This window comes from Acuticoccus sediminis, assembly GCF_003258595.1.
Classification (GTDB): domain Bacteria; phylum Pseudomonadota; class Alphaproteobacteria; order Rhizobiales; family Amorphaceae; genus Acuticoccus; species Acuticoccus sediminis.
On the sequence record NZ_QHHQ01000001.1, the window covers coordinates 173,015 to 230,685 of the forward strand.

At 69.4% G+C, this 57,671-nt stretch carries 46 protein-coding genes and 1 tRNA gene (2 of these 47 running past the window's edge); 27 read left to right on the forward strand and 20 right to left on the reverse strand.

Going from position 1 to position 57,671, the window contains the following annotated elements; all coding sequences use genetic code 11:
* From DLJ53_RS00665 to DLJ53_RS34605, 4 genes are all read left to right on the forward strand, one after another.
* Positions 1 to 581 carry the 3' portion of an SDR family oxidoreductase gene (locus DLJ53_RS00665; RefSeq protein ID WP_111341446.1) on the forward strand. The gene continues 199 nt to the left of window position 1, outside the view, so 581 of the gene's 780 nt are visible here — the last part of the coding sequence; its start codon lies beyond the left edge, outside the window; the stop codon is at positions 579 to 581.
* Positions 582 to 585: 4 nt separating this feature from the next.
* The gene (locus DLJ53_RS00670) at positions 586 to 2,157 is read left to right on the forward strand and encodes a hypothetical protein (RefSeq protein ID WP_202912936.1); all 1,572 of its coding nucleotides are present in this window, start codon (positions 586 to 588) and stop codon (positions 2,155 to 2,157) included.
* Positions 2,158 to 2,396: 239 nt separating this feature from the next.
* Positions 2,397 to 2,684, forward strand: a complete 288-nt coding sequence (locus tag DLJ53_RS00675) for an acyl carrier protein (RefSeq protein WP_111341449.1) — start codon at positions 2,397 to 2,399, stop codon at positions 2,682 to 2,684.
* A 323-nt stretch (positions 2,685 to 3,007) separates the two neighbouring features.
* On the forward strand, positions 3,008 to 8,383 hold the full coding sequence (locus DLJ53_RS34605) for an HlyD family efflux transporter periplasmic adaptor subunit (protein WP_146619850.1): 5,376 nt from the start codon (positions 3,008 to 3,010) through the stop codon (positions 8,381 to 8,383).
* A 70-nt stretch (positions 8,384 to 8,453) separates the two neighbouring features.
* On the opposite strand, the gene DLJ53_RS00690 is transcribed toward DLJ53_RS34605, so the two are convergent.
* The 4 genes from DLJ53_RS00690 to DLJ53_RS00705 are packed head-to-tail and all read right to left on the reverse strand — an operon-like array spanning position 8,454 to position 12,883.
* Positions 8,454 to 10,232, reverse strand: coding sequence for an ATP-binding protein (locus DLJ53_RS00690; RefSeq protein ID WP_146619851.1), 1,779 nt, complete (start codon positions 10,230 to 10,232; stop codon positions 8,454 to 8,456).
* A gap of 1 nt (position 10,233) precedes the next feature.
* Positions 10,234 to 11,757: a circadian clock protein KaiC gene (kaiC, locus tag DLJ53_RS00695; protein WP_111341455.1), complete on the reverse strand. Its 1,524-nt coding sequence runs from the start codon at positions 11,755 to 11,757 to the stop codon at positions 10,234 to 10,236.
* 20 nt (positions 11,758 to 11,777) lie between these two features.
* Positions 11,778 to 12,053, reverse strand: coding sequence for a circadian clock KaiB family protein (locus DLJ53_RS00700; protein ID WP_111341458.1), 276 nt, complete (start codon positions 12,051 to 12,053; stop codon positions 11,778 to 11,780).
* Positions 12,050 to 12,883 (reverse strand): response regulator transcription factor, encoded by an 834-nt coding sequence (locus DLJ53_RS00705; protein ID WP_111341461.1) that lies wholly within the window; start codon positions 12,881 to 12,883, stop codon positions 12,050 to 12,052. The genes DLJ53_RS00700 and DLJ53_RS00705 overlap by 4 nt, the downstream gene beginning before the upstream one ends.
* A 467-nt stretch (positions 12,884 to 13,350) precedes the next feature.
* On the opposite strand from DLJ53_RS00705, the gene DLJ53_RS00710 reads away from it, so the two are divergent.
* Positions 13,351 to 15,003, forward strand: coding sequence for a BCCT family transporter (locus DLJ53_RS00710; RefSeq protein ID WP_111341464.1), 1,653 nt, complete (start codon positions 13,351 to 13,353; stop codon positions 15,001 to 15,003).
* Between the two features lie 120 nt (positions 15,004 to 15,123).
* Here DLJ53_RS00710 and DLJ53_RS00715 read toward each other — a convergent pair whose 3' ends face one another.
* The gene (locus DLJ53_RS00715) at positions 15,124 to 16,278 is read right to left on the reverse strand and encodes a serine hydrolase (protein ID WP_111341467.1); all 1,155 of its coding nucleotides are present in this window, start codon (positions 16,276 to 16,278) and stop codon (positions 15,124 to 15,126) included.
* 462 nt (positions 16,279 to 16,740) lie between these two features.
* Positions 16,741 to 16,825: transfer RNA gene (locus DLJ53_RS00720), tRNA-Tyr, on the reverse strand.
* A gap of 62 nt (positions 16,826 to 16,887) precedes the next feature.
* On the opposite strand from DLJ53_RS00720, the gene rlmB reads away from it, so the two are divergent.
* Together rlmB and DLJ53_RS00730 are read left to right on the forward strand one after the other, a co-directional pair.
* Complete coding sequence (rlmB, locus tag DLJ53_RS00725; RefSeq protein WP_111341470.1) at positions 16,888 to 17,607, forward strand: 23S rRNA (guanosine(2251)-2'-O)-methyltransferase RlmB; 720 nt, start codon at positions 16,888 to 16,890, stop codon at positions 17,605 to 17,607.
* Between the two features lie 352 nt (positions 17,608 to 17,959).
* Positions 17,960 to 18,424 carry a MarR family winged helix-turn-helix transcriptional regulator gene (locus tag DLJ53_RS00730; protein WP_162408747.1) on the forward strand — a complete coding sequence of 155 codons (465 nt, stop codon included), beginning with the start codon at positions 17,960 to 17,962 and terminating at the stop codon, positions 18,422 to 18,424.
* A 357-nt stretch (positions 18,425 to 18,781) separates the two neighbouring features.
* On the opposite strand, the gene DLJ53_RS36500 is transcribed toward DLJ53_RS00730, so the two are convergent.
* Positions 18,782 to 19,870 carry an invasion associated locus B family protein gene (locus DLJ53_RS36500; protein ID WP_202912937.1) on the reverse strand — a complete coding sequence of 363 codons (1,089 nt, stop codon included), beginning with the start codon at positions 19,868 to 19,870 and terminating at the stop codon, positions 18,782 to 18,784.
* Positions 19,871 to 19,987: 117 nt separating this feature from the next.
* Entirely contained in the window at positions 19,988 to 20,608 is a 621-nt protein-coding gene (locus DLJ53_RS00745; protein WP_111341476.1) for an invasion associated locus B family protein, read from the reverse strand.
* Between the two features lie 312 nt (positions 20,609 to 20,920).
* On the opposite strand from DLJ53_RS00745, the gene coxB reads away from it, so the two are divergent.
* The 7 genes from coxB to DLJ53_RS00775 all read left to right on the forward strand — a co-directional run bounded on the left by coxB (position 20,921) and on the right by DLJ53_RS00775 (position 27,543).
* Entirely contained in the window at positions 20,921 to 21,844 is a 924-nt protein-coding gene (coxB, locus tag DLJ53_RS00750) for a cytochrome c oxidase subunit II (RefSeq protein ID WP_111343907.1), read from the forward strand.
* Positions 21,845 to 21,961: 117 nt separating this feature from the next.
* A complete protein-coding gene (ctaD, locus tag DLJ53_RS00755) occupies positions 21,962 to 23,557 on the forward strand; it encodes a cytochrome c oxidase subunit I (RefSeq protein WP_111341478.1) in 1,596 nt (531 codons plus the stop codon).
* Positions 23,558 to 23,809: 252 nt separating this feature from the next.
* Positions 23,810 to 24,730 (forward strand): heme o synthase, encoded by a 921-nt coding sequence (locus DLJ53_RS00760; RefSeq protein ID WP_111341481.1) that lies wholly within the window; start codon positions 23,810 to 23,812, stop codon positions 24,728 to 24,730.
* Positions 24,727 to 24,897, forward strand: coding sequence for a hypothetical protein (locus tag DLJ53_RS35440; RefSeq protein WP_202912938.1), 171 nt, complete (start codon positions 24,727 to 24,729; stop codon positions 24,895 to 24,897). The genes DLJ53_RS00760 and DLJ53_RS35440 overlap by 4 nt, the downstream gene beginning before the upstream one ends.
* Positions 24,894 to 25,439, forward strand: coding sequence for a cytochrome c oxidase assembly protein (locus DLJ53_RS00765; RefSeq protein WP_111341484.1), 546 nt, complete (start codon positions 24,894 to 24,896; stop codon positions 25,437 to 25,439). The genes DLJ53_RS35440 and DLJ53_RS00765 overlap by 4 nt, the downstream gene beginning before the upstream one ends.
* Positions 25,440 to 25,904: 465 nt before the next feature.
* Positions 25,905 to 26,771 carry a cytochrome c oxidase subunit 3 gene (locus tag DLJ53_RS00770; RefSeq protein ID WP_111341487.1) on the forward strand — a complete coding sequence of 289 codons (867 nt, stop codon included), beginning with the start codon at positions 25,905 to 25,907 and terminating at the stop codon, positions 26,769 to 26,771.
* A gap of 13 nt (positions 26,772 to 26,784) precedes the next feature.
* Positions 26,785 to 27,543 (forward strand): SURF1 family protein, encoded by a 759-nt coding sequence (locus DLJ53_RS00775; RefSeq protein WP_202912939.1) that lies wholly within the window; start codon positions 26,785 to 26,787, stop codon positions 27,541 to 27,543.
* Between the two features lie 123 nt (positions 27,544 to 27,666).
* Here the strand turns inward: DLJ53_RS00775 and DLJ53_RS00780 are convergent, their stop codons facing one another.
* Positions 27,667 to 28,641: a bifunctional riboflavin kinase/FAD synthetase gene (locus tag DLJ53_RS00780; RefSeq protein ID WP_111343911.1), complete on the reverse strand. Its 975-nt coding sequence runs from the start codon at positions 28,639 to 28,641 to the stop codon at positions 27,667 to 27,669.
* On the reverse strand, positions 28,638 to 29,483 hold the full coding sequence (locus tag DLJ53_RS00785) for a TIGR01459 family HAD-type hydrolase (RefSeq protein WP_111341490.1): 846 nt from the start codon (positions 29,481 to 29,483) through the stop codon (positions 28,638 to 28,640). The genes DLJ53_RS00780 and DLJ53_RS00785 overlap by 4 nt, the downstream gene beginning before the upstream one ends.
* 174 nt (positions 29,484 to 29,657) lie before the next feature.
* On the opposite strand from DLJ53_RS00785, the gene mutL reads away from it, so the two are divergent.
* From mutL to tolB, 6 genes are all read left to right on the forward strand, one after another.
* Entirely contained in the window at positions 29,658 to 31,544 is a 1,887-nt protein-coding gene (gene mutL, locus DLJ53_RS00790; RefSeq protein WP_202912940.1) for a DNA mismatch repair endonuclease MutL, read from the forward strand.
* Entirely contained in the window at positions 31,541 to 31,951 is a 411-nt protein-coding gene (locus DLJ53_RS00795) for a YbgC/FadM family acyl-CoA thioesterase (RefSeq protein WP_111341493.1), read from the forward strand. The genes mutL and DLJ53_RS00795 overlap by 4 nt, the downstream gene beginning before the upstream one ends.
* Before the next feature lie 296 nt (positions 31,952 to 32,247).
* Entirely contained in the window at positions 32,248 to 32,922 is a 675-nt protein-coding gene (tolQ, locus tag DLJ53_RS00800) for a protein TolQ (RefSeq protein ID WP_111341496.1), read from the forward strand.
* Positions 32,923 to 32,934: 12 nt separating this feature from the next.
* Positions 32,935 to 33,381, forward strand: a complete 447-nt coding sequence (locus DLJ53_RS00805; protein ID WP_111341499.1) for an ExbD/TolR family protein — start codon at positions 32,935 to 32,937, stop codon at positions 33,379 to 33,381.
* Position 33,382: 1 nt separating this feature from the next.
* Entirely contained in the window at positions 33,383 to 34,426 is a 1,044-nt protein-coding gene (locus DLJ53_RS00810) for a hypothetical protein (protein WP_111341502.1), read from the forward strand.
* A 128-nt stretch (positions 34,427 to 34,554) separates the two neighbouring features.
* Positions 34,555 to 35,886, forward strand: a complete 1,332-nt coding sequence (gene tolB / locus DLJ53_RS00815; protein WP_111341505.1) for a Tol-Pal system beta propeller repeat protein TolB — start codon at positions 34,555 to 34,557, stop codon at positions 35,884 to 35,886.
* Positions 35,887 to 35,943: 57 nt separating this feature from the next.
* Here the strand turns inward: tolB and DLJ53_RS00820 are convergent, their stop codons facing one another.
* From DLJ53_RS00820 to DLJ53_RS00860, 9 genes are all read right to left on the reverse strand, one after another.
* Positions 35,944 to 36,798, reverse strand: a complete 855-nt coding sequence (locus DLJ53_RS00820; RefSeq protein ID WP_202912941.1) for a M48 family metallopeptidase — start codon at positions 36,796 to 36,798, stop codon at positions 35,944 to 35,946.
* Positions 36,799 to 37,006: 208 nt separating this feature from the next.
* Positions 37,007 to 38,632 (reverse strand): ABC transporter ATP-binding protein, encoded by a 1,626-nt coding sequence (locus DLJ53_RS00825; RefSeq protein WP_111341508.1) that lies wholly within the window; start codon positions 38,630 to 38,632, stop codon positions 37,007 to 37,009.
* Between the two features lie 91 nt (positions 38,633 to 38,723).
* Positions 38,724 to 39,059 (reverse strand): carboxypeptidase-like regulatory domain-containing protein, encoded by a 336-nt coding sequence (locus tag DLJ53_RS00830; RefSeq protein ID WP_111341511.1) that lies wholly within the window; start codon positions 39,057 to 39,059, stop codon positions 38,724 to 38,726.
* Positions 39,049 to 39,624 carry a hypothetical protein gene (locus DLJ53_RS00835; protein ID WP_111341515.1) on the reverse strand — a complete coding sequence of 192 codons (576 nt, stop codon included), beginning with the start codon at positions 39,622 to 39,624 and terminating at the stop codon, positions 39,049 to 39,051. Before DLJ53_RS00835 ends, DLJ53_RS00830 begins: the two co-directional genes overlap by 11 nt.
* A gap of 160 nt (positions 39,625 to 39,784) precedes the next feature.
* The gene (locus DLJ53_RS00840) at positions 39,785 to 40,972 is read right to left on the reverse strand and encodes an ABC transporter permease (protein WP_111343917.1); all 1,188 of its coding nucleotides are present in this window, start codon (positions 40,970 to 40,972) and stop codon (positions 39,785 to 39,787) included.
* A gap of 53 nt (positions 40,973 to 41,025) precedes the next feature.
* Positions 41,026 to 42,132, reverse strand: a complete 1,107-nt coding sequence (locus DLJ53_RS00845) for a microcin C ABC transporter permease YejB (RefSeq protein ID WP_111341518.1) — start codon at positions 42,130 to 42,132, stop codon at positions 41,026 to 41,028.
* 28 nt (positions 42,133 to 42,160) lie between these two features.
* Complete coding sequence (locus DLJ53_RS00850; protein WP_111341520.1) at positions 42,161 to 44,008, reverse strand: extracellular solute-binding protein; 1,848 nt, start codon at positions 44,006 to 44,008, stop codon at positions 42,161 to 42,163.
* Positions 44,005 to 45,921 (reverse strand): extracellular solute-binding protein, encoded by a 1,917-nt coding sequence (locus DLJ53_RS00855; RefSeq protein WP_111341522.1) that lies wholly within the window; start codon positions 45,919 to 45,921, stop codon positions 44,005 to 44,007. Before DLJ53_RS00855 ends, DLJ53_RS00850 begins: the two co-directional genes overlap by 4 nt.
* A gap of 139 nt (positions 45,922 to 46,060) precedes the next feature.
* Positions 46,061 to 46,450 (reverse strand): MAPEG family protein, encoded by a 390-nt coding sequence (locus DLJ53_RS00860; protein ID WP_226573261.1) that lies wholly within the window; start codon positions 46,448 to 46,450, stop codon positions 46,061 to 46,063.
* Between the two features lie 99 nt (positions 46,451 to 46,549).
* Here DLJ53_RS00860 and DLJ53_RS00865 point away from each other — a divergent pair, with 99 nt between their 5' ends.
* From DLJ53_RS00865 to nth, 3 genes are read left to right on the forward strand one after another with little or no spacing between them, the layout of a single operon-like run.
* Positions 46,550 to 48,766 carry a protein-disulfide reductase DsbD family protein gene (locus DLJ53_RS00865; protein ID WP_111341524.1) on the forward strand — a complete coding sequence of 739 codons (2,217 nt, stop codon included), beginning with the start codon at positions 46,550 to 46,552 and terminating at the stop codon, positions 48,764 to 48,766.
* A 3-nt stretch (positions 48,767 to 48,769) separates the two neighbouring features.
* A complete protein-coding gene (locus DLJ53_RS00870; protein WP_111341526.1) occupies positions 48,770 to 49,966 on the forward strand; it encodes an ABC transporter substrate-binding protein in 1,197 nt (398 codons plus the stop codon).
* Positions 49,963 to 51,114 carry an endonuclease III gene (gene nth, locus DLJ53_RS00875; RefSeq protein ID WP_425320948.1) on the forward strand — a complete coding sequence of 384 codons (1,152 nt, stop codon included), beginning with the start codon at positions 49,963 to 49,965 and terminating at the stop codon, positions 51,112 to 51,114. The genes DLJ53_RS00870 and nth overlap by 4 nt, the downstream gene beginning before the upstream one ends.
* A gap of 34 nt (positions 51,115 to 51,148) precedes the next feature.
* On the opposite strand, the gene DLJ53_RS00880 is transcribed toward nth, so the two are convergent.
* On the reverse strand, positions 51,149 to 52,123 hold the full coding sequence (locus DLJ53_RS00880) for a CorA family divalent cation transporter (RefSeq protein WP_162408749.1): 975 nt from the start codon (positions 52,121 to 52,123) through the stop codon (positions 51,149 to 51,151).
* 174 nt (positions 52,124 to 52,297) lie between these two features.
* On the opposite strand from DLJ53_RS00880, the gene otsB reads away from it, so the two are divergent.
* The 4 genes from otsB to DLJ53_RS00900 form a co-directional block, all read left to right on the forward strand.
* The gene (otsB, locus tag DLJ53_RS00885) at positions 52,298 to 53,023 is read left to right on the forward strand and encodes a trehalose-phosphatase (RefSeq protein WP_111343922.1); all 726 of its coding nucleotides are present in this window, start codon (positions 52,298 to 52,300) and stop codon (positions 53,021 to 53,023) included.
* Positions 53,020 to 54,795, forward strand: coding sequence for a glycoside hydrolase family 15 protein (locus tag DLJ53_RS00890; RefSeq protein ID WP_211100528.1), 1,776 nt, complete (start codon positions 53,020 to 53,022; stop codon positions 54,793 to 54,795). The genes otsB and DLJ53_RS00890 overlap by 4 nt, the downstream gene beginning before the upstream one ends.
* 320 nt (positions 54,796 to 55,115) lie before the next feature.
* Entirely contained in the window at positions 55,116 to 56,519 is a 1,404-nt protein-coding gene (locus DLJ53_RS00895) for an alpha,alpha-trehalose-phosphate synthase (UDP-forming) (RefSeq protein ID WP_111341530.1), read from the forward strand.
* Positions 56,520 to 56,672: 153 nt separating this feature from the next.
* Positions 56,673 to 57,671: the 5' portion of a phospholipase D-like domain-containing protein gene (locus DLJ53_RS00900; protein ID WP_111341532.1), read on the forward strand. Its footprint extends 507 nt past the window's final position; the window shows 999 of its 1,506 coding nt (coding positions 1–999); the start codon lies at positions 56,673 to 56,675; its stop codon lies off the right edge, out of view.

The following is a 57,671-nucleotide window of genomic DNA, read 5'->3' on the forward strand; positions in this document are numbered from 1 at the left end:
ACATGAACGCGATGGCCGCGGCCACCGTGGAGCGGTTCGGCAAGATCGACGCGCTGATCGCCTCCGCCGGGATCCTGCGCACCAGCGGGCAGCCGACGCAGATGGTCGACACCACCTTCGAGGAGTTCCGGACCATCGTCGACGTGAACCTCACCGGCACGTTCCTGTCCAACAAGGCCGTCCTGCCGGCGATGCTGGAGCGCGGCGAGGGCGACATCATCAACGTGTCCTCGGTCTCGGGCGTGAAGGGGCGCGCGTTCGACGCGGCCTATTCGGCCTCCAAGTTCGGCGTTGTCGGCCTTTCGGAGTCGCTCGCCGAGGAGGTCGGCCGTCGCGGCGTGCGCGTGCAGACGCTCCTGCCCGACGCGGTCGAGACGCCGATCTGGGACCAGCTCGGCGGCGCGGCGCTCCGCCCCAAGACGATGCTGCCGCCCGAGCGCATCGCCGACTGCGCGCTGTGGCTGATCGCCTTGCCGCGCGACATGTTCATCGTGAACCCGGTCATCGCGCCGGTGCAGCAGCGCCGCAAGAAGGGCAAGGCCGCCGCGCCCGCCGCCGCCACCGAGGAGGCCAAGGCGTAGGCCCATGACTTCCGGCCCCACCCCGCCGCACAGCGGCGCCGCCCCCACCATCGCCGGGACCGCGCCCAACGGCGCCCACGGCGGCATCGTCGACCTGCCCTCGCCGATCCCCAACCGGGGCCTCGGCGCGCCTGACTTCATGCGCGTCGGCGTCGGCGGGCTCGGCGACGGACACAACAACTACGCCCACTCGATGGCCTGGTTCAAAGGCCGGATCTTCCTCGGCACCACGCGCTCCAACCTGTGCATGCTGCGCCTGCAGTCGTCCTACTCGGACCTGCCGCTGGAGGTGTGGCCGGTCGAGTGCCCGGAGAACATGGACGAGCTCTACAAGCTCGACCGCCGCGCGCAGATCTGGGCCTACGACCCGGCGACGGACGAGTGGGAGATGGTCTTCCGCGCGCCGCTGGTGGAGGGCGCGGAAGGGCAGCTCGTCCCGCGCGAGATCGGCTACCGCTCCATGGCCGTCTTCCAGGCGGCGAGCGACCCGGAACCGGCGCTCTATATCGCCGCCTGGGCGCCGGGGCGCGCGCCGGGCGGGCACATCATGCGCACCACCGACGGCGTCAACTTCGAGCGGGTGACGAGGTACGGCATCCTCGACACGCCGGCCTCCGTCACGCGCTGCCTGACGACGCTGGGCGACAAGATCTACTTCGCCCCCACCGCGCGGCGCGGCACCGACGGCGGCCAGCAGAACACGGCGGGCCTCCCCATCGTGTTCGAATCGGTCGACCCGTCCACCGACGTGTGGACCGAGGTCTCCGAGCCCGGGTTCGGCGACGAAGGCAACATGGGGATCTTCACCCTCGTCGCGGAGGGAAACCAGCTCTATGCCGGCACCTTCAACCTGGAGGGCCTGCAGGTGTGGGCGGCCGAGTGCACCGGCACGCCGCCCTACAGGTGGCGCAAGATCATCGACAAGGGCGCCGGGCGCGGTCCGCTCAACCAGGCGGTCGCGTCGATGGCGGCCTTCAACGGCTCCGTCTACGTCGGCACCGGCATCCAGGGCGGCGGGACGGACCGGGTGAACAACGTCGGGCCGGCCGCCGCCGAGGTGATCCGCATCAACCCGGACGACAGCTGGGACATCATCTCCGGCGACGCGCGCGTGATCGACGAGCGGCGCATCGACCCGCTGAGCGGCCTGCGCGCGGGTTTCGGCAACTTCTTCAACGGCTACGTCTGGACGATGGCCGTGCACGACGGCTGGCTCTACGCCGGCACCTACGACTGGAGCGTGACGATGCGCTGGGCCAAGCTCGACCAGAGCCCGCCCCGCGCCAGGAGCCTTTTCGAGAAGCTCGGCACCGAGACGGTCATCGAGAACGAGGGCGGCGCGGACCTCTGGCGCACGCGCGACGGCGAGAACTGGCTCCCGGTGACGCGCCGGGGCTTCGGCAACGCGTACAACTTCGGCATCCGCAACCTCGTGTCGACGCCGCGCGGCATGTTCGTCGGCACCGCCAACGTCTTCGGCCCCCGGGTCGCGGTGCGCGACGGCGACGGGTGGGTCTACGAAGATAATCCGCTCGGCGGTCTCGAGGTCTGGATGGGACAGGACGCGGCGCAGTGATGCGCCGCGCTCACAGGCAACAGTTCAACCACCGACACATTGTCGTGTGAATGCAAACCAAGCTTGCGATGCGGCAGAGCGCGCGATATCCGGTTTTATGGCTCGTGATTGCCTCATTTATTACGTTAATGGGGTTCGCTAGACCTCGGCGAACACGGACCATTTCGACGGCGGCGATGGGTGCTGCGGTGCGTCAACGGGCTGAGATCGGCCTTTCTGGACCTGGAGGATTGTAGCGGATGGGTGCGACCCGATCGGAAGTCGAGACCAAGGTCATCGACGTTGTCCAACAGACCATCGCAGATTGGGATCTGGACCTGCCGGGCGGTATTTCGAAGGACACCCAGCTCATCGAGGACCTGGGATTCGAGTCCATCGACATCGTGCAGTTCGCGATCGGCATCGAACAGGCGTTCGCGCGCAAGGGCATGCCGTTCGAAAAGCTGTTCATGGACGACGGCGAGTATGTCGACGACGTCAAGGTCAGTCAGGTGACCGACTTCGTCTGCGCGGAGCTTCGCGTCTAGGGACCGGCACCGTGGGGTCGGCCGAAGCGGTCGTCCCCAACCTTGGCGTCGCCATGGCCTGGACTGTGCAAGCGACTCGTCGTGTAGTTGTGTCGAGCCGGCCCGGCTGTGTCCGTGGACTGGCCGAATCGGGGCTTTGTCGTGGGCCGAGGCTATCGTGATGGATCATCGATGACCTTCGACCGGCACGTCTGGTCGTGGCGGGGGCGGTCGGCGGCCCCGTCCCTCCTCGCGCGGCCCCTGCCCGCGTGCCCGGCATCGCGTGGCGGGCGTCGGGCGGCGGCTCGCCACCGGACGACGGCACCGGCCTCCCGGCAGCTGCCATGAGGCTGACGCGGCCCCATACGCCGGAGACGGACGATACGGCTTCGTCCGCACGCCCCCGGAACGGGCGATACCGCTTCCGCGACGACCTGCAGGCCGTGGAAGCCGTGCCGGGCGGCTCCGTCGAGATCGTCGACACGGTGTCCGGCGCGCGCTGCACGCTGTCCTCGCAGGAGGCCATGCTGTGCCGCCTGGCGGACGGGACGAAGTCGCTCGCGGCGATCGGCAAGGCCTATCGTCAGGAGACCGGCAACGGCGTCACCCTGACGGAGCTCCTGAACCTCTACCGGCGGATGCAGGCTCAGGGCCTGATGAACGGCGGCAGCGACCCCAAGGCACCGCCGCTTCCGCCCGCCGATGCCTCCGACGAGGAGCCGACCGGGCCGGAACCTTCCGCCGAAGCACCCGGCGACACCGCCGACGCTGCCGCCGGAACACCGGACGTCGGCGCCGGTTCCCCCACCGCAACGACGACCGGCGAGCCGCCCGTTGCCGGGACGCCGGCCTATGGGCATCCCGCCGATTCAGCGATGTCCGGCCGGGCCGGCGCTCCGGATCACGCGGTGGCGGACGTCGATGCCGATGCGGAACCGGACGGGCCGAGCTGGCTGGTCCTGTCCGACGAGGACGTCGACGCGTGGAACGACGCCGGCCTTCTGTCCGGATCCGAGGACGACGGCCCCGTCTTCGGCCCCACCGCCGCCGCGTCCGATGACGGCGCCGATCAGCCAGCCGCGTACATCCCCCGCCGGGCGGACGAAGTGGAGGTAGAATTCGAGGTCGTCACACCGGACGAGGCCGGCGACGAGGCAACGGCAGGTCCCGAGCTTCAAACGTCCGGTCGCGACGAAGACACCCTCGATGCCGGGGGATCGTCGGCGATGGGGGCCGGGCCGGGCATCGCGGACGCGACGGAAAAAATGGCGGCCACGGAGGCCACGGAGGCCACGGAGGCCACGGAGGCCACGGAGGCCACGGAGGCCACGGAGGCCACGGAGGCCACGGAGGCCACGGAGGCCACGGAGGCCACGGAGGCCACGGAGGAACGTGAACTTTCCGAAGCGGGCCATGCAAGCACCGTGGACGGCTTCGATGCCGCGGCGGCGAGCATTGCAGGCTCCGAAGAGATGGCGGACGGCGCGCACCCCGTCGCGCCGGTGGAGGCCGCGGGGACCGCTCCGGAACCCTTCACAGAAACCGACGGCGCACCGGAGGCGGATGCACCGGTCCCGGAGTTGCCGGCGGCCGTCGCCGTCGTTCCATCGCTGAGCCAAAGCGCGGCCGGGGACGGCGACGAACGTGCCTTGCCGGCGGCGGTCTTGGAGGCGAGCGCGGACGACGGGTCGGCGCAGGAGGAGGACGACGAGCCCAAGCGGGCGGGTCGACCGGGTGGTCGGGGGCTGCGGCGAGGGGCCGTGCGGCGCGGGCGCACGCGCGCCGAGGCACCGGGGGCGTCGTCCGGCAGCGGGCGGTACCAGCTTCGCGCCGACCTCGTCATCGAGCGTGCGGACGGCGGCGCCGCAGCGCTCGTCGTGCCGGCGACCGGCGAGCGGCACCCGCTCTCCGACACCGAGGCGGTGCTGTGCACGCTCGCCGACGGATCGCGGTCGATGGCCGCCATCGGCAAGGAGTTCAAGGCCGCGACAGGCCAGAGCCTCACGTTCAGCGAACTCCTCGCCTTCTACCGCGAGCTCAAGGCCAAGGGCCTCCTGACCGACGGGCGGTCACCCGCGCCGACCCCGGCCGACACGCCGCGGGTCGCCGCCGGCGCCACCGCCGCGGAAGTCCGGCCCACCGTTGTGCCCGCCGACGCTTCCGGCGAAGACGCCCAGCCGGACGGCGTTCCTGGCGACCTGGCAGCTTCCGCCGGACCGTCGACCAGGCCCGGGTCCGACGGCATGGTTGTCGCGTCGGAGACCGCCGACGCATCAACCGGGGACGGAACGCAAGGCGACGTGGCCGCCGACATCCGCGCAACGGAAACCGGCGGCGCGCCGGACCCCGCGCCGACGCTGGCCGAGGACCCGCCCGGGGACATGGTCGCAGCCGCGGTGTCCGACGGGTCGAACGTCGCGCCGGACTCCATCCTCGGGACGGTGGAGGACGGCACACCCATCTCCCCCCTCAATCGGCAGGACGAGGCGGCGGACCAGTTCGAGGCCGTCCGGGCGCCGGACGAGACGCAAGCCGGGGCGGGAGCCGAACGTCCGCACAACGGTCCCACGGCGGATGCGGCCGCCGCCCTCTCGCCGGATGAGACAGCGACCGAGGATGGCACCGGCCCGGCGCCGGACGAGGCGGCCACCCCGGACGCCCTGCTTCCGGAGGACGGGACGGCGGATGATGCCGCCGTGCCAGAGTCCGTTGCCGGCGTCGTGCCGGAGCCGGTCGCCGCGATGGAGCAGGCCGCCGGGGCGCCGTCCGCCCCGCCGATCCCGAGTGGGCGGGCACTGGCTCTCGTCACGCCGCCCGTCCCTCTGGCGGAGGCGGCGCCGGTCGAGCTTCGCGACGGGGGCATCGTCGAAAAACCTGCGAAGAAGGGATTTGCAAGCCGGTTGATCTCGAGCTTTCACCGGCCGCGTCCGACCGGTGAAGCGCCGGCGACCGAAGCGGCAGCCCCGCCATCGGCGACCGAAACGGAGGTTGCCGCGGCCGAGGCGCCCGGTCAGGCCCGCGCCAGGGTCCGCGAGCGCTACGCACGCCGCGCGGTCGCCAAGTCGGACGCCGAAAGCCTCCTGACCGGCGCGCTTGGGACGGACAGCGACCCTTCCGAACCGAAGCACGCCTTCGTCGACGACGTCGACGACGATTTCGGCGGGCAGTTCCGCGCCAGCGCGCCCGCAGCGGCGACGACCCAGCGTGCCCGCACGACGTCCCGTTCCTCCTCCGCCGCCGCGACCGGGACACGGCGGCGCACGGCACGCGAAGGGAGCGACGTACCCCGCGATACCGCCGAGCGCCTCGCCCGCGACCGCGCCGGACAGGAGCGGTCAGGACAGGACCGGACAGGACAGGAGCGCGCCGGTGCCGCTCGCAAGGCGGGTGGCGCGGCGAAGGCCGAGCGGCCAGGCGCATCGGGCTGGCAGAAGCGCCCCGAAACCGCCGACCCGATCCATCAGTACGAGGACGACGACGAGCCCGGCCCCGCCGCGGGCGGCGCGTTCGGCGGATTCGGCGGGATGGGCGGCGGACCCTTCGCGGGCGCCGGCCTCGGCGGTCTCGGTGGTCTCGGCGGCGGCATGGGCGCCGGCATGGGCGGGGGGATGGGCGGCGGCCTCGGTGGCGGGATGGGCGGCGGGATGGGTGGCGGCTTCGGCGGCGGCGCGGGCGCGCAGGCGCTGCTCGCCCACCTCGCCGCGCGGCAACGCCAGTCCGGCGTCGCCGGGGGCGGCGGCGAGCCGCCGGAGAGCGACGGCCCCGCTCAGGTCTCCCTCTTCAATCCCAACGGCATGCTGGGTTTCCTGTGCATCCTGTTCTGGCCGCTTCAGTTCCTGTGGCTGCCGCTGCTGCTGACGGTGCCGCTCGCCTTCATGATCGGCGTCGAGCGATGGCACGCGATGCTCGTCGACTCGGGCACCCTGGCGCTGGATCTCTCGTTCATCAGCCGCGGCATCGCCGCGCTCTTCATCGTCAACCTCGCCTCGCGGATCGCGCAGGCGACGATCGTGCGCGCCTTCGGCGGCGACGTGCGCCAGCTCGGCATCACGCTGCTGCTCGGCTTCATCCCCCGGTTCTACGTCGACCAGAGCGCCATTTCCTCGCTCAGCCGACGCGGGCAGCTCTGGTCGCACGCGGCGCCGTCGCTCGCCCGGCTCTACCTCTTCTCGCTCGGGATGATCCTGTGGGCGGTCTTCCGCGGCAACGGCTCGTTCTTCCCGGAGCTCGCCCTCCTCGTGGGCCAGGTCGGCATCGCGGCGTTCGTCATCTCGGCCTACCCGCTGCTGCCCGGCGACGGGTACCGCTTCCTCGCCACCTACTTCCGACAGCCGCACCTGCTGCAGAAGTCGATCATGGCGCTGAAGTCCTGGGCCACCGGGCACCACCTGCCGCCGCAGATCGACCGCTCGGAGGTGCCCGGCCTGATGCTGTTCGGCGTCGGCGTCGTGCTGTCGTCGGTGACGCTCGTCGTCTTCGCCATGTCGGTGATCGCCCTCGAGATGATGGGCGAGTATCGCGGGCCGGGCGCATTCATGTTCCTGACGCTGTTCGCCTGCTTCGCGATGTGGGTGTTCGCGCTGCGATCGTCGGTCGGCCAGCGCGCGGCGGGCGGGCTCGATCCGCAGATGATGCAGCAGCTCATAGCCAGCCGCTTCGGCGCGACGACGGAGGCCAAGGAGCAGCCGGCGAGCCTCGGCGCGCGCGGACGCGTGTTCTGGGTGGTGATCGCGTGCGCGCTGCTGGTGGTGGCGTTCCTGCCCTACCAGTACGAGGCGTCCGGATCGTTCGAGATCCTGCCGATGCAGCGCAACAACGCCACCGCCCGGACCGAAGGCGAGGTGATGGAGGTCCTGGTGCGCGAGGGCCAGTGGGTCACCAAGGATCAGGTGCTCGCCCGCCTCTCCGACTGGGACCAGCAGCGCGACGTGCAGGTGACCAAGGCCCAGCTCGACGAGGCGAAGGCGACCCTGCAGCGCCTCGAGGACGGCGCCAAGCCCGAGCAGATCGCCCTCGCCGAGACACAGGTGGAGAGCGCGCGCACGCGCGGCGTCTACAGCCGCGCCGAGGCCGACCGCGCCAAGCGCCTCGTCGACCGCGGCGTCATTTCCACCAGCGACTGGGAACGTGCCGTCTCCCGCGACGAGACCGACCAGGCGGCGCTGAAGGTCGCCGAGGCGAACCTGAAGCTCGTGAAGAGCCCCGCCACCAAGGCCGAGCTCGACGCCGCGAAGGCCGAGGTCGAGCGGCTGACCCACCAGCACCAGTATGCGCTCGACCAGCTCGAGCGCACCCGCATCCGCGCCCCCATCGACGGCAACATCATCACGCCCAACGTACACCTTCTGGCGGGCGACTGGATGAAGACCGGCGAGGAGTTCCTGACGCTGGAGGACACCCGCACCGTCGAGGCGCAGATCGACATGCCGCAGACGGACATCACCCTGATCTCCCCCGGCGACACGGTCCGCCTGAAGTCGTGGAGCAACATGGACCAGGAAGTCCCCGGCGTCGTGACCGAGGTCGCACCCGCCGCGGAGGAGCGCGAGTACGGAACGGTGGTGCGCGTGCGCGCGACGGTGCCGAACACCGAGGGATACCTGCGCCCGGCGATGACCGGCTACGCCAAGGTGGACGGCGCGGAGATGCGGGTGTGGGAGGCGTACCTGCGCTTCTTCATGCGCTTCTTCCAGATCGAGGTCTGGTCCTGGATCCCGTAGACCCGTGAGGATCCGCCCCCGGTCTCGCCGGCCCGGCGCAGGCGTCCGGCCACGGACCGGCGGGCGCGGCTCAGACCCGGAGGAGCTGCCGGACGGTGGAGAGGAACTTCGCCGGCGGGAACGGCTTGATCAGATAGTCGTGCGCCTCGTCCTTGATCGCCTCCAGCCAATCCACGCGGTCGGAGTAGCCGGTGATCAGCAGGACCTTCATGCTCGGCCGGGCGTACATCAGCCACTGGGCCAGGTCGTTGCCGCCGAGGTGCGGCATCACCACGTCGCTGACGACGAGGCCGATCGACGGGTCCTCCTCGATGAGGTCCTTGCCGTCCAGCCCGTTGCCGCGGCTGGTGACCCGGTAGCCGTCCCGCTCCAGCGCCTTGCGCAGGACGAGGGCGACGTCGCTGTCGTCCTCCAGGAGGAGGACGTGCGTCGCCTCGCCATTCGCCGCGCCGTTGCTGTCCTGCCGCAGCACGATCGGCTCCGCGAGCGGCAGGTACACGGTGAAGACGCTGCCCTTGCCTTCTTCCGACTCGGCGATGATCGTGCCGCCGGCCTTGCGCACGTAGCTGCGGCTGACGGAGAGGCCGAGCCCCCGCCCCTCGCCGACGGGCTTCGTCGTGTAGAAAGGGTCGAAGATCAGCGGCAGCACTTCCGACGGCATGCCCGCGCCGCTGTCCGTCACGGTGAGGGTCGACCACTCCCCTTCCGCCAGCCCTCCGGGCGAACCGCGGGCCGTTCCGGTCTCGACGGTGATGCGCCCGCCGGCGTTCGTCACGTGCATCGCGTTGAGGACGAGGTTGGTGAGGACCTGTCGGATCTCCTCCTGGTCGACCACCACCGGCAGCGGCCGGCGCGACAGGTTGATGATGACGTCGATCTCCCGCCGCACGCCGGAGCGCAGGACCGGCATGTGGTCCCGGACCAGCTCGCCGAGGTCGACCTCGACGGTGCGCGAGGTGTGGCTCTGCGACAGGACGAGGATCTGGCTCGCCAGTGCTCGCGCCCGCTCGACGACGTTGTCGACCTTGTCGAGCAGCAGTTCCGGCTCGCCGCCGTTAAGGTGACTGCGCAGGAAGTAGAGGTTCGTCATCGCGACGAGCAGCATGTTGTTGAACTCGTGCGCGATCCCGCCGGCCATCAGGCGGATGGCGTCCGACTTCTGTGACTGGGCGAGCCGGGCCTGCAGGTCGGCCGCCGTCGTCACGTCGCGCACGAGGGCGAGGGTCGCGGCGGCCTTCGCCCACTCGATCTCGGCGAGGCGGATCTCGCCGACCCGCGGAAGCCCCTCGCGAAAGAACTCGATCTCGCCGGTGCCGTCCGGACCGACGGAGAAGGCCATGTTCTCGCCGGTCATGTCGTCGTCCGCGTCGGCGAACATGGTGCGGGCGGCGGCGTTGGCCCGGCGCACCCCGCCGTCCTTGTCGAGGACGATCACCGCGTCGGGGATCGTGTCGAACACCTGGGAGAGGCCGCGGATCTCCAGACGCGCCCGGTGAAGCAGCTCGGAGTGCCGCGCCAACAGCGGGAGCGCGGCCGCCAGCGCGGCCTCGTCGGCGACGACGGCAGCGCCGTCGGGGAAGGCGACGCCGGCCGAGGGGTCCGCGAGCGCGACCACGGGGAAGTGACGCGCGCGGCGGACCAGCCAGTTCGGCCAGGCGGTGCCGTCGAAGTCCGCCGCGGTCACGAGGAGCACGTCCTCGTCCCTCAGCGCGGAGCGCGCGGCGAGGAGGTCGTCGACGACGATCGCGGCGAGCGGTCGCGCGGCGGCGTCCATGGCCGGCGGTGTGCCGCCTCGCAGCCCCCTGGTGGTCCGCACCACCCTGGCCGGGATCGCCGCGTCTGCGGTCACGTCACACCTCGTCGTCGGGTATCAGGGCTTCCAGACGCTGCGCCTCGCTGCTGAAGGTGTACGTCGGGACACCGGACAGGATGCCGTGGATACCGGTGAACGGGCCGAGGATCCGCATGCCGGTCCCATCGATCAGGTATTCCCTGATCGCCTTCTCGTGCCACGTCCCGCGCATCTTGAGCACCATAATGCCGCGGCGCATCTCACCGTTGATCTCGACATAACGCAGAAGAATAATCGAGTCGGTAATTGTAGAGATATGTGTTTCCGTGACAGATTCTGTACCCATAAGTAATGAGGTGGTGTTCGTGAACAGCGCGGTGATGCGCTTGACCTTCACGTAGGAGGTCAGACCGATCACGAACTCACGGAAGGACTTGGGCGTCGAGACGCGCTCGAACGCGGACAGGCTGTCGACGGCGATGCGCGAGGGCTCGAACTCGGCGATCCGCCGCTTCATCCGCAGCAGATGATCCTCGAGACCGATCTCCTCGGGGGAGTGGCTCTCGATCCGCAGCAGCCCGCTCTCCTCGGCGCCGACGAAGTCGACACCCCAGGCGGCCGCGTTGCGGCAGAGCTGCTCCCGCCCCTCTTCGGCCGCGAACAGGAGGATCTTCTGGTTGCTGCGGATGGCGGCACGGACCTGCTCGGCCACCATCAGCGTCTTGCCGGTGCCCGTCGCTCCGGAGACCAGGATGATCGAGCTCTCGTAGAGGCCGCCGCCGGTCATCTGGTCGAGCATCTCGATGCCGGAGGTGATGCGGCTGTCCGGCGCGCTCTGCTCCAGAGTGGTGGACGACAGCGGCACGACGGTCAGCCCGTCCTCGCGGTCGATTGTGAAGGGGTACTCGCCGCGCTGGTGGATGGTGCCGCGGGTCTTCAGGATCTCGATCGTCCGCCGGCGCGTCTCCCGCTCCAGGCGGTTGCGCAGGATCACGACGTTGTCGGCGATGTACTCCTCGACGCCGAAGCGGCCGATGGACTGCTCGTTTTCGCCGCGCTCGATGGTGACGATCACGGTGGTCCCGAGGTCGAGGAGGTAGGAGATGATCCGCAGCAGCTCGCGGCGGACCATGCCCGGGTCGGCGAACTGCGGGAACAGCGAGCCGACCGAGTCGAGCACGACCCGCTTGGCGTCCACCCGGCGCACCGCGGCCTCGATGCGGGCAAGGAGCGCCGTCAGGTGGAGCGTCCCGAGGTCGACCTGCTCCTCCTGCGGGTCCGCGCTGAGGTCGACGATGGCGAACTTCTTCTCCTCGACGAGCCGCTCGAGGTCCCAGCCGAAGCCGCGCACGTTCCGCACGAGGCGGGCGGGCCGCTCCTCGCAGGTGACGAACACGGCGTTCTGGCCGAACTTCGTGGCGCCGGCGTGCAGGAACTGCAGGGCGAACACGGTCTTGCCCGCGCCGGAGGTACCGGCGATCAGCGTCGACCCCCCTTCGGGCACACCGCCGTACGCGATCGCATCGAAGCCCGCGATACCGGACGGAAGCTTGGAAAGGTCGTAGTCGGGAGGTGATGGCATCAGCAGATCAGAGCGGCTGTCTAATTGTAGATTTCGATTTCGAGCGCCTGGATGACGGCGTTGTGGTCCCCGAACTCTCCCATGATCTTCTTGCGCGGCCCGGGAAATTCGCGGACGAGGGTCGGCGTGGCCATGATCTTCGCACGCTCGGCCCGCTCGGGGTCTTTCAGAACGTCGATGAACTCCAGCTCGTGACGGTCCGTGAGGTGGCTCCGCGCGATCGCCTGGATGTGCCGGATCGCGGCGTAGGAGCGGGCGCTCTCGCCGCTGATGTAGAGACTCAGGCGGAAGATCATCGCATGACCTCGCCCCGCTCGATTGCGGCCTGGGAGCGGTAATATTCGAGGACGCCGCCCATCATCTCGAGCGCGAAGAGGCGTCCCTCGACGACGATCTGGCACTGCCGCTCGATCGGAAGCTCGCCCGAAGCGAGGTCGAGCGCCGCGGCATGGACGGCGACAATGTCCTTCGTCGCACAGTTGAGCTTGCCGAGCCGCTCGGCGATCTCGGACATGCCCTGGCGCGGCTTGCGCATCTTGGCATTGACCGCCGTCGTGTAGCTGAGGAGCGTCTCGTAATAGCGCCAGACGCAGGTGTTGAACTGCTCAGGCTCGCGTGCCCGCAGTGGGCTGAGGTGGGGGCGTCCCTCCTGTCCGGTGGCGTCCGTCATCGCCTTGAAGCGGCTGCGCGCCTCGGTCATGGTGCGCAGCTCCTGCTCCCGCCTCCGCACCACGGCGTAGCCGATCGCCCGGGTGAGCGCCCGCGCCTGAAGCTCGTTCTTGCCGAGATAGTCCTCCGCCCCGGCGGCGAGGCAGTCAAGCGCCATCGAGTCGCCGTCGGCGCCGGTCAGGACGATGATCGGCGCGTGCGAGAGGTCGCGCACCGCATAGACGCCGGACGCCCCGGCCGCATCCGGCAGGGTCAGGTCGAGAACCACGGCGTCGAAGCTCGTGCGGCGCAGGTGCTCCAGCGCGTCGGTGAGGTTCGTCGCCCGCGTGACGCGAAACTCGTCCCGGGGGCTCGCCTCGAGGTAGGCCCGCACGAGATCGGCGTCGCCATCAGCATCCTCGACGAGCAGGACCTTGATCAGCTGGGACGCGTTCGCGGTCGCTCTGGATGGAGCCATCCGATCAGCCTCAACAATCCGGGCGGCGTGCAGTTGCCCAGGGCCAGGTCAGGCGCACACGTGGCGCGCCGCGACGGCAGCACCGACCTGACGCCCAAAACTTATTTCACATTCGGCGCAGGCACTCAACTGGACCGAGCAGGCCCACAACTCCCCGACGACCTTGCGCCCGATCCGTCACGGTCGCCGTCACGATCCGGCCAATCGTACATGGGACAACGTTTGGCGGCGGAGGGGCTTCGCCGAGCATCGGTGTCACCGCCGGCAGGTCCCGCCGGGCTCCAGATCCCTGATTTTCAGCATTTTCGTCCCACGAGATAGAACTACTTTATCGAAAGACATGAACCTTTCGTAAGTTTGCGCAGTTGTCTTCGCGACATCATCCGAAACGTTGCAGCGCGCGCCGGTCCGTCGCGCGGACAGGGTCTTGCGTCCCACGAACACCGTAGGAACGAAAGGAGCAACGAATGCCATCGGAAGTCCGCACAGCGCGGCTCGGCATTTTTCCACGGGTCAGCCCGCCCGTATTCGCCATCTCGGCCATCATCATACTGGGCTTCATCTTGTTCGGCGCCATCTTCACCGAGAGCGCCAAGGCCCTCTTCAGCGGAGCGCAGGCTGCGATCACCGTTCACTTCGGATGGTTCTTCATCGTCCTGGTGAACGTTGTTCTCATCCTGTGCATCTACCTCGCGTTCGGCCGGTACGGTGACATCCGGCTCGGCGAACAGGCCGAGGAGCCGGAATATGGCCTCCTGTCCTGGAGCGCGATGCTGTTCAGCGCCGGCATCGGCATCGGCCTGCTCTACTGGGCCACGGCCGAGCCGCTGTTCCACTTCTTCAGCCCGCCGCTGGCGACGGCCGAGAGCGAGGAGGCCGCCTCCCAGGCGATGGTTTTCGCCTTTCTGCACTGGGGCTTCCACGGCTGGGCGATCTACATCCTTGTGGCGCTGTCGCTCGCGTACTTCCACTTCCGCCGCGGCCTGCCGCTGTCGCCCCGCTCCGGCCTCTACCCGCTGATCGGCGACCGGATCTACGGACCGATCGGCCACACCGTGGACATCCTCGCCGTCTTCGGAACGATGTTCGGGATCGTGACGAGCCTGGGGCTCGGCGTGATGCAGATCAGCGGCGGCATGAACCGGGTGTTCGGCACGCCGGACACGATGTGGATGCAGATCCTCCTCATCGCCTTCATCACCGCGCTGGCGACGATCTCGGTGTTCCTCGGGCTCGACAAGGGGATCAAGCGGATCTCGAACTTCAACATCATCCTCTCCCTGGTGATGCTGGTGTTCTTCATCGCCCTTGGGCCGACGCTCTTCATCTTCGACAGCTACATCGAGAACATCGGCAACTACCTGCGCGCCATCGTCGAGCGCTCGTTCTGGAACGAGGCCTACTCCGGCGGCAACTGGCAGGGCGACTGGACCATCTTCTACTGGGCGTGGTGGGTGTCCTGGAGCCCGTTCGTCGGCATCTTCATCGCGCGGATCTCGCGCGGGCGCACGATCCGCGAGTTCGTGCTGGGCGTGCTCCTCATCCCCTGCTCGATCCTCTTCCTGTGGTTCACCGCGTTCGGCGGCACCGCGATCCACATGGAGATGACCGGCGACCCGGGCCTGATCGAGGCGACCAAGGCCGACTACGGCGACGCCGTCTTCAAGCTCATCGAGTACTTCCCGATGACGAACGTGCTCGCCGTCGTGATCATGGTCATGATCGTCGTCTGGTTCGTCACCTCGTCCGACAGCGGCAGCTTCGTCATCGACATGCTGACCGCCGGCGGCGACCGCGACCCGCCGAAGATCCAGCGCATCTTCTGGGCGACGACGGAGGGCGCGGTGGCGGCGGTGCTGCTCGTCGCGGGCGGGCTCAACGCGCTGCAGGCCGCCGCGGTGGTCGCGGGCTTCCCCTTCGCGTTCGTGCTGATCGCGCTCGGATACGGCCTGATGCGAGCGCTGGGGCGCGACAAGCTCATCCTCTACCGCCAGGCGCAGCTCTACCGCACCGCCGAAGAGGTCGACGCCAATACTCCGCCGGAGATCAAGCACTGGGAGGAGAGCGAGCCGATCCCGCGTCCGAGGCGCACCGGCCCCGCCCCTCAGGCGGCGGAGTAGCGCGCACGTTCGTGTCCCGGCGGTGCGGCGCCCGGGCCGCCCCCGACCGCGCGGCGGTCGTCCCGCCGCCCTGCGGCACGCGCCGCGACCCCGATGCGGCCGCCGAGGGCGGCCAGGTCGCTACCGTGGCGCGAGCTGGCCGATCAGCGCGTTGGCGAACTGGGTCATCGCCGCCACCGCCGGGAAATCATACTTGTTGATCGCGATGAATATCCCGACCTCGCGGTAGGGCGAAAACGCGATGTAGCTGATGACGCCGTTGGCGAGACCCGACTTCTGCAGGATCAGCGGCCGGTCCCCCTCCGGCCACATCACGACCCAGCCCAGCGCGATCGCATCGAGATGCCCCGATTCGTCCATGTTCGAGGCAGGGCTCAGCGCGTCCCGCACGAGGACGGGAGACTGGCTGAGCAACCGCACCTCCGCGCCATCGGGGCTGAAGCGGGCGAGGTTCCACTCCAGGAAGTCGAGCATGTCGTTGGCCGTCGTCACCAGCGACGAGGAGCCCTCGTTGTTGGGCGGAGTGGGCCGATCCGGGAGAGGTTTGCCGGTCCACAGGTGGCCGGTGAACATGTTCGCCCTGGCCGCCTCGCTCGGCTCGTAGCCCGTCGCCTCGAGGCCGAGCGGATCCAGCACTCTGGATGTCACCAGCCCGGAGAAATCGTCGACCCCGGCCGCCTCCCGGAGCGCCATGCCGAGGAGGTCGAACCCGATGTTGGAATACAGCATTCCGGTGCCGGGCGCGAAAAGGAGCGGGTTGCCCTCGAGGTTCCGGCGGTAGTTTTCGATCGAGTACTTGGACTCGTCGTCCGGGACGCCATCGTCGTCCGTGCGATCGCCGCCGTCGTCGTAGACGACGAGCTCGTGCGGGAAGCCCGCCGCGTGTGTCACGAGGTCGACCAGGCGAATCGGATGATCCCTCTCCGGGATCGGAAGGTCAGGCAGATGCTGCTGCAGGGTGTCCGTCAGCCCGACGGTGCCCTCGGAAACGAGATGGGCGAGCACCAGTCCGGTGAAGACCTTCGTGATCGAGCCGATGCGCATGGTCGTGTCGCCGTTCGGCGCCGGATCGCCCTTTTCCGCGATCGTCCCGAAGCCGTAGACCGCGCGCTCGCCTTGCCGCGTGACCGCAACGACCATCCCCGGGACCTCGTTGCTGATGAAGAAGACGTCGGCGGGGAAGCCAACCGTCTCGTCCAGGAAAAGGTCCTGCGCGAGGAGGGGCTGCGTGAGGCCGGTCATCGCCAGGAGCGCGACGGCGAAACGATTCAGCATAAACCCTCCGCGAACATTTTCTAATATTTCTTGACTTACTATAACGCTTTCGCAGCCCTGAAATAGATGCGTGTTCCCGGCGGTCGCCGACGCTCCGGCGTGACCTTCCCGGCCCGGCACGGCAGAAGGCCCATGTCACCGTCCGTCGGGGCGTCCGGTCGCGAGCGCGCGCAGATGGCGAATCCGAGGCGCGGCGCACAACAGCCCTCACCACCGAGCGATGCTTTTCTGGATCGTCGTCCGGGAGCCGTGCGCGGCGCTGCATTCATGCCGGGGGCGATGCGAATGGACGCGCCACCTCTCAGCCCCGACGCGGCCGAGAGCTCCGAAGGTCGCCGATTCGCGGGATCGGACCATGCGTCACCGACGTGGCCGACGCGCATGTTCGGCGGCGCCGCAAAACGCACACCCGCTCAAGCCGCGGCGCCTTGTTCTCTCTGGGACAGCAATTTGGGGGTCAGATGGTGGAGGGGGTTGGATTCGAACCAACGTAGGCATAGCCAGCGGATTTACAGTCCGCCCCCTTTAGCCACTCGGGCACCCCTCCGGTGTGGGCGGCGTGTTAGGCTGTACGCGCGGCGATGTCAACGATGAGTGTCGAACGAAACTATGGATGATTCAGAGCCCTATTGGCTTTTCGGGCTTCACGCGGTCCGCGCGGCGCTCGCAAACCCCCGGCGCGCCGTGCACGAGATGATGGTGACGACCAACGCGCTGCGGCGTCTCGACCCGCTTCCGCGCCGAATCCAGCCCGAAACGGTGGACGTCCGGCGGCTCAACAAGCTGCTGGGCGACGCGGTCCATCAGGGCGTCGCGATTCGCGTCTCCCCGCTGAAGAGCGTCGCGCTCGACGAGATCGCCGGGGGCAGGCTCGTCCTGTGCCTCGACCACATCACCGATCCCCACAACGTCGGTGCCATCCTGCGCTCGGCGGCGGCCTTCAAGGCCGACGGCATCGTCGTGACGCGGCGCCACAGCGCGTCGGAGACGGGCGTCCTCGCCAAGTCGGCGTCCGGCGCGCTCGACATGGTGCCGATCGCGGTCGAGACGAACATGTCCCGCGCCGTCGACGCGCTGCGGGAGGCCGGGTTCCGCACCATCGCCCTCGACAGCGAGGCGGAGACGACGTTGAGCGAGCAGCCGCGGGCCGACCGCTGGGCGTTCGTCCTCGGCGCGGAGGGCAAGGGCGTGCGGCCGGGCGTGCGGGCCTCATGCGACGCGACCGCGGCGATCGAAGTGCCGGGCGCTCTCGCCTCGCTCAACGTATCGAATGCGGCGGCGATCATCCTCTACGCCGCTCAAACGCACCTCCTCGGCGACAAAGCTTGATGAGCGCTGGTCTTTCGCGCCAGAATGTTGATACTTCCAGCGCTGATCGCCGTTTGATCGGCCTATTCGACGCCGATGGCCGGAAGCGATTTCGGCATCGGCGGTAAGAACAACCTTTCGCGTCGCGGGATCGTATTCCTTTTGTCACCATGGTTAGCTGCGCCGAGCCAACAATTCAGCATTGCTGCGCCAGCGCCCGCTCAATTACAGGGGTAGCGGAATGAACCGTGACAATGGACCGAGCCATCCCCGACCGGCCCGGACGGGCCCGCGGCGGGTGCCTGCGTCGCGGGGGACCGGCGGCGGCGCGCCACGCCGCCTCGCCTCGCCGACTGTGAGCGAATGGCCCGGCGTGCTCGACACGCGGGCGCTCGACCAGTCGCTTCACCTCAATCTGAGGCTCGCCGCGGTGGTCTGCTCGCGGCGGATGGAGGCGGCCCTGCGGGACCGCGGGCTGAGCGCGGTGGAGCTCGTGACGCTCGCGCTGATCCAGGCCAACCCCGGGATCCGGCAGGGCGTCCTGGCATCGACGCTCCAGCTCAAGCCGGCCTACATGACGAAGCTCGTCCAGTCCCTTCAGGACCTGCGTCTCGTCAAGCGCACCGTTCCGGCGAACGACCGCCGCTCCGTCGAGCTGCGACTGTCGAGCGAGGGCGAGGCCGTGACCACCGCCGAGCGCGAGCGGGTCGAGGCGTTCGAGACGCGCATGCACGCGGGCCTCCTCAGCCCGGCCGAGCAGCGCCAGCTCCTGAAGCTGCTGAAGAAGGTCTGGCAGGCCGACGACCCCGACGATTTCGAGATCCTTCGGGTCATCTGAGCGCGAATCACGGCGGCCCGGAGCGAATCATCTCGCTCCGACAGCCCGTGTACCCCTCTGGATCCGACGGGCGATGGTCCGGCGCGTCGGCCCCTCGCCCACGCGGCGACGAATGCCGACATGCGGCACAGTGACGGCCGGCCGAATTCGCGGACCGTCGGATCGGGCGGAGGAAGCCGGGCGGGAGCGGCGCTCCGGCGCGTGGCGCGGGTAGCGTCGCGGGGGACATTTCCAGTGCCCGGAAGTCGGGGCGAGCAGCGCACCTGCCGGGGGGCCGCTGCGTCCCGGAGGTGCCATCACTGGACAGCCTCTCGGGAGGGACGGCGGGGCCGGCTCGCGGCGCCGCCGGCTATGGTGTCAGGAGCGCGGGGGGCGATTCTGGGGGCGCGGCGAAGGGCCGTTGCCGCGCCGGGGCGGACGGCCGTCGCCAGACGCCTCGCTCCCCGGCAGACGGCGAGGCTCGCGCGAGGGGACCAGGCCGTTCTGCGTCTCGGCCGGCTCGCGGGCCGCGCGGGGCGGCTCCAGCATCCGCGGCGACTGGCGCACCGGCGCCACCGGCTCGTCGCGCAGGTCCTCTTCCTCCTCGTCCTCGAAGTCGTCCTCCTCCTCGTCCTCGTCGTCGACGGGGGCGGCACGGGCGGCCTCGCGCTTTGACTTGCCGTTCCTTGCCTTGCCGTTCTTGGCCTTGCGCCGCTTCGACCTGCGCGACACCCCCCGCACGATCAGAAGCCCGCCGATCACGATGAGGAGGAAGAGCGCGCCGACCGCGCCCGCGACGTAGGGGAAGAGGTCGTCCTCGAGGAGTTGGTCGAGCGCGGTGCGGTTGTCCGGCTCGAAGCGCGTGTCGAGGCTGGCGATCGAGGTGGCCGGGCTGGTGCTGGTCGCGACCGGGGCGCGCGGGGGCGCGGCCTCCGCCAGGGTCTCGGTGGGCGGGTTCTCCAGCGCCGTGAAGCCTTCCTTGAAGCCCGCCAGCGAGATCGGGATGCCGATCCCCTCCTCCGGGGTGCGGAAGATCGAGAAGGTCGCTGTCGTGCCCGCCTCGAATCGCTCGATCAGCCCGTCGTCGAGGCGGACCTCGGCGACGCAACCGGACGGCAGGCAGCGCACGAAACCGGCCGCCCCGACCTCGACGTCGTCGATCGAAAGGCCGAGGCCGGGCGGCAGCAGGATCGCGAGCGGCGCCAGGACACGCAGGATCTGCACCTGCTGGTCGGCGGTGCGGATGAAGACGACGCTGAGCGCGATGTTGGCGCGGTCCTGCGCCTGGACGTTCTGGACCAGGGCGCATTGCTCGGACGGGGCGCCGACCTCGGGCTGGCAGCGGATCTGCCAGTCACCGTATCGCCCGACGATCCGGCCCTGTGCCTCCGCCGGGGCGATATCGACGAGCGTGCCGGACAGCACCGCAATCAAACCGGCCAACAGCACCCAAAGGCGTGGTAGCATCCTCACTCTCCTACGCTATCGCGCGGCGGCGATGTGGAGCGTCGTCGCGCGCACTCAGCCGCTTCTGTATCTGCTTCGCGGCATGGGTGCACGCCCCCTGCAGCAATGGTGATCAAATCATCTCGTCCCGTTCGCGTCGGGGGCGCGGCCACCCGTCGCATCGCCCGCCCCCTCCGCGGTGGGGCCCTCCCGGCCGGCCTCCCCTGCCGGGCTGCCGGCGGAGGCGGTGGCGAGCGCCGCCAGCGCGTCGCCGAGGCCGGCGAGGTCCACCTCGACGGCCGCCTGGCGGGTCGGCGTGACCGAGACCGCGAACTCGGCCGTGCGCCCGCGCACGAGCTGCCGGCGCAGGGTGTCGGACAGCGCGACCTCGGAGATGCAGCCCGGGGGCAGGCAGCGAACGAACCCCGCGACGCCCACCTCCGCCCCGTCGACGGCGAGGCTGAGCCCGGCCGGCAGCAGCACGCCGAGCGGCGCCAGAACCCGCAGAACGTCGACCGATCCGTCCTCCCCGCGCACGAAGAGGACGGTGAGGACGACGCCCGCGTCGCTCTCGGCGGCGGCGATCTGCGTCGCGGCGCAGTCGTCGACCGGATCGCCGACCGTGCGCTCGCAGCGCACCGTCCACGCCCCGTAGGTGCCGACGGCCGGACCCTGCGCGGCAGCCGGAATGGACGCGGCGACAAGGCCCGCGAGGGCGAGCGCGAGGCCACCCCCAGGAACACCGGCGGCACGCCACATAGGCAGTCCTTGCAATGGGCTGGAACTCGACAACGACAAATTCACCTTCGACCCCCAGGAGGATTCGCGGCCTCGTGCGGGCCATGCAAGGCGAAAATGCGACACCCCCGCAATTGGAGTCGTCCGCGGGGCCGGATCCGGTGTGGCCAGTCGGCTGGAACAGGTCTAAAGGGGGACGTGTGAACGTGCGTGTTCGGTGCTTCCGTCGGTGGACGCACGAACGCGGCGTTGGTAAGTTTCAGGACGTTCCGAAATTTATGTTTTGGAACGGCCTCGTTAATCGATGAAAAGAGCGGGATGGGATCGAACACCATGAGGGCGATGGCAAAGGTTGGGCGAGACGCCATAAGCCGGCTCGGCGCGGTCGTGTTGGCGATGATGCTGGCAGGGGGCGCCGCGCATGCCGACCAGCCGGTGCCGTGGGGCATCACGTTCCAGGACGCGGCCAGCCCGATCATGGGCCAGATCCACTGGTTCGAAGGCTATACGCTCATCATCATCACGATCATCACGCTGTTCGTCCTTGCGCTGCTGCTCATTGTGATCTTCCGGTTCAATGCCAAGGCGAACCCGGTTGCGTCCAAAACGTCGCACAACACGATGATCGAGGTCGTGTGGACCATCGTCCCGGTGCTGATCCTGGTGGCGATCGCGTTCCCCTCGTTCCGCCTCCTCTACAACCAGACCAACATTCCCGAGCCCGACATCACGGTGAAGGCGACCGGCAAGTCCTGGTACTGGCAGTACGAGTACATGGACGAGGACTACGCCGACGCCGGGCCGATCATCTCGAACATGCTCAACGAAGAGCAGCGGGCCGAGCGCAAGTCGTCCTACAACCTGACCGACGCCGAGGCCCCGCGCCTTCTGACCGTGGACTATCCGCTGGTCGTGCCGGTCGACGCGATCGTCCACGTCCTGGCGACCTCGTCCGACGTGAACCACGCGGTCGCGATGCCCGCCTTCGGCATCAAGACCGACGGCATCAACGGGCGCCTGAACGAGACCTGGTTCCGGGCCACAGCGCCGGGCGTTTACTACGGCCAGTGCTCGGAGCTCTGCGGCGCCAACCACGCCTTCATGCCGCTCGAATTCCACGTCCTGCCGCAGGAGCAGTTCGACGAGTGGATGACGATGGCGAAGGAAGACCCGGACGCCGCCAACGACCAGCTCATCCGCTGGCACGCCGAGCGCAGCGGCATCGACACCCAGAAGGTCGCCTCGCTGACCAACTGAAGACGACACCCGGACGCCGCCTGCGGGACGGTGTCCGGCACCTTTGAGAACCTGGGGCGCTGCCTCGAATAAAAGACATCAGGGGTCGCACCCTGAATTCGCGAACGGAGAGGATCGATGGCCCACGCGGCAGCGGATCACGCCCACGACCATCCCACGGGATGGCGCCGGTGGCTTTTCTCAACCAACCATAAAGACATCGGCATTCTGTACCTCATGTTCGCGTTGTTCGCGGGCTTTATGGGTTTTGCGCTGTCCGTCGGCATGCGCATGGAGCTCCAGGAGCCGGGTCTGCAGATCTTCGCCAACGGCGACATGTACAACGTGTTCACCACCGGCCACGGCCTCATCATGATCTTCTTCATGGTGATGCCGGCGATGATCGGCGGGTTCGGCAACTACTTCGTGCCGATCATGATCGGTGCGCCGGACATGGCCTTCCCGCGGATGAACAACATGAGCTTCTGGCTCCTGTTCTTCTCCTTCCTGCTGCTCATCACGTCGCTGTTCATGCCGGGTGAGCCGGGCGGCCACGGCTTCGGCGGCGGCTGGACGCTGTACCCGCCCCTCTCGACGCAGGGCTCCCCCGGGCCGGCGCTCGACTTCGGCATCTTCGCCATCCACGTCTCCGGCGCGGCGTCGATCCTGGGCGCGATCAACTTCATCACCACCATCCTCAACATGCGCGCCCCGGGCATGACGCTGCACAAGATGCCGCTGTTCGTCTGGGCCCAGCTCGTGACGGCGTTCCTGCTGCTGCTCTCGCTCCCGGTCCTCGCCGGCGCGATCACCATGCTGCTGACGGACCGCAACTTCGGCACGGCCTTCTTCGACCCGTCGGCCGGCGGTGACCCGATCCTCTTCGCGCACCTCTTCTGGTTCTTCGGCCACCCCGAGGTGTACATCCTCATCATCCCGGGCTTCGGCATCGTCAGCCACATCGTGGCGACGTTCTCGAAGAAGCCGGTGTTCGGCTACCTCGGCATGGCCTACGCCATGGTGGCGATCGGCGTCGTCGGCTTCGTCGTGTGGGCGCACCACATGTACACGATCGGCATCTCGCCGGACACGCAGGCCTACTTCACCTTCGCGACCCTGGTGATCGCGGTGCCAACAGGCATCAAGATCTTCTCCTGGATCGCGACGATGTGGGGCGGCTCGATCGAGTTCCGCACGCCGATGCTGTGGGCGATCGGCTTCATCTTCCTGTTCACCATCGGTGGTGTGACGGGCGTGCAGCTCGCCAACGCCGGCCTCGACCGGGCGTTCCACGACACCTACTACGTTGTCGCGCACTTCCACTACGTGCTGTCGCTGGGCGCCGTGTTCGCCATCTTCGCGGGCTGGTACTACTGGTTCCCAAAGATGTTCGGCATCATGTACAACGAGACCCTCGGCAAGATTCACTTCTGGCTGATGTTCATCGGTGTGAACGTGATCTTCTTCCCGCAGCACTTCCTGGGCCTGCAGGGCATGCCGCGTCGCTATGTCGACTATCCGGACGCCTTCGCCCCCTGGAACATGATCTCGTCGATCGGCATCTACATCACCGTCGTCGCCATGATCGCATTCATCTGGACGATGGTCGACGCGATCCTGCGGCACCGGAAGGCCGCCGATAACCCCTGGGGCATCGGTGCGACGACGCTGGAGTGGACGCTGTCCTCGCCCCCGCCCTATCACCAGTTCGAGACGCTGCCGCAGATCCGCTGACGCGGCAGCGGAGCCGGCCACGGCCGCTCCCCGAGATCAGCGGCGCCGCCTTCGGGCGGCGTCGCCGTTCCAGGCCACACCGGCCTTCGCACCCCGCGGACTTTAGGAATGGCGAGGACGAGCGCCTCGCCATCCCCAAGGTCCCGACAGGACCCGACCGGCCGCCCCGCACCGACGCGGGCGGTCACCACGCGCCGCAGCGGCGCCCATCCGTCGCCCGGTGGTGGCGGACCGAGGATTGGAGGACGACGAATGGCGGTTCGGGACGGTGATACGCTGGATCTTGTCGATCTCGGCTCGACCCCGCGGGACTTCATCGACCTGTTGAAGCCCCGCGTGATGTCGCTGGTGGTGTTCACCGCCTTCGCCGGCATCATCCTCGCGCCGGGGCAGCTCCACCCGATCCTCGCCGCAGTGTCGCTGCTCGCCATCGCGCTCGGCGCCGGCGCCTCGGGCGCGCTCAACATGGGCCTCGACAGCGACATCGACCGCCTGATGAAGCGCACCGCGCTGCGTCCGATCCCGTCGGGCCGGATCGACCGGGAGACCGCGCTCGGCTTCGGCACGGTGCTGGCCTCGGGCTCGGTGATCCTGCTCGCCTTCTCGTCCAACTGGACCGCGGCGGCGCTGCTGGCGCTGACGATCTGCTTCTACGTCGTCGTCTACACCGTCTGGCTGAAGCGCCGGACGCCGCAGAACATCGTCATCGGCGGCGCGGCCGGGGCTCTCCCCCCGGTTGTCGGGTGGGCCGCCGTCACCGGTTCGGTCTCGCTCGAGCCGATCATCATGTTCGCGATCATCTTCCTGTGGACCCCTGCGCACTTCTGGGCCCTCGCGATCCTCAAGCGCGACGAGTACGCCGCCGCCGGCGTCCCGATGCTCCCCTCGGTCGCGAGCCGCGAGACGACGACGCTCAACATACTCGTCTACGCCGTCCTCACCGCGGTGTCGGGCGTGCTGCCGACGGTCTTCGGCTTCGCCGGGCTCGGCTACGCGCTCGTCGCGGCGGCGCTCGGCGCCTGGCTCGTCCAGCGCGCCGTCCTCCTGCGCCGTGCCGGTCCGGAGGACGAGCGGCGCCACGCCGGGCGCCTGTTCGGCGTCTCGATCGTCTACCTCTTCGCCCTCTTCGGCGCCATGATGGCGGACGGGGTGATCGCCGGGCTGGTCGCATGATGGCCGATCCCGCGACCTCCAAGGCCCTCGATCCGGTCGAGGCCGAGCGCCGCCGCCGCCAGCGCAAGCGGTCCGTCGCGATCGCCGTCGTGCTGATCGCGCTGGTCCTGATCTTCTACGCGATCACCATCCTGCAGATGACGGCCCACTCGGGAGGCGCCACATGACCACCGATCGCCGCCACCTCAAGGTCGCCGTCGCCTGCACCTTCTTCGTCGCCGTGATGGTGGGGGCCGCCTTCGCGTCGGTCCCGCTCTACAACCTCTTCTGCCGCGTCACCGGGTTCGACGGCACGCCCTCCATCGCCACCGTCGAGGTCGTTCCGGGTCTCAAGGTCGGCGAGCGCGAGATAACGATCCGCTTCGACGCCAACGTCCAGTCCGACCTGCCGTGGACCTTCAGGCCGGTGCAGCGCACCATGAAGGTGAAGGTCGGCGAGGTCGTCACCGCCGAATACGAGATCTCGAACGAATCCGACGAGGCGACGGTCGGCCAGTCGGTCTACAACGTCACCCCCTTCCAGGGCGGAGGCTACTTCACCAAGATCGACTGCTTCTGCTTCACCGCCCAGCCGCTCGGCCCGAACGAGACGCGCCGCATCCCGGTGGTCTTCTACGTGGATCCGGAATTCGCCGAGGACCGCGACGCGAAGGGCGTGCACGTCATCACGCTGTCCTACACCTTCTTCAACGCGAAGGCGTCGAGCTGACACGCGGCCGCGCGGCCGCGAACGGAAACGCCGCCGGATGCGGCACAAATTGTCGACGCCGTACCCGCGGCATGGCAAACACATAGACCCGGCCCCGGCCGGTTGGCGGCGCCCCGCTTCGTCGACGCCGCCCAAGCCGCAGCAAGCGGCATGCTCCCGGCCATCCGGGGGCGACGGACGACCCCCGCGGACCCTCGGGTCCGCAACCGACGGTGCCGGAGGCGGCTGATGCCCGCCCTTCGGGACCGGATGGGAGCGCGATCCACCCCGGACCGCTCCACGACGGCGCCGGAGACGGCCCGCACGGCGCCGGATCCGTCCGGCGGCAGGACGACACCCGGGTCGAGCCCGGGACGAACGAGCGCCGGACCCGTCCGGCATGAACGAGCGCCGGACCTGTCCGGCAAAGGGCGAACGGGGTCTCCCCCGGAAGATCCGCGCAAAATGCGCGAAGAGGGAATGACAATGGCAGGCGCGGCGAAGCACCACGACTATCACATCCTAGAACCCAGCCCGTGGCCCATCATGGGCTCGCTCGGCGCCTTCGTGATGATGTTCGGCGCCGTGGCCTTCATGCGCTGGCACTCGGGCTCCGAGCTTCCCTTCGCCGGCATGAACATCGCCGGCTGGGGCATCTTCGCGGTGGGCGCCTCGCTCGTCATCGCCACGATGGCGCTGTGGTGGACCGACACCACGCGCGAATCGCTGCGCGGCGATCACACCCCGGTGGTGAAGCTGCACCTGCGCTACGGCATGATCCTCTTCATCGCCTCCGAGGTGATGTTCTTCGTCGCCTGGTTCTGGGCCTACTTCGACGCCGCGCTCTTCCCCGGCGACGCGACCACCTTCGGGCGGCTGGACGTCACCGGCGGCCAGTGGCCCCCGGAGTCGATCCACACGTTCGACCCCTGGCACCTGCCGCTCTTCAACACGATGATCCTGCTGCTCTCCGGCACGACGGTCACCTGGGCGCACCACGCGCTCCTGGAGAACGACCGCGAGGGGCTGAAGTGGGGCCTCATCTGCACCGTGCTCCTCGGCATGCTGTTCTCGACGGTCCAGATCTACGAGTACAGCCACGCGAGCTTCTCCTTCGCCGGGTCGATCTACGGCGGGCCGTTCTTCATGGCGACGGGCTTCCACGGCTTCCACGTCTTCGTCGGCACGGTGTTCCTGGCGGTCTGCCTGGCGCGCGCGCTCGCCGGCCAGTTCACCCCGAAGTCGCACTTCGGCTTCGAGGCGGCCGCCTGGTACTGGCACTTCGTCGACGTGGTGTGGCTCTTCCTGTTCCTGTGCATCTACGTCTGGGGCGCCAGCGAACTCGTCCACTGACGGGAGCGGCGCCTTGAGGCGCATCCTCCTCGCCGTCGCCATTGCCGGGGCCTTCGTCATCCTGATGGGCCTCGGCACCTGGCAGCTTCAGCGCCTCGCCTGGAAGGAGGCGCTGATCGCCGCGGCCCACGAGCGCCCCGGCGCGGCGGCCGTCCCCGCCCCCGGGCCCGACACCTGGAGCGGCTTCGCGATCGACGACTGGCGCTACCGCCGTGTCACGCTCACCGGCACATTCGGCCCCCGCGAAGCGTATTTCTGGATCGCCCTGACCGAGCCGAACGGCCCCCTGAGCGGCGCCGGCGCGATGGTCCTCACCCCGTTCAGGACGACCGACGGCTGGACCGTCCTCGTGAACCGCGGCTTCGTGCCGGAAGATCGCCGCGCCCCGGCGAGCCGTCCGGGCTCGGAGCCGCCCGAGGGCACCGTCACCGTCGAGGGCCTCGTCCGCCGCGACGATCCGCCGAGCTTCATCACCCCCGCCCCCGATGCCGCGTCGCGCACCTTCTACGCGCGCGACATCGCGGCGATCGCCGGTGCGCTGGACGCCGCGCCCCCGGTCGCGCCCTACCAGATCGACCTCGTCGCCGAGGAGACGCCGCCCGGCGGCCTCCCGCAGGCAGGCGAGAGCCGCATGACGTTCACCAACAACCACCTCGGCTACGCGTTCACGTGGTTCGGCCTCGGAGCCGCGCTGCTGGGTGTCACCGCCGCGGCGCTCTGGCGCCGGAGCGGCCGCCGACACGGCCCCCACGCCGCCCCCTCCTCCGAGTAGGCGGCAAAGGTCCGCGCCGCGCGGCAAACGCAGCGTCGCTTTCTCGGATGCGTGCCTGAGGCGGTGCGTCGCGCGACGGTGGCCGAGACCGCTGCCGCCGGCCGCGCCGTGGTCGGCGATGTCCTAGAAGTTCAGCGCCGCGTCGACATCGGAGAGGGGTGCGAGGTTCGCGAGCGCCGCGCGGGCCTCATCCGCGTCGCGGTCGATCTGCACCTTCAGCTCCTCCATGCCGCGGAACGCGACCTCGGGGCGCTGGTAGCGCTCGAACACGACCCGCAGCGCCTTGCCGTAGAGATCGCCAGAATAGTCGAAGACGTACGTCTCGAGCAGCGGGGCGCCGTTGTCGAAGGTCGGGCGGCGGCCGTAGCTCGCGACGCCGTCCCGCCATTCGCCGTCGATCAGGACCCGGACGGCGTAGATCCCGTGGCGCAGGCCCGACGCCGGGTCCAGTGCCTGGTTGGCGGTCGGATAGCCCATCTCGCGGCCGCGCTTCTCGCCGTGCCGCACCTCGGCCGTCACCGCGTAGCGCCGGCCGAGGAGCCGCGCCGCGGCGGTCACGTCGCCGGCCGCCAGATGCTCGCGGATGCGCGTCGAGGAGATCACGCCGCCGTCGCTGCAGGGCGCCACCGTCTCCGTCGCGAAGCCGTGCCGCCCACCCTCGCGGGCCAGCAGGTCGCCGTCGCCGCGCCGCCGGGCGCCGAACTTGAAGTCATGCCCGACGACCACCGCGGACGCGCCCATCTGCTCGACCAGCACATGCGCCACGAAGTCCTCGGCGGACTGGCGGGCCAGCGCCTCGTCGAACGGGACGACGACCATCGCATCGAGGCCGACGGCGGCCATCACCCGCGCCTTCTCCTCGGGCGGCGTCAGGCGGAAGATCGGCGCCTTGGAGAAGAAGGCGCGCGGATGCGGCTCGAACGTCAGCCCCACCGCCGGCCGGCCGCGTGCGATCGCCGCGTTCAGCACCGTCTGGTGGCCGCGATGCACCCCGTCGAAGTTGCCGATGGCGACGACCCCGCCCGTCAGCTCCGCCGGGAGCTCGGCGAGCGGAAGCGGCGCGTCGCTGCGACGGGGCGGATGCGCGGCCCCGGTCACCACGACAGCCTCGGCGCATAATAGCGCGAATCGAGCCCGTCCTTCGCGAGGCGCTCGGCGACCAGCTCGGGGTCGGGCGTGCCGGTGCCGCCCACCTCGCGGGCGTGAATGCCGTCGGTGAGGAAGAGCGCGTCGTAGCCCTGGTTGGAGGCGCCGCGGATGTCCGTCGGCAGGCCGTCGCCGATCACCAGGATGCGCCCGGCGTCCGGGCGGTGGGCGAAGATCTTCTCCCGCGCCGCGTCATAGGCGAGGCCGTGCGGCTTGCCGATCCAGATCGCGTCGCGCCCCGCCGCCTCGACCAGTTTGGCGAGCGCGCCGGCGCACCAGACGAGCTCGTCTCCGCGCTCCACCACGATGTCGGGGTTGGCGCACAGCACGGGCGTTCCGCTCGCCGCGATTCGCGCCATTTCGTCGCGATAGTCGTCGGGCGTCTCGACGGTGTCGTCCCGCAGGCCCGCGATGACGACCGCGTCCGCCGCCTCTGGATCGCTGACGAGGGTCATCGCGTCGTTGTAGAGGCCGAGGTCGCGGTCGGGCCCGATATGGTAGATCCGCCGCGCGTCCTTCTCGGCCAGCGTCTTGATGACGACGTCACCGGAGGACAGGATCGCGTCGTAGGCGTCCTTGCCCGCGCCGAGCGAGGCGAGGTGGGAGCGCACGGCGCTCGACGGGCGCGGCGCGTTGGTCATCAGGACGACCGGCCCCTTCTCGCGAAAGCGGCGCAGCGCGTCGGCGGCGTCGAGATGGGCGTGGATGCCGTCGTGCAGAACGCCCCAGACGTCACACAGGATCGCATCGTAGTCGTCCGCGATGGCAGACAGGCCGGAAAGCGCAATGGGCATAGGTGTGGCGAAACGTGTGGACGGCGGAGTGGATGAGAACGCCCGCAATCGTGCGAGCGCCCGCCTGCCCTAGCGCAATCATGCCGCGCGTCATAGACCCAAGAGCGTGAGTGCGGTGACAGCCACCTATGCTGCACGCGGGACGGCCGGCCATCGAACGGGGGTGAGCGCGACGTGAGCGATGCCTCGACCATCACCGGTCCCAGCGTCCGGCGGCTCGACGAGCGGCTGATCGACAAGATCGCCGCCGGCGAGGTCGTCGAGCGGCCCGCGAGCGCCGTCAAGGAGCTGGTCGAGAACGCGCTCGACGCCGGTGCCCGCGCGATCGACGTCACCGCGGAGGCGGGGGGCACCGCCCTCATCCGCGTCGCCGACGACGGCCACGGCATCCGCACCGGAGAGCTGGAGCTCGCGGTTCAGCGCCACTGCACGTCCAAGCTCCTCGACGCGGCCGGGCTCTCCGCGATCCTCACCATGGGCTTCCGCGGCGAGGCGCTGCCCTCCATCGGCGCCGTCGCGCGGCTCTCCGTCGTCAGTCGCCACGCCGACGGCGACGCGGCGTCGATCACCGTCGAAGGCGGCCGCGTCGGCCCGGTGGAGCCCGCCGCCCGCGCGATCGGCACCACCGTCGAGGTGCGCGACCTCTTCTTCGCGACCCCGGCGCGGCTCAAGTTCCTGAAGTCCGACCGGTCCGAATCGTCCGCCGTGTCCGACACGGTGAAGCGCCTCGCGCTGTCCGCCCCGCACGTCGCCTTCACGCTCACCCTCAACGGACGCCGGCAGGAGTTCCCGGCCGGGTCGCCCCGCCAGCGCGCCCGCGACGTACTCGGCGCCGAGTTCGCCGACGAGGCCATCGACCTCGACATCGAGCGCCACGGGGTGCGGCTGATCGGCCATCTGGGGCTGCCGACCTCCGGCCGGGCGTCGAGCCAGTACACCTACGCGTTCGTCAACAACCGCGTGGTGCGCGACAAGCTGATCGCCCAGGCGATGCGGGCGGGATACCAGGACGTCATGGCCCGCGACCGTCACCCGGTGGCGGTCATGTGGATCACGCTCGACCCGGCGCTGGTGGACGTCAACGTCCACCCGGCGAAGGCGGACGTGCGCTTCCAGGACGCCAACGCCGTGCGCGGGCTGATCGTCACGGCGATCCGCCGGGCCCTCGCCGAGGCGCCGGCCACCGCGTCGCGCACCGTCTCCTCCGCGGCGCTCGCCGCCCTCTCCGCCCGCCCCACGTCCTCGCTGGTCGAGGACGACGACGAGCCTGTCGGCGCGCCGGCGGGAACGCCGCAGGGCTTTTCCGAGCCGGGCACCGCCTACCGGAGCGGCCCGCGCAGCCACGCGCGCCCGTCGCCGATGATGTACCCGCCGCGCGGGCGCGCCTTCCACTCCGCGCCGCCCCCGCCGCGCACCAGCGCTCCCGCGCCCGGCGAGTGGGTCCCCGGCCACGACGACGCCGCCGGGGAGCCGGCCGGGGACCACCCCCTCGGCGCCGCCGTGGCGCAGGTCCACGGCAACTACATCCTCGCCCAGACCTCGGACGGGCTCGTCGTCGTCGACCAGCACGCGGCGCATGAACGCATCGTCTACGAGGCGCTGAAGGCGTCCGCCGCGACGCGGGAGCCGGCCGCGCAGGGGCTCCTGATCCCCGAGGTGGTCGAGCTTCCGGTCGAGGACGTCGACCGCCTCGCCGAGCACGCCGGGACGTTCGCCCGCCTCGGCCTCACTCTTGAACCGTTCGGCGCCGGCGCCGTCGTGGTGCGCGAGACCCCCGCGGCACTGGGCAACTTCGATATCGCCAGACTGGTCAGGACGCTCGCCGACGAGATCGCCGACTGGGGGAGCGCCGGGGCCCTGGAGGCGCGGCTCGACCATGCCGCCGCGACGATGGCGTGCTACGGTTCGGTCCGTTCCGGCCGGCAGCTCAAGGTGGACGAGATGAACGCGCTCCTGCGTCAGATCGAGACCACCCCGTCGGCCGGGCAGTGCAACCACGGCCGGCCGACCTTCGTGTCGCTCACGCTGGCCGAGATCGAGAAGCTGTTCGAGCGCCGATGAGCACCACCTTCGCCACCGAGGTCCGGGTCTACTTCGAGGACACGGATTTTTCCGGCCGCGTCTATCATGGCGCCTACATCCGCTTCCTGGAGCGCGGCCGCACCGAACTCCTGCGCGCCTCGGGGCTCGACCATGCCGCCCTCGCCGCGCAGGATCCCCCCATCTATTTCACGCTGCGACGGATTGACGTCACCTTCCACGGCCCCGCCGTGATCGACGACCTCCTCACCATCGAGACGTCGCCGATCGAGGCGGGACGGGCCAACTTCCTGTTGGATCAGCGGATTTTGCGCGAGTCGACGCGCCTCGTCTCGGCCCGGGCGGAGCTGTGCCTGATCGACGCGCGTGGTCGGCCGCAGCGCCCCTCGCCCGAAGTGCGTGCCGCGCTATCTCCCACTCCCGTCTGAGGACCCGAATCGCCGCGCCTTCCGGCGATCCCCGCGGGGAATCGACACCGTCGCACCGGGTCCCCGGGCCGTCTGGTTTGCCAATCAATTCAAGATCGGATGAAATGCTCTGATCGTGCGACGCTCTAGCCACATCGAAGGCGACGCGTTAGAGGGACCGCGGTTCGATGCGGTCGGTACCGCTTGACTGTGACTTTTGCTCTTGGAGTGTTGCGTGTGACGCGCTGCCGGATGGCCAGTCGGCCGCTGCCCCTCGCGGGCGCGACGAGTGTCGCTCACGCGAGGGACCTTGCTTGATGGGTGACGAATTCTCTTTGGTGTCGCTGTTCCTACAGGCGCACATCGTCGTCAAACTGGTGATGCTCGGCCTGATCCTGGCCTCGTGCTGGTGTTGGGCGATCATCTTCTACAAGATCGTTTCGTTCCGGCGGATCCGCTCGCGGATCGTCGCCTTCGAGGACGACTTCTGGTCCGGCCAGTCGCTGGAGGAACTGTACCAGAAGCGCGAGGACGAGGATCCGGACGGGGTCGCGGCGGTCTTCGTCGCGGCGATGCGCGAATGGAAGAAGAGCCACGAGGGCAACCGCCCCGCGCTCTCCTCGCTCGCCGACCGGATCGACCGCGTGATGAACATGACGCTGGCCCGCGAGGGCGAGCAGATGGAGCGCGGCCTGATGGTCCTCGCCTCGGTCGGCTCGGCGGCGCCCTTTATCGGCCTCTTTGGCACGGTATGGGGCATCATGAGTTCGTTCCAGTCGATCGCCGCGTCCGATTCCACCAACCTCGCCGTGGTGGCCCCCGGTATCGCCGAAGCGCTGCTCGCGACCGCCATGGGTCTGCTGGCCGCCATCCCGGCCACCATTTTCTACAACAAGCTCGCAACCGACGTGGGCCGTATCTCCGGTCAGATGGAGGGATTTGCCGATGAGTTCCTGGCAATCCTCTCGCGGGAGATCGATGAACGGCGTTAGGAGGCTCTTGCCATGGGGATGAGTAGCCCCTCCGGGGCCCGTCGCACCGGCCGTGGCCGGCGTCGCGCCCGCTTCCAGCCAATGAGCGAGATCAACGTCACGCCGTTCGTCGACGTGATGCTGGTGCTGCTCATCATCTTCATGGTGGCCGCGCCGCTGCTGACGGTGGGCGTGCCCATCGACCTGCCGGAGAGCCAGGCGAACCCGATCGAGGGCCGCACGGACCCGATCAACATCTCCATCACGCCCGAGGGCGCGATCTACGTGAACGAGGCCGAGGTCGCGATCACGCAGCTCGTCGACCGCCTCGGCCAGGAGACCGCGGGCAACCTCGAGGAGCGCATCCAGGTGCGCGGCGACGCGTCGGCCAACTACGGCATCATCATGCGCGTGATGGGCCGGCTGAACCGCGCCGGCTATAACCGCCTCGCCCTCGTGACGACCGAGGAACCGAGCTGACATGCGCGCGGCGTTCATCGTCTCGTTCCTGCTGCACCTCGTGATCCTCGCCGCGGCCGTGATCACGCTGCCGAGCAGCCAGGGCTTCACGCCGCCACCGGTGGCGGCGCTGCCGATCGAGATCATCACGATCGACGAGAAGACGGACGTGACCGAGGGCAAGGCCGAGGAGACGGTGGTCGCCATGGCCCCCGCGCCCGAGACGGTCGAAAGCGAGACCGAGCCGCAGCCCGAGGAGATGCCGGGCGCCAACGACCAGGAATCGGACCACATCGCGACCAACGAGGACGCGATCGACTCCCAGGCCATCTCCACCGCCCCCGAGGAGGCCGGCGAGCCCGAGCCGCAGCCGGAGGAATCGGAGCCCGTCGACGAGGTGATGCAGGAGCCGGTCCCGGAGACCGCGCCCGAGCCCGATCCCGTCGAGGCGCCGACCGAGACCGCCGCCGCGCCGGAGCCCGACCCCGCCCCGGCCGAACCGGAGCCGGCGCCCGCCGCCGAGCCGGAGCCGCAGCCCGAGGTCGCCGCGACCCCGCCGCCGCCGGTGCCGGAGAAGGTCGTGCCGCGCTCCCGTCCGCCGCGGCCGCCGCGGCGCACGCAGACCGCGCGGCAGGAGACCCCGCGCGAGGACGCCTTCAACGCCGACCAGATCTCCTCGCTGCTCAACCGCACCGCCGCGTCCGGCGGCGGTTCGGGCCGCGCTCAGGCGAGCGCCGGCACGGCGAGCGGCCGCGCCAACGCCGCCCAGACCGCGACGTTCACAGACGTCCTGATGTCCCGACTGCGGGAATGCTGGATCCGCCCGGCCGCCGTCGGCCAGGAGGAGGAGCTCGCCATCGTGGTGCAGTTCACCCTCTCCCCGAACGGCAACATCGATCGCATCGTCGACGTCCGCGCCCGCGGCATCGGCCCGATCTTCGACGTCGCCGCGGAAGCGGCACGCCGCGCCGTGCTCAAGTGCGCGCCCTACGACTGGCTGCCGGCGGACCAGTACAATCTGTGGCAGGAGCTGCAGGTGACGTTCGATCCGCGCGAGTTCCAGTAGGTACCGTCGCCCCGCACCCGCTGCGGGGCCCTTCTTCGGCGGGCGGCCCTCCGTCCTTCGCCGCGTCCGGGGTAGCGGGATAAAGGCCGCTGCCCTAGGAAAGACCTGTTCCAACTAAGGGTGTGCTCATGCTCTCGCGCATCAAGCTATACGTGGCGACATTGGCCAAGCCGATCCTGGCGGCCGCGGCCGTGGTGGCAACACTGTCGTCACCGGCGAGCGCGCTCGTATCGATCGAGGTGACCGGCGGCGACGTCCGTCCGCTCCCCATCGCGATCCCCTACTTCACCAGCCAGACCGGCGACCAGCTCGGTCAGCAGATCTCGCAGGTGGTGATGGACGACCTCGTCGGGTCGGGCCTCTTCGCCGCCGTGGACCGCAGCCTGTACCAGCCGCCCGTCGTCGGCGTCGAGGTGGTGCCGATGTTCGCCGACTGGCGCGCGATCGGCGCCGAGGCGCTGGTAACCGGCTCGGTCGTCCAGGCCGGCGGCGGCCAGCTCCGCGTCGAGTTCCGGCTGTGGGACCCGCTGCAGGAACAGCAGGTGGTCGGCCAGCAGTTCACGACCACGCCGGACAACTGGCGCCGCGTCGCCCACATCGTCGCCGACGCGATCTACGAGCGCCTCACCGGCGAGGCCGGCTACTTCGACACCCGCATGGTGTTCGTCGCCGAGTCCGGTCCGAAGAACGCCCGCGTGAAGCGCCTCGCGATCATGGACTATGACGGCGCCAACCTCAGCTACCTGACCGACGGCAAGACGCTGGTGCTCACCCCGCGCTTCAGCCCGGCCGGCCAGTACGTGACCTACATGAGCTACGAGGGCGCCCAGCCGCAGGTCTTCCTGCTCGACCTCGAGACGGGCAAGCGCCAGCTCCTCTCCAAGCAGGGCAACATGAGCTTCGCGCCGCGCTTCTCGCCGGACGGCTCCACGGTGGTGATGAGCCTGCAGGAGGGCGGCAACGCCAACATCTTCGCGATGAGCCTCCGGGGCGGCGCACCGCGCCGGCTGACCAGCACCCCGGCCATCGACACCGGCCCGTCCTACTCTCCCGACGGCTCGCGAATCGTCTTCGAGAGCGACCGGGGCGGCACGCAGCAGCTCTACGTGATGAACGCGGACGGCTCGAACCAGCAGCGCATCTCGTTCGGCGAGGGGCGCTACTCGACGCCGGTGTGGTCCCCGAAGGGCGATCTCATCGCCTTCACCAAGCAGGCTCAGGGGCGCTTTGCCATCGGCGTGATGCGCCCGGACGGCTCGGACGAGCGCATCCTCACCTCCGGCTTCCACAACGAGGGCCCGACCTGGGCGCCGAACGGGCGCGTGATCGCCTTCTTCCGCGATTCGGGCGGCCCCAACGGCGGACCGGGCATCTGGACGGTGAACGTGACCGGCCGCAACGAGCGGCAGCTCCGCCTCAACACCTTCGCCTCAGACCCCGCCTGGTCGCCCAAGCGCTGAGGCCGTCGAGGCCGCTCCGACCGGGCCGTTGGCCGGCCCGGACCGGGCGTGGGCGCCTCAGTCGGCGCCGATGGCGTGGAGCATGCGGCCGTTGCGCTTCAGCCAGGCGCGGGCCGCTTCGTGGTTCGGGTCGAGCCGGGCGTTGAGGCGCCAGAACGCCGCCGAGTGGTTCAGCTCGACGAGGTGGGCCACCTCGTGGGCGGCCACGTACTGCAGGACGAACGGCGGCGCCAGCACCAGTCGCCAGGAGAACGACAGGACGCCCGACGGGCTGCACGAGCCCCACTGCGCCCGGGTGTCCTTCACCTTCATCATCGACGGCCGCTTGCCGACCTTCGCGGCGTAGACCGCGACCGCGGCCTCGAGGTCGGCCCGCGCCTCCGCCTTCAGCCAGGTGGAGAGGCGGCGCGCCACGTGTTCAGGCGCGCCGGGGACCCACAGGAGGCGCCCGTCGTCCTCGGTCTCCTCGACCGATACCGTGCCGCGGATGCGGCCGGTGCCGCGGATCTCGTGGTCCTCGCCGCGTAGCGGGATGATGGCGCCCTCCGCGAAGGAGACGACGGGGCTGCGCTCGGCGAGGCGCGCGGCGAGCCAGCCGGCCTGCCCGCGCACGAATCGCTCGGCGCTGCCGATGGGCGCGCGCACCGGGATGGTGACGATGGGAGAGGCCCCGCCCGGCGGCACGCGCAGGGTCATGCGCCGCGCGCGGGAGGCCCGGCGCAGCTCCACGACCGCCGGCCCGTCCGGAAGGTCGACCGTGATCTCCTCGCGCTGCGGCAAGTCCGGCTTGGCCGCGACGACCGGCGAGCGCCGGCCCGCGTAGCGTCGCGTCATCGCCCGCGCCCCGTCCGCAGCGGCGCGCAGCCCGGTCTTCCAGTCGGTGAGGTCTCGCCAGTCCACGTGCCGCCCCATGCCCGGCCCATCCGCCGCGGCGCGATCGTCCCCGCAGGCGACGGCGATGTCCACCCTACCGAGACGACTGTCGAGGCGTTTGCCAGCGGCACGCGAGCCGGCCCGTCAACCATGGGGTTCCTCCGAATGCAGGGCGGAGAGGCTCGCGGGGTTCGCGAATCATCCGGCCGGCGAACGACCACCTTACATCCGAGCGGTGAATAAAAAGTCAGTCCGCGACCGCGGCACCGGGCGTCGCCTTGTGGTGGAGGGCGGCCGCCATCAGCGCCTTGGTGTAGTCGGTCTCAGGTGCGTCGAAGATCTGGGCGGTCGGACCGCGTTCGACAACCTTTCCCGCCTTCATCACCAGAACTTCGTTGGCGAGCGCCCGGACCACCTGCAGATCGTGGCTGATGAACAGGAAGGTCAGGTCGTGCGCCTTCTGCACCTCGCGCAGCAGGTCGACGACCTGGGCCTGGACCGACCGGTCGAGCGCGCTGGTCGGCTCGTCGAGGACGATGAGGTCGGGCTCCAGCACCAGCGCGCGGGCGATGGCGATGCGCTGGCGCTGGCCGCCGGAGAACTCGTGCGGGTAGCGGTTGCGCATCTCGGGGTCGAGGCCGACCTCCTCGAGCGCGGTGACGACCCGCTCCTCCCGCTCGGCGGCGGTGAGGCCGGAGTGGATCGTCAGCCCCTCGGCGATGATCGACCCGACCGACATGCGCGGCGACAGCGACCCGAAGGGATCCTGGAAGACGATCTGCATCTTCGAGCGCATCGGCCGCATCTTCGACCAGGAGTGCTTGTCGATCTCCTCGCCCATGAAGACGATGCGCCCCTCCGAGGAGATGAGGCGCAGGATCGCGAATCCGAGGGTCGACTTGCCCGACCCCGATTCGCCCACGATCCCCAGCGTCTCGCCCCGGCGCACCGTGACGTCGATGCCGTCCACCGCCTTCACGTGGCCGACCGTGCGGCGCAGGACGCCCCGGCGGACGGGGAACCAGACCTTGAGGTCGTCGGTCTGGACGATGATCGGGGCGTTCATGTCCGGCAGCGGGGCGGTGCCCTTCGGCTCGGCCGCCAGGAGATGGCGGGTGTAGGCGTGCTGCGGGTTCTGGAACACCGCCTCGGTGCGGCCGGTCTCGACCACCTTGCCGGCGGTCATGACGGCGACGCGGTCGGCGATGGAGCGCACGATGCCGAGGTCGTGGGTGATGAACATCATCCCCATTCCGGCGCGGGCCTGCACCTCCTTCAGGAGCGTCAGGATCTGCGCCTGGACGGTCACGTCGAGCGCGGTCGTCGGCTCGTCGGCGATGAGGAGGTCCGGCTCGTTGGCGAGGGCCATCGCGATCATGACGCGCTGGCGCTGGCCGCCGGAGAGCTGGTGCGGGTAGCTCTTCAGCCGCTCCTCGGGATTGGCGATGCCGACGGCGTGCAGAAGCTCCAGCGTGCGGGCGCGTGCGGCGCGCTCGCCGAGGCCCTGGTGGATCTTCAGGATCTCGCCGATCTGCTTCTCCACCACGTGGAGCGGATTGAGCGAGGTCATCGGCTCCTGGAAGATCATGGTGATGTCGTTGCCGCGGACCTTCTGCATCTCCCGGTCGGAGAGGCTGAGGAGATCGCGGCCCTTGAACATGATCCGGCCCGACGGATGCGACGCGGCCGGGTACGGCAGGAGCCGTGCGACCGACAGCGCCGTCACCGACTTGCCGGACCCCGATTCGCCCACCACCGCGAGCGTCTCCCCCGGCGCCACCTGGAGCGAGACGTGGTCGACCGCGAGCTGGGTGCGGCCCTCCTGCCGGAAGGCGACGGAGAGGTCTTCGATGGAGAGGAGGGACTCTGGCAAGTCGTTATTCCCGGCGCACCTTTGGACGTTCGCCCAGTCTAGCGTGCGCCGGGAGAGGATGCACCCGGAGGCGGATTAAATGTCGGCAAGCTCAGTCCGCCTGCAGGACCTTCAGATTGCTGTCCCCCGTCACGGTCAGCGGGCGCCGGACCGTGCCGCTCCGGCCGGGCACCTCGACGGTGTACTGGCCGGGCGGAACCGAGTCGGCCCGGAAGAAGCCGTCACGGTTGGTCACGGCGGAGGTGCAATGCCCGTTGCCGCAGATCGAGATGCGGCCGTAGGGGATCCCGATGCCCTCCGCCGTCACCACCTTGCCGCGCAGCTCCTGCGCGGTGGCGCCGGCCGGGGTGAGCGCAATCGCCGCGGCGAGGGACAGGTGCACGGGCGCCAGTCGCGTGAGCGGGCCGAGGATGCGTCTAGTTCGCATGGCTCAGCCCCGCGACCTGCTGCTCGCGCCATTTCGCGAGCGTCACCGCCGGGAAGCGGAATTCACGCTGGCCGTACTTGTCCGCCGCCGCGAGGTTGAGGTCGGCATGCTCGTGCCCCGCGTACTCGAGGATGACGCGCTCGAAGGGCCAGACGATCTTGCCGTTCTCGTCGGTCGGCGCGCGCACGTTCATCGACCAGGTGACCGTGCCGTCCGGCGCGGCGCTGGCCGAGTCGGCCCGGGGTTCCAGCGTCAGCACCAGGAGGCGCGGGTCGAAGTCGCCGCGGTGGGTGATCCCCTCCAGATTGAGCGTCCCGCGGACGACGTAGAGCGACGCGAGGTCGTTCATCGGCGGCTTGTAGTAGTAGAAGACGAACGGGGCCGCGACGAACATCGTCACGAGGAAGTACATCGCAAAGGCGCCGCCGAGTTTGAGGGTCAGACCCTTGAAGGGCCCTTCCACGATCTGCCGCTCCGGCGCAAAACAGTAGATGAGAAGCGCAGGTACGAGCGGCACCAGCACGACCAGTGCGAATACGATGAGTAGCTCGACAAAAGCGTCCATGAAAAGCACCCGATATCGTATTAACAATCTCAAATTGATATCGGATATGGGGGCGTTCAGCAACGCGCGCATCATCGCACGCAGCAGAACGTGACGGCGATGACATCACATTTATTTGTGCCTTGAAGAATCAGGGCCTCACGGGCCCTGATTCAGGAGGTCAGGCGAAAGTCTTGCGCGGGTCGAACGCGTCGCGGACGCCTTCGCCGATGAAGATCAGCAGCGAGAGCATCATCGCCAGCACCGCGAAGCCGGTCAGGCCCAGCCACGGCGCGCTGGGGTTGTTCTTGCCCTGCGCGAGCAGCTCGCCCAGCGACGGCGAGCCCGGCGGCAGGCCGAGGCCGAGGAAGTCGAGCGACGTGAGCGTCGTGATCGACCCGGACATGATGAACGGCAGGAAGGTCAGCGTCGCGACCATCGCGTTCGGCAGGAGGTGCCGGCGCATGATCGTGACCGAGCCGACGCCGAGCGCGCGGGCGGCCGCGACATACTCGAAGTTGCGCGCCCTCAGGAACTCGGCGCGCACCACGCCCACCAGCCCGACCCATGAGAACAGGAGCAGGATCCCGAGCAGCAGGAAGAAGCTTGGCATGAACACGGAGGAGAAGATCAGGATGAGGTAGAGCGAGGGCACCGAGGTCCAGATCTCGATGAAGCGCTGGAACAGGAGGTCCGTCCAGCCGCCGAAGTAGCCCTGGACCGCTCCGGCGGCGATGCCGATGACCGACGACAGGACCGTGAGCACGAGGCCGAAGATGACCGAGATGCGGAACCCGTAGATCGCCCGTGCCAGCACGTCCCGGCCGAGATCGTCGGTGCCGAGCCAGTTCCACGTCCAGACCGAGCAGGCCGGGTCGTCGACACCGCCCGGAAGGGTCCTGCAGCGCTCCTCCTTGGTGAAGGTCCACGACGGCGCGGACGGCAGCGCGGTCGGCGGGTTCTTGTTCTCGGAGCGGTAGTCGTAGCGGATCGGCGGCCAGAGCATCCAGCCGTTGGCGTTGATCTCCTCGCTGATGAACGGGTCGCGGTAGTCCGTGCGGGCGAGGAAGCCGCCGAACTTCTCCTCCGGGTAGTCGACGAAGACGGGGAAGAGGACCTCGCCCTTGTACATCGCCACCAAGGGCCGGTCGTTGGCGATGAACTCGGCGAACAGCGCCAGGATGAACAGCGGGATGAAGATGCAGAGCGAGGAGAAGCCGAGCCGGTGCCGCTTGAAGATGGCCCAGCGCCGCGCGTTGATGGTCCGGCTGCCGCCGAAGCCGCCGCCGGTCGGGAGCTGGGTCGCCTCGCGCTCGGCGGGCGGCAGGGCGATGTCGACGGTCTCCGACGGATCGGGCGCGCCGGGCATCGCGTCCTCGCGCGGCGTGTCGGGATCCTCGTTGCGCTTGTGCTCGTCCATCGTCAGACCTCGCGGCTTTCGAAGTCGATCCGCGGATCGACGAGCGTGTAGGTGAGATCGGAGACCAGGTTCACGACGAGCGCCAGCAGCGAGAAGACGTAGAGCGTGCCGAAGACGATCGGGTAGTCACGGTCGAACACCGCCTCGAAGCCGAGGAGGCCCAGCCCCTCCAGGCTGAAGATCGTCTCGATCAGCAGCGATCCGGTGAAGAACGCGCCGATGAAGGCGCCCGGGAAGCCGGCGATGATGATCAGCATCGCGTTGCGGAAGACATGGCCGTAGAGGACCTGCGGCTCCGAGAGGCCCTTCATGCGCGCCGTCATCACGTACTGCTTGCGGATTTCCTCCAGGAAGGAGTTCTTCGTCAGCAGCGTGATGGTCGCGAAGGCGCCGGTCGACATGGCGATCAGCGGCAGCGTCATGTGCCAGAAATAGTCCGCGATCCGCGCCGGCCAGGAGAGCTCGTGCCAGTTCTCCGACGTCAGCTCGCCGAGCGGGAAGATCGACCAGAACGAACCGCCGGCGAAGAGGATGATCAGGAGGATCGCGAACAGGAAGCCCGGTATCGCGTAGCCGATGATGATGACGCCCGACGTCCAGATGTCGAACACCGACCCTGCCTTCACCGCCTTGCGGATGCCGAGCGGGATCGAGATCACGTACGATATCAGCGTCATCCAGAGGCCGAGCGAGATCGACACCGGCAACGCCTCGACGATGAGCTCGGAGACGCGGCGGTCGCGGAAGAAGCTCTCGCCGAGGTCGAAGGTCACGTACTTCTTGATCATGATCCAGAAGCGCTCGACCGGGCCCTTGTCGAACCCGTACTGGCGTTCCAGCTCGGCGATGAGCTGGGGGTCGATGCCCTGGGCGCCGCGGTAGGAGCTGTTGCCGCCGCCGCCAGCGCCCTGCCCGGTCCCGGCGAAGTCGCCGGCGGCCGTGCCGCCGGAGATGCGGGCGGTGGAGCCGACGTCGGTGCCCCGCAGCTCGGCGATGGCCTTTTCGACGGGTCCGCCCGGAGCGAACTGGATGACGACGAACGAGATGAGGAGGATGCCGAAGAGGGTCGGCACCATCAGGGCCAGGCGGCGGACGATATACGCGAGCATCAGGCGGGGACTCGGCGCGAGAGCGGGATCATGCGTTCCTCGACCACCAGGTGGTTTCTACCGGGAATTCGTAGTGGGGTTTCTTCTCGGGGATGCCGAACTCGTCCCAGTAGGCCACGGAGTGAACCGCTTTGTACCATTGCGGGATCCAGTAGTGACCGACCCGCAGCACGCGGTCCATCACCCGCGCCGCGGCCACCATCCCCTCGCGCGTCCCGGCCGTCATCATGGCGTCGAGCATGGCGTCCACCACCGGGTCGGCGATGCCCGGGAGATTGTACGACCCGGACACATTGGCCGCGCTCGAGGCGAAGAACTGGCGGATGGAATCGTTCGGCGTCGGGCCGAACGCGAACCGCTGGGTCATCAGGTCGAAGTCGAAGTTGACGATGCGGAGCTGGTACTGCGTGGCGTCGACAGGCACGGCCCGCGGCTCGACCCCGATGGTGCGCAGCGTGTTGGCGAACGGCAGCCATATCCGTTCCGACGTGGGCTCGGACGGGTAGAGGTACTCGACGACCAGCGGCTCGCCCTTGGCGTTGACGAGCTGGCCGTTGCGCCGCTCCCACCCGGCCTCGGCGAGAAGGTCCGAGGCGCGGCGCAGGTTGTTGCGGTCGCGGCCCGAGCCGTCCGACACCGGCGCGGTCCAGGCCGGCCCGAACACGGCGGGGTCGACCTGGTCGCGGAAGGGCTCCAGCAGGGCCAGCTCGGCGGCCGACGGCTCCCCCTCCGCCATCAGGTCGGAGTTCATGAAGTAGGACTGGGTACGGGTGTAGGCGCCGTAGAAGAGGTGCTGGTTCTCCCACTCGAAGTCGAACGCCCAGCCCAGCGCCTCGCGCACGCGCTTGTCGGCGAACTTCTCGCGGCGGGTGTTGATGAACCAGCCCTGGGCGCCTGCGGGCCGGTTGTCCGGAAAATCGCGGCGGATGACATCGCCGCGGGTGATCGCCGGGAAGGTGTACTCCGTCGCCCAGACCTTGGAGGTGAACTCCTCGCGGAAGTTCTCCTTGCCGGTCTTGAACGCCTCGAACGCCAGCGTCCGCTCGCGGTAGAGGTCGATGCGGATACGGTTGAAATTGTTGTGGCCGATGCCGGTGGCGAGCGCATCGCCCCAGTAGTCCTTCCGTCGCTCGAAGTTCAAGTAGCGCCCGGGCCCGTACTCGCCCACGGTGTAGGCGCCGGAGGTAACGGGGACGTCGAGCTTGGCGGCGGTGAAGTCGTTCGCCTCGTAGTAGGCCTTGCAAAGCACGGGGTAGGTCGCGATCAGCGGCGGCATCCGGTTGGAGGCGCCGTCCTTGAAGGTGACGACGGCGGTCAGCGGGTCCGGCGCCTCGAGCGAGGCGATGTTGTCGGTCAGCGGCTGGGCGTAGGCAGGGTGACCGTGCTTGCGGATGACGTCGAACGAGTAGACGACGTCCGCCGACGTGATCGGGGAGCCGTCCGAGAAGGTGAGGCCGTCGCGCAGGACGAAGGCGTAGCGCTGGCCGTCGATCTCCACCGCCTCGGCGATGTGGCCGTAGACGGCGTCCGGCTCGTCGAGCCCGCGCACCATCAGGCCGGAGTGGGTCAGCTCCATCAGCGGCGGCGAATCGCCCCGCAGGATGAACATGTTGAAGGTGTTGAAGGTCTGCAGGTTCTGATTGCCGGCGGCGGACGACGGGACCAGGCGCAGCTCCCCGCCGCGCGGCGCGTCGGGGTTCACGTAGTCGAAGTGGGCAAACCCCGCCGGGTGGCGCGCCTCGCCGAAGACGGCGAGGGCGTGGCGCCGCTCGGCGGCGGCGGCACGCGGGATGCGCCACGGGGTGGCGGAAAGCGCCGTGGCGGCGCCGGCAAGCTCCAGGACGCGGCGCCGCGTCAGCCGGACGCCACCGCTCATGAGCGGCCCTCCACGGTCGCGGCCTTCTCGGAGTCGTACCACCAGATGGTCGGGAAGCCCGAGCCGTAGGGCGGGATGTCGTCCGGCCGGCCGAAGATGTTCCACCGGGCGGTCCGCTGGTTCGGGGAATAGAACAGCGGGACGACGTAGTTGTGGGCGAGGAGCACGCGGTCCAGCGCATGCGTCGCGGCCACCAGCTCCTCGCGGTCCTTCGCGAGGATCACCTTCTCGATCAGGGCGTCGATGCCCGGGTCCTTGATGCCGGCGTAGTTCTGCGACTGGGGCTGGTCGGCGGCCTCGGAACCCCAGAAGTACGCCTGCTCGTTACCCGGCGAGCTCGACTGGCCCCACGCGAGGGTCGACATCTCGAAATCGCGGGTGCGGACCTTCTCGACGTACTGCGTCGAGTCGACGACGCGGAAGTTGAGGTTGATGCCGATGCGCTTCAGGCTGTTGGCGTAGGGCAGCACGTAGCGCTCGGACGCGGGCGAGTTGTCCACGAAGTCGATGACGAACGGCTGGCCGGTCTCCACATTGACCATCCTGCCGTCGCGGATCTCGTAGCCGGCCTCGCGGAACAGCTTCACCGCCTCCAGCGCGTTCGCCCGCACCTTCTCGGGCGTGCCGCCGACGGGGTTGGTGTACGGCTCCGTGAACACACTCGCCGGGACGAGGTCCTTCACCTCTTCGAGGATCTCGAGCTCCTTGCCCTCCGGCAGGCCCGTCGAGGCGAGCTCGGTCCCCATGAAGTAGGACGAGATGCGCTCGTACTGGTCGTAGAAGATGGTCCGCTTCTGCGATTCGAAGTCGTACATCAGGTTGAGCGCGCGGCGGATGCGCTCGTCCTGGAACTTCGGCAGGCGCAGGTTCATCACGAAGGCCTGCATCACACCCTGCGAGCGGATCGGGAACTCTTCCTTGATGATGTCGCCGCGCTTCAGGGCGTCGCTCTCGTACGCGGTGGCCCAGTTCTTGGCGCTGTTCTCCGTCCGCCAGTCGAACCGGCCGCCCTTGAAGGCCTCCACCAGGATCGTCTGGTCGCGGTAGACGTCGTAGCGGATCGTGTCGAAGTTGTTGGTGCCGACCTGGGAGGGGAGGTCCTTCGCCCAGTAGTCGTCGACGCGGTCGTATTCGATGAACCGGCCCGGCTCGAAGCGGGCGATCTTGTAGGGGCCGGAGCCGAGCGGCGGCTCGAGCGTGCCCTGGGTGATGGAGCGCTGCGAGCCGTCGGCGGCCGTCCCGGTCCACCACGCCTTCGGGAGCGGCTGGAGCTGGCCGACGATGTACGGCAGCTCGCGGTTGCCCGGGCGGGCGAAGGTGAAGCGCACGACGCCGTCGTCCACCACCTCGGCCTTCACCACGTCCTTGTAGTAGAAGGCGCGGTTGGGGTCGGCCTCCTTCTCGGCCGTCAGCGTCCAGGCGACGTCCTCGGCGGTGATGGGCGTGCCGTCATGCCACTTGGCGTTCGTGTCGATGTGGTACTCGACCCACGCGAAGTCGTCCGGATAGCGCATCCTGTCGGCGATGAGCCCGTAGGAGGCGGAGATGTTCTGCTCGTCCATCGAGGGCGTCATCAGCGGATCGTAGATCAGCGAGATTCCGGGGGCGGGGTTGCCGCGCTGCAGGATGGGGTTGAACGTGTCGTACCCGCCAGGGTCCGCGAGGCGCACGCGCCCACCCTTGGGGGCCTCCGGGTTCACGTAGTCGAAATGCTTGAAGTCGGCCGGATAGCGCGGATCGCCGGTCAGCGCGCCGGCGTGGCGCCACGCCGGCTCGGCGGCGCTCGCGGCGCCGGTCGAACCGGAGGTGCTCGCGGCGTCGGGCGCGGCGGTGGCGTCCGACGAGGCCGATTGGGCCAGCGCGCTCGGTGCCACGGCAAGCGAAATCAAGAGCGCCCATAGCGTGGCACGCATGTCACACCTCCTCATTTGTCTTGGCTCGGGACATTATCTTGAGAGTGACTTCGCGCAACCCGCCAAGGCCCTGTCTGAACGAGATGTAATCGCGCCGGGCGCGGCCCGAACGTCGCAGTTGTTGCTCGCCCCTGCCGTCTCAACTCCATAAAGCCGACGTGAAAATCGCCACACTCACCGCGGTGGACACCGCGAAGAGCCCCGACCGCACGAGCGACAAATTGGCGTAGTACGCAGCTGTGAAGAGGAGGCGCAGCACCACGTAGGCGACGGCCAGCGCATCCACGGTCGCCCTGTCCGCCCCGGTCAGACCGGCCACGATCACCGCCGCGGCGAAGAGGGGAAAGGCCTCGTAGGCGTTGAGGTGCGCCGCGTAGGCCCGTCTGCGGAAGCCGGTTTGCCCGGCGTGCCGCGCGCGTGGGTCGCGGTTGTCGAGCTTGCGGTCGAACTTGGCAGGGTAGACGGTGAGGAGCGGCAGGATCGCCGCCACGAGGACGCACCAGAGTGCCGTCGTGAATTCCAGTCCCAAGGGACGAACCTCCGCGGTCTCGCAAACGTGAGCCGTCCGACTTTGCGCTCGATCACTAGCGGCTTTAAGTCAACAATCGCACTGGAGAAACCCGGTTCAATGCTGCGCTCGATCTGTCTCGCTGCCGTTACGGCGACCCTGTCCCTCGCCGCGGCGCTCGGCTCGCCCGCGCTGGCGGACGAGGCGGCGCGGGTCGACGCGGGGCATCTGCATGCGCGCTTCCTGCTGCGCAACACGGTCACCGCGCCGGGCGACACCGTCGACATCGCGATTCGCCACCAGCTCGACGAAGGCTGGCACACCTACTGGACCAATCCCGGCGATTCGGGCGGCCCTCCGGTGGTGGACTGGGACCTCGGCGGCGGCACGGCGGGACCGCTGCGCTTCCCCACGCCGGAGCGGATCCCCTACCCGCCGCTGATGAACTACGGCTACTCGGGCGATTTCACGCTCCTCACCAGCCTCACCGTGCCGGCGGACTGGCCGGTCGGCGCGCCCTGGCCGGTCTCGGCGCGGGTCGACTGGCTGGTGTGCGAGAAGATCTGCATCCCCGAGAGCGCCAACGTCACCTTCAAGGTACCGACCGGGCTCGACAGCGAGCCCAACTCGGCCGCCGCCTTCGCCTTCGTGGAGGCCGGGTGGGACCTCCCGGTGGAGAGCGACGCGGCCGCAACGTTCGAGCGCGCCGGCGACAAGGTCCTGCTGACCGTCCCCGGCGCATCCGCCGAGGACGCCTACTTCTTCCCCGAGGACCGCGAGCTCCTCGACCACGTCGCCGCCCAGCCCGCCGAGGCGACCGACGGTGGCGTCCGCCTGACGCTCACCCCCGCCGGCCACCCGCTCGGGAGCACGTTCTCGGGCATTCTCAGCACCGCCAAGGGCGCCACTCGGATCACCGCCACCGGCGAGGCGGACCCCGTCCCGCCGCCCGCCGCCGCATCCACCGCCCCGCCGCCGAACGGCGGAACCGGCGACGGCGGCGACACGACCGTCGCCACGGCACCGGCGCAGACGGCGGCGGCCCCCGCCCCCGCGCCGCTGGCCGCCGCGGTTCCCGGACCGACCGCGACCGCGGGCCTAGGGCTGTGGCAGGCGCTCGGCCTCGCCTTCCTGGGCGGGGTGATCCTCAACCTCATGCCGTGCGTGTTCCCGGTCCTGGCGGTGAAGGCGCTCGGCCTCGTGGCGCACGCCGACGCACCGCTGCGCCACCGCGCGGTCGTCGGCGGCGCCTACATGGCCGGCGTCATCGTCAGCCTCGCCGCGGTCGCCGCGATCATGCTGGGTCTGCGCGCAGGGGGGGCCGCGATCGGCTGGGGCTTCCAGCTCCAGAGCCCGGCCTTCGTCGCGGCCATGACGCTGGTCCTCTTCGTGTTCGGCCTCAACCTCTCCGGCGTGTTCGAGCTGGGCACGACCTTAACCCGCTTCGGTGCGCGCGGCGGCAGCGGACCGGCGGCGGCCTTCTCCACCGGCCTCCTCGCCACCGTCGTCGCGACCCCCTGCACCGCGCCGTTCATGGCGCCGGCGATGGGCGCCGCGCTCGTCGCCTCGCCGCTCTTCGCGATCGCGGTGTTCGCGGCGCTCGGCGTCGGGCTGGCGCTGCCCTTCGTCCTCCTCGCCGTGGCGCCGGGCGCGGCGCGCATCCTGCCCAGGCCGGGCATGTGGATGGTGCGCTTCAAGCAGGCCCTCGCCTTCCCGCTCTACCTGACGGCCGCGTGGCTCTTCTGGGTACTGGCGCAGCTCGTCAGCGTCGAGTCGCTGCTGCCGGCGATGGCGGCCCTCGTCCTCGTCGCGATGGCGGCGTGGCTCTTCGGCCTGTCGCAGCGCGGCTCCGGCCGCTCGCACCGCGTCGCCTCGGGCCTCGCCGCCGCAAGCCTCGCCCTCGCCCTCGTCGCGCTGTGGCCGGCGCTGAGCCCGATGCCGAGCGCCATGGCTCTCGGCTCCTCCCTCAAGGAGCCGCTCGGCCAGGGCGCCGTCCTGCCCCGGCACGAGGAGCCCTTCAGCCCGGAACGGCTCGCCGCGCTGCGCGCCGAGGGCAAGCCCGTCTTCGTCAACGTCACGGCCGCGTGGTGCATCACCTGCAAGGTGAACGAGAAGGTCGTCCTCTCGGGCGCGGCCTTCCGCGGCGAGCTCGCCCGCAACGACGTCACCTATCTCAAGGCGGACTGGACGCGGCGCGACCCTGAGGTCACCCGCTTCATCGAGGAGTTCGGCCGCGCCGGCGTGCCGCTCTACGTGCACTTCCCGGCTGACGGCGAGCCGCAGGTCCTGCCGCAGATCCTCACCCTGTCGACGCTCCGCACCGCCTTCGAAAGCTGACCGATGCGACACGCCCTCGCCGCCGTGCTCGCGGCCGGCCTCATCGCAACGCCCGCCGCCGCCCAGAACCCGGAGCCGCTCGACGTCGCCGACTGGAGCGCCGTCGAGGCCGCCGCCGAAGGCCAGAGCGTCGACTGGTATGCCTGGGGCGGCGAGACGCACATCAACGACTACATCGCCTGGGTCGGTGACGAGGTGGCCGCGCGCTACGGCGTCACGCTGAACCAGGTGAAGCTCGCGGACACGGCCGAGGCGGTCGCCCGGGTGCTGGCCGAGAAGACCGCCGGCGAGACCGCAGACGGCGCCGTCGACCTCGTCTGGATCAACGGCGAGAACTTCGCCGCGATGCAGCAGAACGGCCTCCTGCGGGACGACGGCTGGGCCGAGAAGCTCCCCAACCGCGCCCTCGTCGACATGGACCGCTACGGCGCGGCCATCGCCAGCGACTTCGGCCTCGCCGTGAAGGGCCAGGAGAGCCCGTGGGGCCGCGCGCAGCTCGTCATGATCTACGACGCCGCCCGCACCGCGGAGCCGCCCCGCTCGCTGGACGAGCTCGTCGCGTTCATCGAAGCCCACCCGGGCCGCTTCACCTATCCGCAGCCGCCGAACTTCACCGGCACGACATTCCTGAAGCAGCTCCTCCTCGACGTCGTGCCCGACCGCAGCGTCCTCTACGCCCCCGCAGGCGAGGACGCGGACAGGCTGGTGCGCGACACGCTGATCCCGGTCCTGCAGCGCATCCACCCCGGTCTGTGGCGCTCGGGCGAGGCATTCCCGACCGGGGTCGCCGAGCTGCGCCGCCTCTATGCCGACGGCGAGATCCTGCTCGCGCTGACCGGCAATCCGTCGGACGCCGTCGCGGGCGTCAACGACGGGCTGCTCCCGCCCGAGAGCCGGGTCGTGGCGTTCTCCGGCGGGACCGTCGGCAACGTGCACTTCGTCGCCATCCCGGCGAATGCCGGCGACCAGGCCGGCGCGCTGGTGGTCGCCAACTTCCTGCTGTCGCCGGAGGCGCAGGCGCGCAAGGCCGACCCCGCCTACTGGGGCGACCCGAGCGTGCTCGCCATCGACCGCCTCCCGCCCGACCAGCGGGCCCTCTTCAACGACGAGATCGCGGTCGACGCCCCGACAATCGCCGAACCGCATGTGACGTGGACCGCCGTCATCGAGCGCGTCTGGGACGAGACCTTCCTGAAATGACCGAGAAGACCCCGAAGACCCCCGCCAAAGGCGCCGCGAAGACGCCGAAGCCCGACCCGGCCAAGGCCGCGACCGGTGGCAAGACCGCCGCGAAGGCCGCCGGGACGCCTGCCGCGAGGACCAAGGCGGGCATGCAGAAGGCCGCCGGCAAGGCCGTCTCGCCCGCAAAGGCGGCGACGAAAGCCGCCGCGGCGACGTCGGCCGCCCCTTCGCCCCCGAGCCGCAAGGCGAAGGCGAAGAGCGTCGTGGCGGCCGAAAGCGGCCATCCCCCCGGCGGTACCCCCGGCGAACCGGCGGGCAAGGCGACCGCCGCGGGGAAGACGGGAAAGGGAGCGGCGAAGGCTGGATCGGCGAAAGCCGGCGCGGCCAAGGCCGCCGCCGCGAGCGGCGCCGCGAAGGCCCCGGCGAAGCGCACCGCAGCGTCCGCGGCAAAGCCGGCGAAAGCCGCGGGGACGAAGGCGAAGGCGGCGCCCAAGGGCAAGAAGGCACTGCCCAAGAGCAGCTACACCCGCGCGGAGGCCGACCAGCTCTTCCAGCGCCTCGCCGACGCGCTGCCCGAGCCGCAGACGGAGCTGGAGTACACAAACCCCTACACCCTCCTCGTCGCCGTCGCGCTCTCCGCGCAGGCGACCGACGTCGGCGTCAACCGGGCGACCCGGGCGCTGTTCGCCGTCGCCGACACGCCGCAGAAGATGGTCGACCTCGGCGAGGAGAAGCTGCGCGACTACATCAAGACGATCGGCCTCTTCAACACGAAGGCCAAGAACGTGATGGCCCTCTCGCGCACGCTGGTGGAGACCTACGGCGGCGAGGTCCCGCAGGACCGCACGGCGCTGCAGTCCCTCCCGGGCGTCGGCCGCAAGACCGCAAACGTCGTGCTGAACGTCGCATTCGGCGAGCCGACCATCGCCGTCGACACGCACATCTTCCGCGTCGCCAACCGCCTCGGCCTCGCGCCCGGCAAGACGCCGGACGACGTGGAGAAGGCGCTCGAGGCGATCGTACCGGAGCGCTTCCTTCGCGGCGCACACCACTGGCTGATCCTGCACGGCCGGCACGTGTGCAAGGCGCGGCGCCCGCTGTGCGAGGCCTGCGTGATCTACGAGCTCTGCAAGGCGCCGGACCGCCGCCCCCTGCCGCACGCCTGACGGGCCGGGCGGGCCGCGGCACCGCCGGGCCGGACTACAGCATCCGCGCCCGGCGCAGCGCGACGAGCATCCCGACGGCGACGAGGATCATCAGCACCGCGAAGACCCAGAACCCGAGGCTGGAGTGCGCGCCCGGGATTCCGCCCATGTTGATCCCCATCAGCCCGGTCATGAACCCCAGCGGCAGGAAGATCGCCGAAATCACCGACAGGACGTAGAGGTTCCGGTTGAGGAGCTCGGCCTGGGCGCTCCCGAGCTCGTCGCGGATCGTCTGCAGCCGCTCCCGCTGGGCGGCGAGGAGCTCGGACACGCGCGTCAGCTGGTCGTGCTGCTCGAGGATCGACGTGCTGCCGGTCTCGTCGAGCAGCGGCTCGCCGGCGTGGGCGATCGCGCGCACCGCCTCCCGCTGCGGCGGGATGTAACGCCACAGCTCGGTCAGAGCGAGACGCTGCGCGGCGACAGAGCGGCGGATCTCCTCGCGCGGATTGGTGATCGTCTCGGTCTCCAGCTCGTCGACCCGGTCCTCCAGCGCCGCCGCGTGCTTCTCGATGCGGTCGGTCACCTCCTCGACGATCCTCGACAGGAGGCCGACGGGCGTGCGCGGTCCCGCGCCGGAGCGCACCAGCTTGGCGACATGGGAGATCGACTGCACCCCCGCGCTCGACAGCGACACGATCCGGTGCTCGTCGAGCCAGATGCGCACCGGCACCATGTCCTCGGGGTCTTCGTTTTCCCTGAAGTTGATGACCCGCAGGATGACCATCAGCCCCGACCCGGTCCAGAGCGCGCGCGGCCGCGTCTCCGGCTCCAGAAGCGCCTCGCGCACGGGTGCGCCGAGATAGGAGAGGTGCTCCTTGATCCACTCGTTGGTGTCCGGGTGGTCGGCGGAGAGGTGGAGCCATACCGGCGCCTCGCCGGAGACCAGCGCGGCGACGTCCTCCTCGTCGTCGATTCCCTTGCCGCAGAGTTCCCCCGACAGGTGCAAGGCAAAGCGGATATGACTGTCCATGCAGGGTCCTTCGATCGTCGCACTCGCACGTCCGGGCCACAGATGCGCTAAGCGCATAGCGAGCATTTCCGGGCGCCACTAACGCTTTTCGACAGTTGCCCCTCATCCCGTGAAGGTTCATGGTGCAGCGCGGCGGCCATAGGGGTCGTCTATCAAGCCGTTGAGCCGCATTTGATGACCCCACCCGTGCCGGAACGTCCGGCGCTGTTCCTCGACTTCGACGGAACGCTCGTCGAGATCGCCGATCGTCCCGACGGAGTCGTGGTTGCGCCGACCCTCCACTTCCTCATCGAACGCTGCGTGACGCGCACCTCCGGCGCGGTCGCCGTCGTCTCCGGCCGCAGGATCGAGGACATCGACGGCTTCCTCGGCATCCCCATCGCCGCCGCCGGCATGCATGGACTGGAACACCGCGCCGCCCCCGGCGACGAGATCCACTATCAGCCCGCCCCGCCCGAGATGGACCGGCTGCGAACGCGCATCGCCGCGTTCCCGTTCCTGGGCGACGGCGTCTCCATGGAGGACAAGGGCGCGGGACTTGCAGTGCACTACCGCGCCAATCCCGCGCGCGAGCGGGACGTCATCCGAGCCATGGAGGAGGCCATCGCCGATCTCGACACGCTGCACCTCATCTGCGGAAAAATGGTCGTCGAGGCCAAGCGCCGCGGGTTCGACAAGGGCGCGGCGGTCAACTCGTTCATGCAGCGGCCGCCGTTCCAGGGCCGCACGCCGATTTTCATTGGAGACGATGTGACGGACGAAGACGGTATTCGTGCCGCCAACGCGGGCGGCGGATTCGGCATCAAGGTCGGCGACGGCAAGACCGACGCCCCTTACCGCCTCCCCGACGTGGAGGCCGTCCACGCCTGGCTCGCCCAGCTCGCCGGAGTGCCTGCGTGAGCACGCTGGCGCTGGGGATGATCGGCAACTGCTCCGTGCAGGCGCTGGTCGACGACGAGGCCAACATCGTCTGGTGGTGCCTGCCGCGACCCGACGGCGACCCGGTCTTCCACTCGCTGCTCGGCACCAACGGCAGGCCCGGTGACGGCCAGTACTCGATCCACATCGAGGACTACAGCCACTCCAAGCAGTGGTACATCGAGAACACCGCGATCCTGCGCACCCAGCTCATCGCGACGGACGGCTCGACGGTCGAGATCGACGACTTCTGCCCCCGCTTCGCCTCGCGCGGGCGCACGTTCCGCCCGGCGCAGATCGTCCGACGCATGCGCCCGGTCAGCGGCCGGCCGCGGGTCAAGATCGTGCTGCGGCCCCGCTTCCACTGGGGCAAGGAGCGGCCGCAGATCACGTCCGGCTCCAACCACGTGCGGTTCGTCGGCGAGGGCATCGCCATGCGCCTCACCACCGACGCACCGATCACCTACATCCGCGACGAGACCTTCTTCGTCCTCGAGCGCGAGCTCACCCTCTTCCTCGGCCCGGACGAGTCGCTGACGGCGAGCCCCTCGTCCATCGGCCGCGAGTTCCAGGAGCAGACCGCGTCCTACTGGAAGAACTGGACGCTGCGCCTCGCCCTGCCGCTCGAGTGGCAGGAGGCGGTGATCCGCGCCGCCATCACGCTGAAGCTCTGCACGTTCGAGGAGACCGGCGCCATCGTCGCCGCCGCCACCACCTCGATCCCGGAGCATTCCGGCTCGCAGCGCAACTGGGACTACCGCTACTGCTGGCTGCGGGACGCCTTCTTTGTCGTGCGCGCCCTCAACGCGCTCTCCGACATGCAGACGCTGGAGAACTATCTCGCCTGGATCCGCGACGTGATCGCGCTCACCAAGGGCGACCACATCCAGCCGGTGTTCGGCATCGGCCTCGAGCAGGCGCTGGTCGAGCGGTTCGAGGAGCTTCCCGGCTACCGCGACATGGGCCCGGTGCGCGTCGGCAACCAAGCCTACGAGCACTATCAGCACGACGTCTACGGCAACATCGTGCTGGCCGCCGCGCAGGCCTTCTTCGACAAGCGCCTGATGCGTCAGGGCACGATGGAGGACTTCCGCCATCTCGAGGTGATCGGCGACCGTGCCTACATGCTCCACAACGAGCCGGACGCCGGCATCTGGGAGCTGCGCACCCGCGCCCGCGTCCACACCTCGTCGTCGCTGATGTGCTGGGCCGCGCTCGACCGCCTCGCCAAGATCGCCAACCAGCTCGGCGTCTCGCCGAAGCACTGGCGCTCGCGCGCCGACGAGGTGCACAAGAAGATCTGCGACGAGGCGTGGAACGAGAAGGTGGGCGCCTTCGTGGAGTCCTTCGGCGGCGAGGACCTCGACGCCTCGCTCCTGCTGATGACCGAGGTGAATTTCATCGACCCGCTCGACCCGCGGTTCGTGTCGACGGTCGACCGCATCGGCGAGAAGCTGCGGCGCGGCAACCACCTCTTCCGCTACCACGCGGCGGACGACTTCGGCCGGCCGGAGACGGCGTTCAACGTCTGCACCTTCTGGTACATCGACGCGCTCGGCCGCATGGAGCGGCGCGAGGAGGCACGCGAGATCTACGAGACGATGCTCGACTGCCGCAACCACCTCGGCCTCCTGTCGGAGGACGTCGACCCCAACAGCAACGAGCTTTGGGGCAATTTCCCGCAGACCTATTCGATGGTCGGCATCATCAACGGCGCCGTCCGCCTTTCCCGTCGGTGGGACAAGGTGGTCTGATCCGGCGACCGGCGGACGACGAACCGGGAGCGCCCCGCGAGAGGGGCGCGCCCCATCGTCGCGCGCCGCAGCCAGCGCTCATCGCGCCCCGCCCCGGGGCCGCGGGACGGCCCCAAAACGCCACCGATCCGGCGCCTCCCGGGCCGATTTCCGCCCGGTGACGCCATCGTTGCGCGGTGTCTGGGCACAACCGCAAGATGCGCAATCGCGCGCCATCCGATGAACATTTGGGCTGCCCGCCGCGTCGCGGACCTTCCCTAGGGACCGCGAAAAGTGTTCTACTCGGCCCCCGTTGAAGACCGACCGAAAGGCCAGAACCCATGTCCCGCATCGTCGTCGTGTCCAACAGAGTTGGACCGCTTTCCGACACGGGACGCGCGGGCGGGCTGGCCGTGGCTCTGGTCGACGTGCTGCGTGAACGCGGCGGCCTCTGGTTCGGCTGGTCCGGCCAGATCTCCGAGGAAGGCACCTACGGTCCGTTGCGCCTTCACGAGGAAGGCAACGTCTCGACCGCCACCATCGACGTCACGCAGGCCGACTACGACGAATTCTATGCCGGGTTCGCCAACCGCGCCCTCTGGCCGACGCTCCACTACCGCCTCGACCTGACCGACTTCGACAAGCGCCTCGAGCAGGGTTACCGCCGCGTCAACGAGCGCTTCGCCCAGCGCCTCGTCCCGCTGCTGCGGCCCGACGACATCGTCTGGGTTCACGACTACCACTTCTTCTTCCTGGGCGAGGAGCTGCGCAACGCCGGGATCACCAACCCCATCGGCTTCTTCCTGCACATCCCCTTCCCGGTGCCGGAGGTGCTGACCGCGCTTCCCAACCACCGCCGCCTCGCCGAGGCGATGTCGAACTACGACCTCCTCGGCTTCCAGACCTCCGGCCACCTCCACGCGTTCGAGCGCTACCTGTTCGAGGAGGCCGACGGCACCCGCAACGACGACCACTCGATCTCCGTCTTCGGCCGCACCGTGATGGCCGATGCCTACCCCATCGGCATCGACGCCAACGCCTTCTCCAACTTCCACCAGAGCACCGAGGGCGCGGACAACTACTCGCTGATGCGACGCGAGCTCGACACGCAGAAGCAGATCGTCGGCGTCGACCGGATCGACTACTCGAAGGGACTGCCGGAGCGCTTCGAGGCGTTCGAGCGCCTCCTCGAGATGTATCCCGAGCACAAGGGCGAGGTGACGATGCTGCAGATCGCGCCGCCCTCCCGCTCGGAGGTGCGCGCCTATCTGGAGATCCAGCGCCAGCTCGAGGGACTGTCGGGCCGTATCAACGGTCGCTTCTCCGACCTCGACTGGACGCCGATCCACCTTATCAGCCGCTCCTTCCCCCGCCGTTCCCTCGCCGGCATCTACCGCGCCTCGGCGGTCGGTCTGGTGACGCCGCTGCGCGACGGGATGAACCTCGTCGCCAAGGAGTACGTGGCGGCGCAGGACCCGAGCGATCCCGGCGTCCTTGTCCTCTCCCGCTTCGCCGGCGCGGCGGAGGAGATGCGCGAGGCGATCATCGTCAACCCGTACTCCATCGACGAGCTGGCGGAGGGTCTCCGGCAGGCGATCCAGATGACGCGGGACGAGCGGATCGACCGCTGGAACGCCCTCAACGAAAAAGTGACCACCAACACCGCCTCGGCGTGGTCACGGCGCTTCCTGGACGACCTGACGTCGATCAACAGCCCCCTGCTCGCCGAAACCTCGCGGGCCTGACCGGACGGCGCGCGTTCCGGCGCACGAGGCGCAGCCGCCGCCCGCAGCCGCGGAGGGTTCCACGCGGCCACGGCAGTCCAGCCTCCCACCGGCCGGGCATTCCCTCGCCCGCGCCCGGCCCTATCCTATGGCCGGCATGTATAGCCGACCACGATGACCGATCCGATCCTCATCCCCGATGAAACCTGCTGGGCGGTCGAAGAGGCGGAGCGCTTCTCCGTCATCGTCGACGCCGCCGACTACTACCGCTTCGCCAAGCAGGCGATGCTGAAGGCCCGCCACCGCGTCTTCCTGATCGGCTGGGACTTCGACGCGCGCATCAAGCTGGAGCCGGAGGAGGTGACCCTCGAGGGTCCCAACCGGGTCGGCCGGTTCATGGAGTGGCTCGCCCAGTCGCGCCCCGACCTCGACGTGCGGATCCTCAAGTGGGACATCGGCGTGCTGCGGTCCCTCGGCCGCGGCGAGACCCCGGCCTTCATCCTCCACTGGCTGATGCCCAAGGGGATCGACTTCCGCCTCGACAGCGCCCACCCGACGACCTCGGCGCACCACATGAAGATCCTCATCGTCGACGACGCGCTCGCCTTCTGCGGCGGGATCGACATGACGATGGGCCGCTGGGACACCCGCACCCACGAGGAGCGCCGCCCCGGCCGCCGCTCGCCGCGCGGCAAGCCGATGCCGCCGTGGCACGACGTCACCACCTGCGTGACCGGCGACGCCGCGCGCGGCCTCGCCCGGCTGGCGGCGCTGCGCTGGTACTGGGCGACCGGCGAGGAGCTCGACCCGGTGCCGGAGGGCGAGCCGCACTGGCCGGACGGCCTCGTGGCGGACTTCGAGGGCGTGCCGCTCGGCATCGCCCGCACGCTGCCGCGCTACGAGGAGCGCGAGCACGTCAACGAGATCCTCGGCGCCACCTACGCGGTCATCCGCTCGGCCGAGCGCTTCCTCTACATCGAGAGCCAATACCTCGCGTCGCGGCGGATCTGCGAGGTGCTGATGGAACGCCTCGCCGAGCCCGACGGCCCGGAGATCGTCGTCATCAACCCGGACACCGCCGACGGCTGGCTCGAGGCGAAGGCGATGGACACGGCGCGGGTCCGCATGATCCGCATGCTGCGCGAGGCGGACATCCACAACCGCTTCCGCATC

Coding starts and splice junctions, on each gene's coding strand:
- DLJ53_RS00670 (WP_202912936.1), top strand. CDS start 586: ATGACTTCCGGCCCCACCCCGCCGCACAGCGGCGCCGCCCCCACCATC.
- DLJ53_RS00675 (WP_111341449.1), top strand. CDS start 2,397: ATGGGTGCGACCCGATCGGAAGTCGAGACCAAGGTCATCGACGTTGTC.
- DLJ53_RS34605 (WP_146619850.1), top strand. CDS start 3,008: ATGAGGCTGACGCGGCCCCATACGCCGGAGACGGACGATACGGCTTCG.
- kaiC (WP_111341455.1), bottom strand. CDS start 11,757: ATGCCATCACCTCCCGACTACGACCTTTCCAAGCTTCCGTCCGGTATC.
- DLJ53_RS00700 (WP_111341458.1), bottom strand. CDS start 12,053: ATGATCTTCCGCCTGAGTCTCTACATCAGCGGCGAGAGCGCCCGCTCC.
- DLJ53_RS00705 (WP_111341461.1), bottom strand. CDS start 12,883: ATGGCTCCATCCAGAGCGACCGCGAACGCGTCCCAGCTGATCAAGGTC.
- DLJ53_RS00710 (WP_111341464.1), top strand. CDS start 13,351: ATGCCATCGGAAGTCCGCACAGCGCGGCTCGGCATTTTTCCACGGGTC.
- DLJ53_RS00715 (WP_111341467.1), bottom strand. CDS start 16,278: ATGCTGAATCGTTTCGCCGTCGCGCTCCTGGCGATGACCGGCCTCACG.
- rlmB (WP_111341470.1), top strand. CDS start 16,888: ATGGATGATTCAGAGCCCTATTGGCTTTTCGGGCTTCACGCGGTCCGC.
- DLJ53_RS36500 (WP_202912937.1), bottom strand. CDS start 19,870: ATGCTACCACGCCTTTGGGTGCTGTTGGCCGGTTTGATTGCGGTGCTG.
- DLJ53_RS00745 (WP_111341476.1), bottom strand. CDS start 20,608: ATGTGGCGTGCCGCCGGTGTTCCTGGGGGTGGCCTCGCGCTCGCCCTC.
- coxB (WP_111343907.1), top strand. CDS start 20,921: ATGAGGGCGATGGCAAAGGTTGGGCGAGACGCCATAAGCCGGCTCGGC.
- ctaD (WP_111341478.1), top strand. CDS start 21,962: ATGGCCCACGCGGCAGCGGATCACGCCCACGACCATCCCACGGGATGG.
- DLJ53_RS00760 (WP_111341481.1), top strand. CDS start 23,810: ATGGCGGTTCGGGACGGTGATACGCTGGATCTTGTCGATCTCGGCTCG.
- DLJ53_RS35440 (WP_202912938.1), top strand. CDS start 24,727: ATGATGGCCGATCCCGCGACCTCCAAGGCCCTCGATCCGGTCGAGGCC.
- DLJ53_RS00765 (WP_111341484.1), top strand. CDS start 24,894: ATGACCACCGATCGCCGCCACCTCAAGGTCGCCGTCGCCTGCACCTTC.
- DLJ53_RS00770 (WP_111341487.1), top strand. CDS start 25,905: ATGGCAGGCGCGGCGAAGCACCACGACTATCACATCCTAGAACCCAGC.
- DLJ53_RS00785 (WP_111341490.1), bottom strand. CDS start 29,483: ATGCCCATTGCGCTTTCCGGCCTGTCTGCCATCGCGGACGACTACGAT.
- DLJ53_RS00795 (WP_111341493.1), top strand. CDS start 31,541: ATGAGCACCACCTTCGCCACCGAGGTCCGGGTCTACTTCGAGGACACG.
- tolQ (WP_111341496.1), top strand. CDS start 32,248: ATGGGTGACGAATTCTCTTTGGTGTCGCTGTTCCTACAGGCGCACATC.
- DLJ53_RS00805 (WP_111341499.1), top strand. CDS start 32,935: ATGGGGATGAGTAGCCCCTCCGGGGCCCGTCGCACCGGCCGTGGCCGG.
- DLJ53_RS00810 (WP_111341502.1), top strand. CDS start 33,383: ATGCGCGCGGCGTTCATCGTCTCGTTCCTGCTGCACCTCGTGATCCTC.
- tolB (WP_111341505.1), top strand. CDS start 34,555: ATGCTCTCGCGCATCAAGCTATACGTGGCGACATTGGCCAAGCCGATC.
- DLJ53_RS00820 (WP_202912941.1), bottom strand. CDS start 36,798: ATGGGGCGGCACGTGGACTGGCGAGACCTCACCGACTGGAAGACCGGG.
- DLJ53_RS00830 (WP_111341511.1), bottom strand. CDS start 39,059: ATGCGAACTAGACGCATCCTCGGCCCGCTCACGCGACTGGCGCCCGTG.
- DLJ53_RS00835 (WP_111341515.1), bottom strand. CDS start 39,624: ATGGACGCTTTTGTCGAGCTACTCATCGTATTCGCACTGGTCGTGCTG.
- DLJ53_RS00840 (WP_111343917.1), bottom strand. CDS start 40,972: ATGCCCGGCGCGCCCGATCCGTCGGAGACCGTCGACATCGCCCTGCCG.
- DLJ53_RS00845 (WP_111341518.1), bottom strand. CDS start 42,132: ATGCTCGCGTATATCGTCCGCCGCCTGGCCCTGATGGTGCCGACCCTC.
- DLJ53_RS00850 (WP_111341520.1), bottom strand. CDS start 44,008: ATGAGCGGTGGCGTCCGGCTGACGCGGCGCCGCGTCCTGGAGCTTGCC.
- DLJ53_RS00855 (WP_111341522.1), bottom strand. CDS start 45,921: ATGCGTGCCACGCTATGGGCGCTCTTGATTTCGCTTGCCGTGGCACCG.
- DLJ53_RS00865 (WP_111341524.1), top strand. CDS start 46,550: ATGCTGCGCTCGATCTGTCTCGCTGCCGTTACGGCGACCCTGTCCCTC.
- DLJ53_RS00870 (WP_111341526.1), top strand. CDS start 48,770: ATGCGACACGCCCTCGCCGCCGTGCTCGCGGCCGGCCTCATCGCAACG.
- nth (WP_425320948.1), top strand. CDS start 49,963: ATGACCGAGAAGACCCCGAAGACCCCCGCCAAAGGCGCCGCGAAGACG.
- DLJ53_RS00880 (WP_162408749.1), bottom strand. CDS start 52,123: ATGGACAGTCATATCCGCTTTGCCTTGCACCTGTCGGGGGAACTCTGC.
- otsB (WP_111343922.1), top strand. CDS start 52,298: ATGACCCCACCCGTGCCGGAACGTCCGGCGCTGTTCCTCGACTTCGAC.
- DLJ53_RS00895 (WP_111341530.1), top strand. CDS start 55,116: ATGTCCCGCATCGTCGTCGTGTCCAACAGAGTTGGACCGCTTTCCGAC.